At 53.5% G+C, this 57,671-nt stretch carries 49 protein-coding genes (1 of these 49 running past the window's edge); 9 read left to right on the top strand and 40 right to left on the bottom strand.

The annotated features are described in order from the left end of the window. The 16 genes from NST08_RS02255 to NST08_RS02180 all read right to left on the bottom strand — a co-directional run. Positions 1-780, bottom strand: partial view of an ABC transporter permease subunit gene (locus tag NST08_RS02255; protein WP_028406188.1) — the 5' portion only. 186 nt of this gene lie to the left of the window's left edge; 780 of the gene's 966 nt are visible here — the first part of the coding sequence; it begins with the start codon at positions 778-780; its stop codon lies beyond the left edge, outside the window. A gap of 83 nt (positions 781-863) precedes the next feature. Beyond that, positions 864-2,486, bottom strand: coding sequence for an extracellular solute-binding protein (locus NST08_RS02250; RefSeq protein WP_341341413.1), 1,623 nt, complete (start codon positions 2,484-2,486; stop codon positions 864-866). 541 nt (positions 2,487-3,027) lie between these two features. Further along, positions 3,028-3,933 (bottom strand): Gfo/Idh/MocA family protein, encoded by a 906-nt coding sequence (locus NST08_RS02245; protein WP_341341412.1) that lies wholly within the window; start codon positions 3,931-3,933, stop codon positions 3,028-3,030. A gap of 6 nt (positions 3,934-3,939) precedes the next feature. Beyond that, positions 3,940-4,860, bottom strand: coding sequence for an L-serine ammonia-lyase, iron-sulfur-dependent, subunit alpha (gene sdaAA, locus NST08_RS02240; RefSeq protein WP_341341411.1), 921 nt, complete (start codon positions 4,858-4,860; stop codon positions 3,940-3,942). After that, the gene (gene sdaAB, locus NST08_RS02235) at positions 4,857-5,540 is read right to left on the bottom strand and encodes an L-serine ammonia-lyase, iron-sulfur-dependent subunit beta (RefSeq protein ID WP_341034527.1); all 684 of its coding nucleotides are present in this window, start codon (positions 5,538-5,540) and stop codon (positions 4,857-4,859) included. Before sdaAB ends, sdaAA begins: the two co-directional genes overlap by 4 nt. Before the next feature lie 39 nt (positions 5,541-5,579). Beyond that, a complete protein-coding gene (locus NST08_RS02230; RefSeq protein WP_341341410.1) occupies positions 5,580-6,662 on the bottom strand; it encodes a dihydrodipicolinate synthase family protein in 1,083 nt (360 codons plus the stop codon). Further along, entirely contained in the window at positions 6,663-7,679 is a 1,017-nt protein-coding gene (locus NST08_RS02225) for an NAD-dependent epimerase/dehydratase family protein (protein WP_341342602.1), read from the bottom strand. Between the two features lie 227 nt (positions 7,680-7,906). Then, entirely contained in the window at positions 7,907-9,001 is a 1,095-nt protein-coding gene (locus tag NST08_RS02220; protein ID WP_341341409.1) for a DUF4349 domain-containing protein, read from the bottom strand. Between the two features lie 286 nt (positions 9,002-9,287). Next, positions 9,288-10,619, bottom strand: coding sequence for a hypothetical protein (locus NST08_RS02215; protein WP_341341408.1), 1,332 nt, complete (start codon positions 10,617-10,619; stop codon positions 9,288-9,290). Positions 10,620-10,959: 340 nt separating this feature from the next. Then, complete coding sequence (locus NST08_RS02210; protein ID WP_341341407.1) at positions 10,960-12,597, bottom strand: ATP-binding protein; 1,638 nt, start codon at positions 12,595-12,597, stop codon at positions 10,960-10,962. A 333-nt stretch (positions 12,598-12,930) separates the two neighbouring features. After that, positions 12,931-13,404 carry an IS200/IS605 family transposase gene (gene tnpA, locus NST08_RS02205; RefSeq protein ID WP_007127619.1) on the bottom strand — a complete coding sequence of 158 codons (474 nt, stop codon included), beginning with the start codon at positions 13,402-13,404 and terminating at the stop codon, positions 12,931-12,933. Positions 13,405-13,669: 265 nt separating this feature from the next. Then, entirely contained in the window at positions 13,670-15,091 is a 1,422-nt protein-coding gene (locus tag NST08_RS02200) for an aspartate ammonia-lyase (RefSeq protein ID WP_341341406.1), read from the bottom strand. Between the two features lie 246 nt (positions 15,092-15,337). After that, positions 15,338-15,796, bottom strand: a complete 459-nt coding sequence (locus NST08_RS02195; protein ID WP_341341405.1) for an SRPBCC family protein — start codon at positions 15,794-15,796, stop codon at positions 15,338-15,340. Positions 15,797-15,937: 141 nt separating this feature from the next. After that, positions 15,938-16,525 (bottom strand): TetR/AcrR family transcriptional regulator, encoded by a 588-nt coding sequence (locus NST08_RS02190; protein ID WP_028406201.1) that lies wholly within the window; start codon positions 16,523-16,525, stop codon positions 15,938-15,940. Positions 16,526-16,747: 222 nt separating this feature from the next. Then, a complete protein-coding gene (locus NST08_RS02185) occupies positions 16,748-18,133 on the bottom strand; it encodes a sensor histidine kinase (protein ID WP_028406202.1) in 1,386 nt (461 codons plus the stop codon). Beyond that, the gene (locus tag NST08_RS02180) at positions 18,130-18,849 is read right to left on the bottom strand and encodes a response regulator transcription factor (protein ID WP_028406203.1); all 720 of its coding nucleotides are present in this window, start codon (positions 18,847-18,849) and stop codon (positions 18,130-18,132) included. The genes NST08_RS02185 and NST08_RS02180 overlap by 4 nt, the downstream gene beginning before the upstream one ends. A 160-nt stretch (positions 18,850-19,009) precedes the next feature. Here NST08_RS02180 and NST08_RS02175 point away from each other — a divergent pair, with 160 nt between their 5' ends. Next, complete coding sequence (locus NST08_RS02175) at positions 19,010-19,900, top strand: hypothetical protein (protein WP_007130611.1); 891 nt, start codon at positions 19,010-19,012, stop codon at positions 19,898-19,900. 22 nt (positions 19,901-19,922) lie between these two features. Here the strand turns inward: NST08_RS02175 and NST08_RS02170 are convergent, their stop codons facing one another. The 9 genes from NST08_RS02170 to NST08_RS02130 form a co-directional block, all read right to left on the bottom strand. Further along, positions 19,923-20,198, bottom strand: coding sequence for a hypothetical protein (locus NST08_RS02170; protein WP_138919332.1), 276 nt, complete (start codon positions 20,196-20,198; stop codon positions 19,923-19,925). A gap of 23 nt (positions 20,199-20,221) precedes the next feature. Next, positions 20,222-21,139, bottom strand: a complete 918-nt coding sequence (locus tag NST08_RS02165; RefSeq protein WP_034273828.1) for a polysaccharide deacetylase family protein — start codon at positions 21,137-21,139, stop codon at positions 20,222-20,224. Continuing rightward, complete coding sequence (locus tag NST08_RS02160) at positions 21,111-22,433, bottom strand: MFS transporter (protein WP_007130613.1); 1,323 nt, start codon at positions 22,431-22,433, stop codon at positions 21,111-21,113. The genes NST08_RS02165 and NST08_RS02160 overlap by 29 nt, the downstream gene beginning before the upstream one ends. A gap of 250 nt (positions 22,434-22,683) precedes the next feature. Next, positions 22,684-23,259 (bottom strand): TetR/AcrR family transcriptional regulator, encoded by a 576-nt coding sequence (locus NST08_RS02155; RefSeq protein ID WP_232239381.1) that lies wholly within the window; start codon positions 23,257-23,259, stop codon positions 22,684-22,686. Between the two features lie 59 nt (positions 23,260-23,318). Further along, the gene (locus NST08_RS02150) at positions 23,319-24,767 is read right to left on the bottom strand and encodes an MDR family MFS transporter (RefSeq protein ID WP_376773061.1); all 1,449 of its coding nucleotides are present in this window, start codon (positions 24,765-24,767) and stop codon (positions 23,319-23,321) included. A gap of 281 nt (positions 24,768-25,048) precedes the next feature. Beyond that, positions 25,049-25,768 carry a glycerophosphodiester phosphodiesterase gene (locus tag NST08_RS02145; protein WP_007130616.1) on the bottom strand — a complete coding sequence of 240 codons (720 nt, stop codon included), beginning with the start codon at positions 25,766-25,768 and terminating at the stop codon, positions 25,049-25,051. A 110-nt stretch (positions 25,769-25,878) separates the two neighbouring features. Continuing rightward, positions 25,879-26,739, bottom strand: a complete 861-nt coding sequence (locus NST08_RS02140) for a carbohydrate ABC transporter permease (RefSeq protein WP_007130617.1) — start codon at positions 26,737-26,739, stop codon at positions 25,879-25,881. After that, on the bottom strand, positions 26,729-27,679 hold the full coding sequence (locus NST08_RS02135; RefSeq protein WP_007130618.1) for a carbohydrate ABC transporter permease: 951 nt from the start codon (positions 27,677-27,679) through the stop codon (positions 26,729-26,731). The genes NST08_RS02140 and NST08_RS02135 overlap by 11 nt, the downstream gene beginning before the upstream one ends. A gap of 5 nt (positions 27,680-27,684) precedes the next feature. After that, positions 27,685-29,025 carry an ABC transporter substrate-binding protein gene (locus NST08_RS02130; protein ID WP_007130619.1) on the bottom strand — a complete coding sequence of 447 codons (1,341 nt, stop codon included), beginning with the start codon at positions 29,023-29,025 and terminating at the stop codon, positions 27,685-27,687. Between the two features lie 951 nt (positions 29,026-29,976). Here NST08_RS02130 and NST08_RS02125 point away from each other — a divergent pair. Genes NST08_RS02125 through NST08_RS02110 form a run of 4 tightly spaced genes read left to right on the top strand, consistent with a single transcriptional unit; the run spans position 29,977 to position 33,457 of the window. Then, entirely contained in the window at positions 29,977-30,432 is a 456-nt protein-coding gene (locus NST08_RS02125; RefSeq protein WP_007130620.1) for a GAF domain-containing protein, read from the top strand. Then, positions 30,429-32,054 (top strand): thiamine pyrophosphate-binding protein, encoded by a 1,626-nt coding sequence (locus tag NST08_RS02120; protein ID WP_007130621.1) that lies wholly within the window; start codon positions 30,429-30,431, stop codon positions 32,052-32,054. Before NST08_RS02125 ends, NST08_RS02120 begins: the two co-directional genes overlap by 4 nt. Positions 32,055-32,113: 59 nt before the next feature. Continuing rightward, complete coding sequence (locus NST08_RS02115; protein WP_007130622.1) at positions 32,114-32,455, top strand: hypothetical protein; 342 nt, start codon at positions 32,114-32,116, stop codon at positions 32,453-32,455. Positions 32,456-32,467: 12 nt separating this feature from the next. Then, complete coding sequence (locus tag NST08_RS02110) at positions 32,468-33,457, top strand: ketoacyl-ACP synthase III (protein WP_007130623.1); 990 nt, start codon at positions 32,468-32,470, stop codon at positions 33,455-33,457. 123 nt (positions 33,458-33,580) lie between these two features. On the opposite strand, the gene NST08_RS02105 is transcribed toward NST08_RS02110, so the two are convergent. From NST08_RS02105 to NST08_RS02050, 12 genes are all read right to left on the bottom strand, one after another. Then, positions 33,581-34,378 (bottom strand): inositol monophosphatase family protein, encoded by a 798-nt coding sequence (locus NST08_RS02105; RefSeq protein ID WP_007130624.1) that lies wholly within the window; start codon positions 34,376-34,378, stop codon positions 33,581-33,583. Between the two features lie 75 nt (positions 34,379-34,453). Next, positions 34,454-35,236: a TrmB family transcriptional regulator gene (locus tag NST08_RS02100; protein ID WP_341341404.1), complete on the bottom strand. Its 783-nt coding sequence runs from the start codon at positions 35,234-35,236 to the stop codon at positions 34,454-34,456. A 240-nt stretch (positions 35,237-35,476) separates the two neighbouring features. After that, positions 35,477-35,782 carry a DUF3139 domain-containing protein gene (locus NST08_RS02095; RefSeq protein ID WP_007130626.1) on the bottom strand — a complete coding sequence of 102 codons (306 nt, stop codon included), beginning with the start codon at positions 35,780-35,782 and terminating at the stop codon, positions 35,477-35,479. A gap of 906 nt (positions 35,783-36,688) precedes the next feature. Then, entirely contained in the window at positions 36,689-37,159 is a 471-nt protein-coding gene (locus NST08_RS02090) for a DinB family protein (protein ID WP_007130627.1), read from the bottom strand. 195 nt (positions 37,160-37,354) lie between these two features. Then, positions 37,355-39,427: an amylo-alpha-1,6-glucosidase gene (locus tag NST08_RS02085; protein WP_007130628.1), complete on the bottom strand. Its 2,073-nt coding sequence runs from the start codon at positions 39,425-39,427 to the stop codon at positions 37,355-37,357. A 33-nt stretch (positions 39,428-39,460) separates the two neighbouring features. Further along, positions 39,461-41,569 (bottom strand): beta-glucosidase BglX, encoded by a 2,109-nt coding sequence (bglX, locus tag NST08_RS02080; RefSeq protein ID WP_007130629.1) that lies wholly within the window; start codon positions 41,567-41,569, stop codon positions 39,461-39,463. 49 nt (positions 41,570-41,618) lie between these two features. Beyond that, entirely contained in the window at positions 41,619-42,443 is an 825-nt protein-coding gene (locus tag NST08_RS02075; protein WP_007130630.1) for a carbohydrate ABC transporter permease, read from the bottom strand. Between the two features lie 5 nt (positions 42,444-42,448). Then, positions 42,449-43,393, bottom strand: coding sequence for a carbohydrate ABC transporter permease (locus NST08_RS02070; protein ID WP_007130631.1), 945 nt, complete (start codon positions 43,391-43,393; stop codon positions 42,449-42,451). A 103-nt stretch (positions 43,394-43,496) separates the two neighbouring features. Continuing rightward, positions 43,497-44,735 carry an ABC transporter substrate-binding protein gene (locus NST08_RS02065; protein WP_007130632.1) on the bottom strand — a complete coding sequence of 413 codons (1,239 nt, stop codon included), beginning with the start codon at positions 44,733-44,735 and terminating at the stop codon, positions 43,497-43,499. 174 nt (positions 44,736-44,909) lie between these two features. Then, positions 44,910-46,577 (bottom strand): response regulator transcription factor, encoded by a 1,668-nt coding sequence (locus NST08_RS02060; protein ID WP_341341403.1) that lies wholly within the window; start codon positions 46,575-46,577, stop codon positions 44,910-44,912. A 6-nt stretch (positions 46,578-46,583) separates the two neighbouring features. After that, positions 46,584-48,386 carry a sensor histidine kinase gene (locus NST08_RS02055; RefSeq protein ID WP_341341402.1) on the bottom strand — a complete coding sequence of 601 codons (1,803 nt, stop codon included), beginning with the start codon at positions 48,384-48,386 and terminating at the stop codon, positions 46,584-46,586. Between the two features lie 17 nt (positions 48,387-48,403). Then, positions 48,404-49,156: a helix-turn-helix transcriptional regulator gene (locus NST08_RS02050; RefSeq protein WP_007130635.1), complete on the bottom strand. Its 753-nt coding sequence runs from the start codon at positions 49,154-49,156 to the stop codon at positions 48,404-48,406. A 111-nt stretch (positions 49,157-49,267) separates the two neighbouring features. On the opposite strand from NST08_RS02050, the gene NST08_RS02045 reads away from it, so the two are divergent. Both NST08_RS02045 and pgmB read left to right on the top strand, forming a co-directional pair. Further along, a complete protein-coding gene (locus NST08_RS02045; RefSeq protein WP_341341401.1) occupies positions 49,268-51,556 on the top strand; it encodes a glycoside hydrolase family 65 protein in 2,289 nt (762 codons plus the stop codon). Positions 51,557-51,812: 256 nt separating this feature from the next. Continuing rightward, positions 51,813-52,487, top strand: a complete 675-nt coding sequence (pgmB, locus tag NST08_RS02040; protein ID WP_341341400.1) for a beta-phosphoglucomutase — start codon at positions 51,813-51,815, stop codon at positions 52,485-52,487. A 127-nt stretch (positions 52,488-52,614) separates the two neighbouring features. On the opposite strand, the gene NST08_RS02035 is transcribed toward pgmB, so the two are convergent. Further along, on the bottom strand, positions 52,615-53,853 hold the full coding sequence (locus NST08_RS02035) for a DUF4073 domain-containing protein (RefSeq protein WP_341035068.1): 1,239 nt from the start codon (positions 53,851-53,853) through the stop codon (positions 52,615-52,617). Between the two features lie 292 nt (positions 53,854-54,145). Between NST08_RS02035 and NST08_RS02030 the strand changes: the two genes are divergently transcribed. Both NST08_RS02030 and NST08_RS02025 read left to right on the top strand, forming a co-directional pair. After that, the gene (locus NST08_RS02030; protein WP_341034540.1) at positions 54,146-55,105 is read left to right on the top strand and encodes a phosphotransferase enzyme family protein; all 960 of its coding nucleotides are present in this window, start codon (positions 54,146-54,148) and stop codon (positions 55,103-55,105) included. 29 nt (positions 55,106-55,134) lie between these two features. Then, a complete protein-coding gene (locus tag NST08_RS02025) occupies positions 55,135-55,641 on the top strand; it encodes a hypothetical protein (protein ID WP_007130640.1) in 507 nt (168 codons plus the stop codon). 4 nt (positions 55,642-55,645) lie between these two features. On the opposite strand, the gene NST08_RS02020 is transcribed toward NST08_RS02025, so the two are convergent. Together NST08_RS02020 and NST08_RS02015 are read right to left on the bottom strand one after the other, a co-directional pair. Beyond that, entirely contained in the window at positions 55,646-56,191 is a 546-nt protein-coding gene (locus NST08_RS02020) for a hypothetical protein (RefSeq protein ID WP_138919333.1), read from the bottom strand. Positions 56,192-56,488: 297 nt separating this feature from the next. Continuing rightward, positions 56,489-57,619 carry a DUF4261 domain-containing protein gene (locus NST08_RS02015; RefSeq protein WP_007130642.1) on the bottom strand — a complete coding sequence of 377 codons (1,131 nt, stop codon included), beginning with the start codon at positions 57,617-57,619 and terminating at the stop codon, positions 56,489-56,491. Between the last annotated feature and the right edge of the window lie 52 nt (positions 57,620-57,671).

Raw genomic sequence — 57,671 nt, 5'->3', positions numbered from 1 at the left:
CAGGAGCACCTTTTCGTAGCCTATACGCAGCATCGAACCCGTCTTCAGGACAAACATAATGATGATCGTCGGAAGAATAGCGGGAATCGTAATCCGGAAAATCATATGGTGGCGTTTGGCTCCGTCCACCTTCGCCGCTTCATACAAGGAAGGGTTGATGCCCGCGATGGCTGCCATATAAATGATCGCCTCATAGCCTACGGTCGCCCAGATGTCCGAGGAGACATAAATGGTCCGGAACCAGCTGGGTTCCCCTAGGAAATAGATTTTCTCAAAGCCCAAAGCCGCGATGAACTGGTTAATGATCCCTTGGTTCGGCGAGAGGAAATCGATAATCATGCTGCTGATGATGACAACCGACAGAAAGGAGGGGAGATAGCTGAGCGTCTGCACCGAACGCTTGAACCACCGGACCCTAACCTCATTTAAGAGAATCGCCAAAATGATCGGAAACGGAAATCCGAAAATCAGGTTGTATACGCCGAGAAGCAGCGTGTTCTTAAAGAGCAGCCAAAAATCCGGACTGCTGAAAAATTTCTCGAAATGCTTAAGCCCCACCCAATCGCTTTCCATGATGCCGGTGAACACGCTGTAGTCCTTGAAAGCAATAATCAAGCCGTACAGGGGTCCGTAACGGAAAATAATATAAAACAACAGGCACGGAATAAACAAAATTAACAGCTGCCGGTCCCGCTTCATGTGCTGAAAGGCTGCAACCATTCGTCCGCCGATTCTCCCGCGGGGAGCGGCCGGCTTCATCTCTGTCCCTGCACTTGCCATGGTGTTCTTTCCCTCCTTAAGAAGATGAGCAGCATCCAGGTGTGAATCCCGGATGCCGCCATCAGCCTTATATCTGTTGCTGCTTACTTCGTAGCTTCATCCAGTCTCTTCTGAGCGGCATTGAAAATGTCGACCAGCTGCTTGGCCCCCTGCTTTTCAGCTTGCGTTTGCCATTGCTGCCACTGCGCATCGCCATAGCTCTTATTCAGAATGTACTTCGCGTTGAATTCATCCGCCAATTTCTTCAGCGAGGTTTGAATTTCCGCAATCGTGGCCGTTTCGTCATCCGTGAAGTTCAGCACCGGATCCAGCGGCTCGAATTTGTTGCCGTTCAGCAGCTTATCCTGGGCTTCCTGCTCCTTCTCCGTATAGTTGAAGTACACGCTGCGTTTGTCGGCATTGACGTACAAGCCTTGCAGCCACAGGCCATAGCGGTCCTCCAGCACGCTGATATCCACCAATGGAACGTCCGTCAGCTCCGGATAAACGGCTTTATCGCCTTCCAGTTTAAAGGTTTCGCCCTCTACTCCCATCGTTACCAGCGTGGCGCCGGATGGGCTCGTCAAGTAGTCCAGCAGCTTCAACGCCGCTTCCTTGTTATCGTTGTTCGCAACCGCGATGCTGAAGCCGTTCGTAATGCTATCAATCGTCTTGCCGTTGCCCGTAGGGCCTACCGGATTGCCGTACCGCAGATCATAGTTCGGGTTCTGGTCCTTCACTTGGTTGTAGAACAGGTCCAGACGGCCGATCCAGTCATAGGTAACGAAGGATTTATTGCCGCTCGTCATCTTCGCGGTCCAGGAATCGTCGGTATCGGTCATAAATTCCGGATCCAGAAGACCCTCGTTGTACAGCTTCTTCATGAAATCGAGCATTTCCTTATGCTCCGGCTGCACGGTCGCATATTTCCAGACCTTTGACGCTTCGTCGTAATATACCGGATAGTTGGCGCCGCCCAAGCCCCAGCCGAATGCCCAGTCGCGGAAGATATGCTCTTTCGTCTTGGAGGCGTAAGGATAGGAGTCCGGATAAGCCTCTTTCAGCTTCTTAAGCGCTTGATAGAACTCCTCGGTGTTCGTCCATTCCTTAATGCCCAGCTCGTCGAAAATATCCTTGCGGTACAAGAAGCCGTGGTTCACGTCACGATTGATGTTCGCCACCGGCCAGGTATAGATGTTCCCCGATTCATCCCCATAGGAAGGAATGACCCATGGATTCTCGTCCACATACATCCGCTTGAAATTCGGCAGCATGTCGAGGTGCTCGTTGATCGCAACGACTGCCTTCTGCTTACCGATCTTCTTCAGCTCCGACGGCGTCAGGCCGTGGAAAATGTCCGGCAGCTTGCCGGAAGCGACCGTTACCTTCAGCTTGTCGTTGAACGTGGCCGATGAATACGCCTGGAAGTTGATTTTAATCCCGGTGCGTTTCTCGATTTCCTTGGCCAGCAGCGAGTCATTGAGGTCCGTCTTCTCGCTCACCACCATCCAAGTGAGGGTTGTCGGTTTATCCACCAGCGGCAGCTTGAGCCCGCCCGTATCTCCGTATTGGTTCGGATCGGCCGGTGCGGCCGGAGCAGGCGTTTCGCCTGAGCCGCCTCCCGCCTCCGGCGCTGCCCCTTTGCCCCCGCCGCTGCATGCAGCGAGCATCGACATGATAATGGTTAATACAAGTGCCATACGAAACCATGGTTTTGGTTTTCTCATATATGCGCTCCTCCTAAATCTGGATATTCGTAAGTAGCTGGATTCTAGGATGCCTTCGTTATACTACCCCCGTCGTTTTCCTTCTTCATTCTCGTTCAGTCATGACCTGCCGCGTAATGCGTTTGGATGATGGTCGTTCATTGGATGTTCCTGCAGGCGGTTATCCCCTCCCAAGTCCTATCGTCCTGTGCAGCTTTTCGCGAATGCATTTCTTACTTTTCGTAAAGCTGCCTTCGGGCTGAAGAGCATATTGCATTTTCTACCCGCCCTCATCATAAAAGCGCTTTCAGGTTTTCGTAAACCATCGTATTTCAGCCAGCTGGAATTTTTCCCTGCAGCCTATGTTAAAATCGCTGAATCCCTTGATATATCAGGCTTTTTGGCTGTGTAGAAAATGCTAAAGCGGTAGAAATAGAGCAAAAAAACAAAGGGATTTCCCTCCGGAAATCCCTCACATTTCGTGTTCATTTGATGTTCATTTTCCCCTCCGAAATGGAGGCTGCGCGCATGGTTTAACCGATCAATTTCACAAATGACGGCGTCACATGAGCTGCTCTTTGCAGCCGCTCCGTCTGCTCTTCTCGGCAGCTTCGAGGAATGAGATCACCTCAAGCGTTTCCTCTGCCGCAAGAACGGTTCGCCGCTCGGTAAACATGACCATCACCTGCTCCAGCAGGCTGGCATACCACGGCTTATCCGATGCCCCGGCATCGATAAATCGGCAATCTTCGCTTCGATGGATCAACGCCGTGAATCTGCCGGTGCCCCTCCGGCTCCCGCGCACCGTTCCGATGCGGCCATCCTCCCAAACGCCGGTGATCAGCTCCTCTGTCTCCGTAGAGACCGCGGTGACCTCCTTGGCGCCCCTTCCCATCACGGCATACAGCATCTCGACGGCGTGAATGCCGTACCAGAAATAGTGGGACTGGGTCGGTTGCACATCCATCGGCCCTGATACGTCTGCGCCCAGAATGCTGCCGCGGCCTTCTCCGGCAAGCTCCTTGGCGAGCGCATCCGCATAGCGGAGCGAGGAGGAGCTCATCAGCGGCACGCCGGCGCCGGATGCCGCGGCGAAGATTTCCATCGCCTCATCCGTGCGCAGCGCCAGCGGCTTGTCGATGAACACCGGCTTGCCGTAAGAAGCGATCGAGCGGAACTGCCGGAGGTGTACCCGCCCATCTGCCGATAGCAGAAGGACGGCGTCACAAGCGGCAGCCACTTCTTCCGGCGTATTCAGAATCGCGACGCCGAATTGCTCCTTGATCTCCTTCGTGAAGCCGTCCACCCGGCCGGCGCTTAGCGGAAAGTCCGGCGATCCTCCGGGGAACGCAGCCGTAACCCGGCCGCCCGGAATATGGTACGGGTGCCCGGGATCGTTCAGCAGCCGGGTAAACGCAACCGCGTGGGACGTGTCCAGTCCGATAATGCCGATATTCAACAGCGTCATATCCGGTTACTCCCCCTTCCCTTTTGCACCCTTCTCGCGCAGCTTCTTGCCTTCCTTCCCGTAGAGGTCCTTTAAAATTTTCTTGCCGGTCGGCGTCTGTGCAAGCCCGCCCTTTGCGGTCTCCCGGTGCTTGGCCGGCATAGCCGTGCCGACCTCCAGCATGACATCGATCACTTCATCCGATGGGATGACGCTTCGAACGCCAGCCAGCGCCATATCCGACGCCGCCAGCGCCGTAACCGCGCCGAAGCCGTTGCGGACGATGCACGGAATCTCCACCAGACCGCCGACCGGGTCGCAGATGAGACCCAGCGAGTTCTTCAGTGCGAGTCCTACCGCATGGACCGCCTGCTCCGGCGTACCGCCGCGAAGCTCCGTCAATGCGCCGGCGGCCATGCCGATCGCAGAGCCTACTTCGGCCTGACAGCCGCCCTCGGCGCCCGATATGAATGAATTGTTCGCTATGACATAACCGATGGCGCCCGCACTGAACAGTCCCATGACCAGATGCTCGTCATCCCAGCCAAATCGCTGCTGCGCGCTGACGAACACGCCTGGAATGATGCCGCAAGAGCCGGCGGTCGGCGTAGCCACGATCCGTCCCATGGACGCATTCACTTCCGATACGGACAGCGCATAGGCGAGCGCCGTGCACGCATCCGTGCCGAGCGCCGGCACGCCCGTTGACAAATAGTCATGAACCCGGACGGCATCGCCCCCGGTCAAGCCGCTCTTCGACGGAACCGGCTCATGAATGCCCCGGTGAACCGCCTCTTTCATAATGCCGTAATAATCGGCCATTTGCTTGAATGTCTCTTCCCGGCTTTTGCCGGTTTCCTTGATCTGCTCCTGCAGCATCAGCTGCCCGATCGTCACTTGATCCTTCTCGCAGCAGGCAATGATGTCCTTCAATGTGGAAAATTTCATGACGCCGCCTCCTCTGTCGTCAAATCCGCGAACACGACGCGATGCACGCCCGGCAGGCCCTCGATATGCTTCATCAGCTCCTGCGGAACCGCCTCGTCCGATTCGACGACGGTCAGGGCATCACCGCCTCGTCCCTTGCGATCCACATCCATATAGGCGATATTAACGCCTCCGCCCTCGAGCAGGCGGGTGATATGCGCCACCATGCCCGGCGTATCGTCATGAAAGACCAGCAGCACCGGATAGTTGGTCGTGAACTTGACGTCAAAGCCGTTCACCCGCAGCATCTCAACGCTGCCTCCGCCTATGGAAGCGCCTACAATACGATCTTCGCGCTCACCGCTGATTAGTCTCAGCTCCACCGTATTCGGATGGAAAGCGACATTCTGCGCCGTCTTGAAGGTTAGCTTGATGCCTGCCGCCTCAGCCAGCTCAATGGAGCTTCGGATGCGCATATCGTCCGTTGCAAAATCCAGCAGTCCGCCGACAACGGCCAGATCCGTGCCGTGACCGCGGTAGGTATCGGCAAAGGAGCCGTAAAATACAATTTCCGCCTGGTCGGGGAACGCGCCGAATATGCGCCGCGCAGCCCTTCCGATCCGGACGGCCCCGGCGGTGTGGGAGCTCGACGGCCCCACCATACTCGGCCCGATAATTGAAAACACATCTTTAAACCGCATACGCGATTCCCCACTTTCGACTATTCTGCCCTCATTGTATCAGTCCGAAAGCCATTCTTCCAAGTGCTCGCGAATAAAGTCGTCGTCATTCAGATGCGGATAATCACGATAGACCCGATCAATTTCCTCGGCCTGTCCCGGTGACAGCGTCTCATGCGGATTCAGGCACCAGGTTCCCTTCAGCAGCCCTTGGCGCCGGAGAACCTCGTGGATTCCCGGGATGCATCCGGCGAACCCATGCGCGGGGTCAAAGAAAGCCGCATTGCAATCCGTAATCTCGACATTGCGCGTCAGCCATTCCTTGGAGAGGCTTCCGGCTTTTCTCGCCTCCTTGATTTCCTCCAGCAGCTCGACCGCTTTCTGCGTCCATACAGCCCAATGGCCCAGCAGCCCGCCGACGATCTCCTTCTCTACAGCAACCCCGTCGACCTGAAAACGGTACGTGGTCAGCAGATCGTTCACGATATTATCGTCATTGCCGGTATACAGCGCGATCTCGTCCCGGCGGCTGGAGTAGCAGACGGCACGTACGACGTCGATCGTCTGGTACCGGTTAAACGGCGCCATCTTGATGGCCACGACGTTCGGAATTTCGGCAAAAGCCCGCCAGAAATCGAAGGAGAAGATCTTTCCGCCGACCGATGGCTGAAGGTAGAAGCCGATAACCGGCATTTTAGCGGCGATCGCCTCAGTCCGCTTCAGGATGTCTTCCTCGCTCCAGCCGTCCAGACCGCCCATGCTGAGCAGCACCGCGTCATAACCGAGCCTTCCGGCGATCTCCGTCTCCTCGAACGCTTGCGGAGTCGGGCCGCAGACGCCCGCGACCAGGATGAACGGACGCTCAAGCTTGGCCTTGCCGATTTCTTCGGCCGCAAGCCGCAGCACCGGCTCGTACAGATCAATGCCGGGCTCGCGAATCTCGAACTGGGTCGAATGCACGCCGACCGCAATGCCGCCTGCGCCTGATGCCGCATAGTAACGGGACAAGGCCCGCTGGCGTCGTTCGTCCAGCTTACGGTTCTCGTCCAAGGCGAGGGGGTGAGCCGGAATGACGAGCCCTTGATGGAGGGCCGCTAATTTTTCGGGAGCCAATTGCAAGGTGGTGGTTGTCAGTCCGCTCATTTAGAATTTCCCCTTTCTCTCTTGGAAGTGTGTCGGCTTGTTCCAGCTTTCGCCGCCAGCCTGTACCCATGCTGCGGTCCAGTCGATCATCTGCAGCAGGGATACCTTCGGATAGCCGAACAGCTGGTGCGACTTCGACGCGTTATTCAGCAGCGCCGTTTCGGATTCCGTGCCGATAAACCGCGCCTCTTTCCCCATCCGTTTGGCCAGCTCCTGTGCCGCCCAGCGGATCGACATCGTCTCCGGTCCGGTAATGTTGATGATTTCGGGCGGAGTGCTGCAATGCAAGAGAGATCGGAGCGCCATCGCGTTGGCATCCCCCTGCCATATAATATTCGCGTGCCCCATCGCCAGGTGAATCGGGCGGTCCTCATGAATGGCCTTGGCCAGCTCATGCAGTACGCCGTACCGCATATCGATCGCGTAGTTGAGACGGTAAATGGCCATCGGCGTTCCATTCTGATGGGAGAAATATTCAAAGACCCGCTCCCGGCCCAGGCAGGACTGCGCGTACTCGCCGATCGGCTCCGGCGCAACCGATTCGTTCACACCGCCGCTCCCTACCGGGGAGAAGGGATACACATTCCCCGACGAGAACACCACGATCCTCGATTGCTTGAACTTCTCGGCCACCCGCCCAGGCAAATACGAATTCATCGCCCAGGTGAAATACTCGCGGCCGGTCGTGCCGAACTTATTCCCGGCCATATAAATGACGTTCGGGGCTTCCGGCAGCTGCTGCAGCTCCCCATCGTTCAGCAGGTCGCACGAGATCGTGTGGACGCCCGCTTCCTCCAGCTCGCGTCTAGCCTCCTGGTTCGAGAACCGGGACACGCCAATGATCCGTTTACCCCCGCCTCCTTCGCGGACAGCGTTCGCCGCCAGTCTCGCAAGGCTCGGACCCATCTTCCCACCGACGCCAAGTACCACAATATCTCCATCCAATGACGCCAGATCGGCGACCAGCTGTTCCGAAGGCTCAGCCAGCTTCGCTTCTAGTTCTTCAACGGTCAACATCATTTCATCTCCTCCTCGTATTGATTCCCTTTCATCATACGGGGGGATATTATATAAAGACAAATCTTTAAATCGTCTTTAAATAAATGGATGCTAGGGCAAGCACGCAAAATGTTTCTGCAATCGCTGTAGGTTTCAGATTTCTTGACGGTATAGAACCTGGCACAGTAGAAATCTGAAACCAAAGGCGACTGCCTGCATCGTATTCTTAAGTTTAACTCTTGCCGTTATTCGTCTTTCCTTTCGTTTTCCTCGTCCTGTGGGCCTTCCGGATGCCCTTCCTCAAACGTCGGCCCGTTATTGAGCAGCTTTCGCTTTTGGGCAGCCTCTTCCCGTTTCCGCTGCCCCGATTTTCGAACCAGCCATAGGATGAGCAGGACGAGGGCCGCGATGACCAAGACGGGAAGCGAGCCGGAAAGGATGACGATCATCCATTGGACGATGATGGTGATCACGTCGATGCTGCCCTGAAAGGCTTCGGAGACCCTCTGGCCGAGCGGCGCCTGGGCGGCGGAGGACTTGGGATCATCCTTTTTTTGCGGCGTCTCGTAAAGCCTGATTTCTACGGTGGAATACGACACGTTTTGGTCAATGTACCGCATCCGGCCCTTCATCTGCTCGATTTCTGATTGAATGCGCTCCAGCTCGTTGGCAAAAGCAACAAGGTCGGTCGTTTTGGTCGCCTTCTTCATGAAGGCTACGTACTGCTCCTCCATGATTTGCTTGGCCTTGAGCCTGGATTCCAGATCGACATATTCCTCGGTCGCGTCCTGCCCCTCGATGCTTCGCTGCAGGTTTTCATGCGCAATGTTCTCCAAACGGTTTAAGAAGGAGGAGAAGCCGTTTGCAGGAACCTTCACAATAAACGTGCCGCCTCTTTCGCTGCTGGACTGGGTTTCGCTGAAATTCACGATATAGCCGCCTGAAAGCGTCACGATGTTCCGGACTTCCGACTGCGCTTTGCCATAATCCTGAATCTCCATCACGATATTCGCTTTGTACATCAGCTTTTTGTTAAGCCCGTTTGACAGATCCTGCGAATTAATGCCCACGCCGGAAGTCTGAGCAGGCGATGGCATATTCGGAAGCTCGGCATCCGCCGATGCCGGTTCCTCGGCATTGTGACCGCTTTTCACCGACGTTACGTTTTTCGCCGACGCACCTCCGTCTGTGTTTGAAGCCCGATCCGCCGAGGCTGATTGCGTTTCGGCTTCCGGGGCTCCCCCGGCGCTTTCGCTTTTGCCTTGAGAACCCGATGAGCAGCCGCTGACCAGCAACACGGTAAGCATCAACGCAGCAATCCATGAACTCCGCTTTCTCATCCTTTAACCCCCTATATATGGATATTTCCCATTTTAACTACTAACGGTTCCATCATATGGAAGGTTGCGGATCGGGCTATAAGAAATTATCAAGGCGGAGTCTTACGGCTCGCAATATGCCGCGTGTATCCCCTTAACTCCGCATATGCGCTCGGCGATTCGGCTTAGGACACCATCTTAGCCCCACCTGCTCCAATTCCTCTTTTGATGATGTAGTCCATCGCCAAAAGCGCCTCCTCCGTCGCATAACGGAAGAGGCGCCTGTTCTCAGAGCAATTCCACAGAGCTATTCCAAAAACGTAAATCTGAAAATCTGTCTTGGTCTTCCCCGAGGCACCTTCTCGATCCCCGAAATTTCGACAAGACCGTGGTCGGTCCACAGCTGCAGCAGCCGATGCGCGCTCCGCACCGTAATATCCAGCAGATGCGCAAGCTCATGGACCTTGTACTCATACTTGCCGGAGCGGGCCCGCTGGTTCAGCAGCTTGCTCAAATACGCGCTTGTCATCCCCGCATCCTCCGCCCGCTTGATCAAGGCGGGATCCGTCACGGAGAGCACCTCCTGCACCGGATCGGCCATCTCCAGCGGACCGATCAGCGTTCCGTCCTCCCGGACGATGAAGCAGGCATTGCCGCCGACCTCCTTCGCCTTCCGCATGGCGATGCGGGCATTCGTCCCCGCCATGCTGGCCGATCTGCCAAAGCCCATCCCGATGCTCAGCGAGATCCCGTAGGTCTTGTTCACGTCCTTGGCCAGCGGAATGGTCTTATACCCGCCGCTCTCCCGCTCAAAGATCCCCCGTGTCGTAAAAAACAAATATTCATCCCCGCCCAGATGGGTCAAATACCCATCGAGCGATTCCACATAATCCAGCACCATCCGGTGGATGTCGAGCTTCAGCTTCTGCACCTCGTGCTCATTGCTGCGGCGAAGCGCCTGGGCTCCGAAATCATCGACATTGATCATGCCGACAACGATTTGCCCTTCCCGGCTTCGGCGGGATGCCGTAGATAACAATGCCCGCTCCAGCGACACCACGATATCCTGATCCGAGGGAAGCAGCCATTCATGCGGAATACCAAGGGCGGCCAGCTCCCTGGCGACCGATTCGACGCCGGTAAGCGCAATGGAGCATGCACCCGATTCGTACTGGGCTTGGTGGAAGGCGGTTATGTGCTGCTTAGGGGCATATGCCGGCCCATCGTATACGACGGCCCGTACCGAAGGGATGCGTAAATCCTTCAGCGTGCGCACAACCATCGTTTCCGTCAGCGTATCCACGGATACTCCGCCGGCAAGCTCCCCCTTCTGGCTGGCTGAGAACAACGCTTTATACAAGCCGGCATCGGTGACCGGCACATAATGAACGGGGATCGCCAAGAGCCCGCTCTCCTTTACCTTCCGCTGCGACAACGGATCGGAGAGGAACAATACCTCCACCTCATCACTGATTCGCTGAGCCAAGGCAGGCGCTTCATCTTCTTCCTGAAATACCAGCGGCATCGGGTCGAAGGACGGAAAGGTGTCCATGATCTTCATGATTTTATCGACAATGGTCTGCGTCCCAATGATCCCGATGCGAATTTGCTGAACCTGCAGCCGGCTGCTCTCACTCACGATCCTTCACTCCCGTTGTTTTCGGTTTGCACCGGCGATTCGAGTTAATCAAGCCGGCATGGTTACCTAAATCATACCTGCTATCGAAAATTTGGCAAGTTATGAAGCCAAAGTGAATCCATCTCCCAGCATGATGGGATCGAACGAAGCTTTGTACATGGAGTACAAAAAGTAGCACTCCGCACTTCGTGATTTCAAGCAAATGAACAAAAAACGCTGACCCCATCCCGGCCGATTCGGACCGAAAGATGAAGCGGTCAGCGTTTGCTCGTTCATACCTAAGAGATACACAAACAATCGTCGTTACCGTCCCCAAGGCGCCTCGGGATCTCCCAAAAGTCTACATATCCTGAATCGGCAGTCCGATTTCGACCGATGTTCCTTTTCCCGCTTCGCTTCGAATGGTCATCGTCCCGTCATGGGTTTCAAGAATCCGGTGAACGATCATCATCCCGAGGCCGTTCCCTTCGGGCTTCGTTGTATGAAACGGCTCCACGATCCGGGAAAGCACATCCTCCGTCATGCCGGTGCCGTTATCGGTAAAGGTAATCCGCTGATACCCTTCCCATACATCCAAACGAACATGAATATGGCCGCCGTAAGGCAGTGCCTCCATCGCATTTTTCAAAATATTCAGGAACACCTGCTTGATCTGATTCCGGTCGCAGCGGATGGTGGCGCTCTGCTCAAGGGTGCGGGTTATTTCAATGTCATTCAAATCGGTCTGAATTTCGAACAACTGGAGCACTTCCTCCAAAATTCCGCCGCAATCCTCAAGCTTGAACACCGTCGCCTGGGGCTTACCCAGTATCATAAATTCCCCCACGATGAGGTTGGCCCGTTCCAGCTCGGACATCATCAAATCATAATGGCGCAGGTTATTGTCCCGATGTGCCAGCTGCAGCAGCCCTTTGACCGTTGTTAGCGGATTGCGGACTTCATGGGCAATGCTCACGGCCACCTGTCCGGCAAAGACCAGCTTCTCCGTATTGCGAAGCACTTCCTCCGTTCGCTTCATCTCCGTAATGTCCCGCAGGGTGCCGATCACGCGGATGAGATTGCCCTCCCGGTCGTAGACCGGCTGCACATCCAGCATATAGTGATGAATATCCCCGCCAAGCTCCATGGTCAGCTCGGCGCCGATGCAGGATTCCCCCTTGTGAATGACCTGCTCATAATACCGGCTGATCGGAGGAATCTCAAATATCGGCCGGCTCACATAGTTCGAACGGTCGCCATCATCCGGACAGAGCAGCCTTAAGCTGCAATCGTTCATCTTTAGAATCCGCCCGCTGTCGTCGGTAATGATGACGCCGTGGTACTTTGTATCCATGAGCACCTGATTCAGAGTCTGAAGCTGGGTGTTCTGCTTCCGGGTAAACATTTCGCGCTCGAGCGAATCCGCCATTGTGCAGAGCAACGCAAGCAGGTGAGGATGCTCGTGCTCAATATCGGTCATGAGGGAGAGCGTGCCTAGAATCCTTGAGCCATCTTCGCCCCGGAAAGGAGCGGAATAACAGGCCATCCGCTGGAGAATGTGATGATAATGATCTTCTCCGACTAACCGGAACGGGCGCTTGTGCCGGAGGCACAGATGAACCGAGCTCGGGCCGTTATGCTCGTTATACCCGAGCCCTTCTCCGATTCCCAGTTCTCTCACCGTTTCGATAATGGCAGGATCCCCTGCAAGATCAAGCACGTACCCGTCATCATCCGTAAGCGTAATGATGACCGGATTGCCTGAGCCGGAGGAGAGAAATTTCCGAACGAACATCTGCGTAACTTCGATATATTCCTTATATTTTTCACGCCTTGCGGCTAATGCCTCGGGATCCAATCGATCAGGATGAGATGGAAGAAACGCCGGATTCATCCCTTTATCTTTGCACTGCTGTTTAGCATCCTGTATAATCTCCCGATCTGTGATTTCACCGTATTGATTCTCCACAAGCGCGTACCCCTTTATATTACGTTTCATTTATTTAAGAATTGCTCTTTAATACAATCAGAGGGCACGGCACAGACCCTGCGGCCTGCCCTCTGCCTCATATATCTAACATTATCATACCATATCGGCTTGTCTCCGCCCTTGGCTTTTTTTGGCCGTTTGGGTTCGATCACCATGAGCCGGATGTCGGATAAGGAACTAAGATATAAGTTCATGAAAAAAATCAGAACCACCCGTCAAACGGGTGGTTTGCTCTTGGGGTATAACCCCTTGTTGCCAAACTGCGCCTAAAGACGCTAGCCTGACAATAAAATTGTTCAGGCTCAGTGTAATTTGTCACTTTCACTTACCAGTTAAACTGGTTTACTTCTTCTTGTTACTGTTTTTGCTGAATGGGTCTTCATACTCTTTCACACTCAGTTTATCAATTGCTTGGTCATGTGCTTCTTGCTCACGGATATATTTTGCCACGGTGGCTTCATTCAAGCCCACTGTGCTGACGTAGTATCCCTCCGCCCAGAATTTTCGATTACCATATTTATACTTCAAGCTAGCATGCTTCTCGAATATCATGAGTGAGCTTTTCCCCTTCAGGTATCCCATAAATGATGATACTGAGATTTTTGGGGGAATTGCTACCAACATATGTACATGATCGGGCATCATGTGACCTTCGATTATCTCCACTCCCTTGTATTTACATAATCGTTTGAATATTTCGATTAAGTCTTTCCTCACTTGATTATAAATCTCTTTCCGTCTATACTTCGGGGTGAACACAATGTGGTACTTGCACATCCACTTCGTGTGAGCTAAACTATAGCTCTTGTTTGCCATCTAAGACCATTCCTTTCATTATTGAGCCTGAACATCTCAATTTTATCGGAATGGTCTTGTTGGTCAAACCTCGATCCCTCCACCCGCATAGCGGGTGGTTTTTTGTTTCGCACGCTTCGCGAGCTCAACTGGCTAAAGCCGCAAAAAAAGCGGCGCAGGATTAACCTGCACCGCCATGCTATTCAAGCCGTAATTCCTTTATGGTAAGCCTGGATCTGCCGTGTTGCCATTTACCTGGAACCCAAGCATTCTGTCTTCCTGGAGCCTACTGGTTCAGCAGAAACTCCTCGCCTGCGATTCCCGGGGAGGTCATGTGATACGGATCCAAAATAACCTCGACCTGCTCCTCCGTCAACAGACCCTGCTCCAGAATGATCTCCCGGATGCTCTGGCCCGTCTTCTGCGCTTCCTTCACCAAGCGGGACGCCACATCATAACCCAAATGCGGATTCAATGCGGTAATGATGCCGTAGCTGGTATCAACGAAGTGCTTGCAGCGTTCCTTATTGGCCTGCAGGTCAACCACCAGGTTCTTGTAGAACACGTCCATTCCGTTTCTCAAAATTTTAAGGGAATGCATCAAATTGTTCGCCGCTACCGGAACCATGACATTAAGCTCGAACTGTCCCGCTTCGCAAGCCAGACTGATTGTATGGTCGTTTCCGATCACCTGGAAGGCGATCTGATTCATTACTTCGGCCATCACCGGATTAACCTTACCCGGCATAATGGAAGAGCCCGGCTGTCTTGCCGGCACATTCAGCTCATTCAACCCGGCTTTCGGCCCTGAGGCCATTAAGCGGATGTCGTTGCACATTTTCGAAATATTCACGGCGCATACCTTCAAGGAAGCCGAGAGCTCCATATAAGCATCGGTATTCTGGGTAGCATCGACGAGATCCTCGGCCTGCTTCAAGGTGAATCCCGTCTGTTCAACCAAATGCTTCACCACGCTGTCCATATAAGCCGGCGTTGCATTCAGTCCTGTTCCAACCGCTGTTGCCCCCATGTTCACGACGAGCAGCCCTTGCGCAGCCCGATCAATCCGGGCAATATCCCGGCTGAGCACGTTGGCGTACGCCCCGAACTCCTGCCCCATCCGAATCGGAACGGCATCCTGCAGATGCGTGCGTCCCATCTTGATCACATCATCGAACTCCCGGGCCTTCGCCCGAATACCATCCACCAGCGTCCGGAATACCGCGAGCAGCTCCTGCGCCAGGCGGTAGGAGGCAATGCGGATCGCGGTCGGAATGGCGTCATTCGTGGACTGCGACATATTGACATGATTGTTAGGATTGCAGTAAAAGTATTCCGCCTTCTGCTTCCCTAGAAGCTCCAGCGCACGATTCGCCAAAACCTCATTCATATTCATATTAATCGAGGTGCCTGCTCCGCCTTGAATCGAATCCACGATGAATTCCGAACGGAGATTGCCTGCGATAATTTCATCTGCTGCTTCCACAATGGCTTGGCCGATCTTTTTCGGCAGAAACCCAAGCTCCATATTGGCCAGTGCTGCCGCCTTCTTCACTTCCCCAAGCGCGGAGATCAGCTCTGCGTGGATCGGCACGCCGCTTATCGGAAAGTTCTCAACCGCTCTGACGGTATTAATGCCGTAATAAGCTTCAGCCGGAAGCTGTTTTTCCCCCAGAAAATCTTTTTCAACCCGAAATTGCATACCCATGGACAATCACCATCGCCTTTTCTTTTTTTGTAAAATGCAGGGAACCTGCTATCATCCATCATGCCCGGATATATATAGAATTCTGCTTGAAACGGGAAAATCCTCTAACTCCCTCCTCTATAGTTTACGTCCGATGTCAGGGAAGATTGATCATTTTGTGCGGGTGTGCAAGCAATCCCCGGTCTGAAGGCAGGCCTTTAGGGAGAAGGAATGGTGCTCCATCGGCATTGGTTCAGCAGAGGCTATTCATGGGGCTTCCTTGCTGAATCCATCGGATGCTTCCTTCAATCGGTGCAGCACATCCTCCCAATGCGCCTTCATCTGCTCCCTGGCGTACAGATCCTTCAACTTCTCCTGATGGAAGCTGATGGTCGTTCCCCCCTGCTTGGTTGGCAGAAGGCGGATCTGCAGGGTCGAGGGGACGCTCCAGCCGGCCCGCTGCCATGACATCCGAAGCTGGTGCATAGGCTTGACGACGCGCAGCTCCCCATGATTTCCCTCCCGTGTCGCAAAAGCCGTTCCCCGAGCAAGCTCCAGCGTCTCGACCTCTCCCAGCCATAGGGACAATCCCTCGGGTGAAATCAGCAATCGCCATGCCTCCTCCTGCGTGATCGGCAACGTTCTGCGGACCCCGACCTGAAATCCCGCAGCTGCGGTCAAGCCGACCGGCTTCTGCTCGGAGCGTGTAATATGAGACTCTTTCATAAACAGATCCCTCCTTTTTTCATACCTGCCTTTGATCACAATCAATAGTTAGTGCTAACTATCTATTCTTGTAAAAAAAACGTCGTTCTGACGAGTTTTTTCCTGTACCGTGGCGAAAATTTGGGGGCACGAGGCTGGCTCTCACGGCCTCATGGCCCTTGCGAACAGCGAGATCCCGTTCTCCAGAAGCCCCGGCATACTCCCGTCGGTAATCGGCTCCGCTTCGAACAAGCTGCTCATGAACGCCCCGTAATTCATCCACATGAACGACAACGCCGCCGCTTCCGAATCGGTACTTGCTGCCTTTCCCTCGCGCTGCATCTGATCGAAATACTCCGTCAGCATCTCCTTAAGCAGCCTCGGATGCCGTTGGGCCTGGTCCCTAAGCGGCTTCAGCTCTGGCTCCTGCAGCACGATGCGGATCATCTTCCGGTTGCGGTTCATGCTCTCTTGGTATCGCCGGCTGATGAGCAGCAGGTCGCTCTCCAAATCCGAGACCAGCTCTTCGTCAAACACACGCTTCATTTCCCCGGCGTAATAAAAGCGCTCGATTGCTGTCTCCAGCAGATTCTGCTTGCTTCCGAAGTTGCGGAACAGCGTCATTTCGCTAACCTCCGCGGCTGATGCGATTTCCTTGGTCGATACTCCCTTGTATCCCTTCAAGACCATCAGATCGATTGCCGTCAGCAGCAGTCTGTCTTTGTTGCTCATCGTTTCCCTAAGCTTCACCTATGCTCCCTCCCCATTTCGTTTGTTAGTGCTCACTATCGCCCTTTTTGTATGATTGTAGCCCCTTGCACTTTTGTTGTCAATAGAAGGTAATCGGGCGTGAGGCTCTGCTTTAACCCACGCGCCCTCAATCTTTGCTCAAGCCAGAATGCATGCAGGCTTTAGCGGCTCCCCGTTGCTTCGCAAGGGCCGTTCGTGTCAGCAGCCCGTCCCTTAACAGCTTCACGCTCCTGCAGCACGATACGGAGGGAAGCCGAGCGTGATAACTGCACCCCCCTCCTTGCGGTTGGCAGCCATGATCAGTCCGCCGCAGCGCTCGACAATCGCCCGTGCGATGGCCAAGCCGAGACCGGATTCCCCGTTTTTCCCCTTTACGAACCGGTGGAAGAGGAATGGAAGGAGCTCCTCGGCGATTCCCTCCCCGTCATCGGAGACGGACAGCACCACCCGTCCCTTCTCAATGCCGGCGTGGATGTAAATATGCTTACTGGCGTGCCTTGCGCCATTAGTGACGATGTTCAGGAGAGCCTGCAGCAGCTTATCGCGGTCCGCATATACGATTAATGTTTCGTTCTTGGCATAGGAAAGATGCACGGACAACCCCTTCTTGACGAGGACCGGATTGATCCTCTCGACGGCTTCTTCCACCAGCTCTTTCAGGTGGACGGGAGCCGCCCGAAAAATATCCTCCTCGCTATCCAGCTTCGCCAGCAGGGTCATTTCAGTTACGATATTTTTCATTCGGCTGCTTTCGCTCATGATGATGTCCAGCCCCTTGCGGATATCCTCCCCTTCGAACACGCCATCCCGGATGCCTTCCGCATATCCGGAGATCGACATGAGCGGCGACTTCAGCTCATGGGAGGCATTCTGGAAAAATTGCTTCTGCACATGGCTATACCGCTCCAGCTCGTTCGCCATTTCATGGACGGCTTCCGCCACAATGCCGATTTCTCCCGGAGCGCCCACTCGCCGGACCTCCGAGAACTGACGCTCCTTCACCTTCTTCAGCTCTTCCCGAAGCAGCATGAGCGGCTTGATCAGCTTTTTCGTTATAAACAGACTTAGGATCAGCATCATGACCGCCCCGGCGCCGAAGACGAGCAGCAGCCGTCCCAGCAGCGCCTGCTCGATCGCCTTGATCTTGCTGATCGGCGTGATCAGCGTAAGCGTGCCTTGAGGCACCGAGGTAACCTCCGTAAGGAAGAGATCATCTTTCAGCATCTGCCGGACTGTCAGGCCTTCGGCAATCCCGACAGATCGGCCCTCGGTACCCTTGATCGGGGCTGCTTCCGCCGGGACCGCCGCAGGAAGCGGCATGGAGCTGACCACATTTCCCTGCATGTCCGTAATGACGGCAGCCACGTCGACGATCGGGTAAGTGGAAATCCCGCTCGCCATTGCCAAAGGGGCTTCTTCAATCGGAATCTGCTTCTCAGCCGCGCTGACCAAAGTTGCTGTCATTTGAGCTCCAATGGACTGCATGTCTTTCCGCTGCGTTCCGATGAAATGGTCAAGAAGCACGTAATGGATGATCACCGCCGTCACTGACAGAACCGCGATCAGTGATATCGCAAACGCCAGATTAATCTGATGCACCAGCTTCATGGCAATATCTCTCCTCCTTCGGCCCGCATTCGGTATCCGTGTCCCCAGATCGCCTCGATCGGCAGCTGCTCCACCGTTTTCCGTAGACGTTTGATCAGATGGTCGACCGCACGGTCACTGCCGAAATAATCATCCCCCCATACGGAGGTCAGCAGCTCGTCCCGCGTAAACGCGCGATTCGGATGCTCGGCGAACACCCGGAGCATCTCGAACTCCTTGTTGGTCATATCCACTTCAGCTCCGTCCCAGAATACGCGCCGCTCGTCCGGCAGCAGCCGGAGACGGCCGTTCGTAATCCCTGCAGACTTGGACGCAGGCTGGAAAGCTCCGCCTGTATGATTGAGTTTATACCACCGGCTCAGCTGCCGTTTGATGCGGGCCACCAGTTCGCGGGGGCTGAACGGCTTCACCATGTAATCGTCGCTTCCGAGCTCAAGCCCCAAAATTTTGTCCACTTCGCTGTCCTTGGCGGAAATCATGATGATCGGCACTTCGGCCTTCGTACGAATTCGCCGGCACAGCTCGAAGCCGTCCATGCCAGGAAGCATAATGTCGAGCACCCACATATCCGGCGGATTCGTCCGCCACAGCTCCCAGGCCTCCTCAGCAGTTCCAAGACCGACCGTCCTGTAGTTTTCCTTACGCAAGTAGGCCTCCACCAAGTTACGGATATGCTGGTCATCGTCAACGACCGCAATCAGCACATTTGCATTCATTTCATGTACCTCCGGGCTTTATCTTCTCCCAGTATACCAAGCGGCGGTCGGCGAATGGGAAATGCCATTATTTTTCCACAAAAGCACCAACGTTCTGCCAATGCCGATCTGTAAATTGGAAGCTGTAAGACAACTTATCCCCCAAAAAAGGAGTGTTACGATGAATCACAAGCATGTTTTCGGCAAGCTGGCCCTTTCGGCCGCTCTGCTTGCGGCATCCGCCGGCACGGCCCATGCCTCCGCAGACTCGTCTACGACCGATCGATCCCTTCACAATGTGAAGATATACCACACGGAAGCCGGTCCGGTCGCTTCCTCCGTTCGCATACTGCCTGATCCGCTGGAGCTGGCCAAGCGGTACGCACCGGAGACGCTGAAAGACTGGGAGCAGGCGCTGGAGAAATACAAGAAGCTGGCCGTAGCGGAAGGGAAGGCCCTCTTCATTACGGCCGAAGCCGCTCCTTTCGAATCGGATCCGGAAGCACAAGGAAAGCCTGCGGCCATCCGCGCAGCAGCCGTTGCAGCAGTTAAAGCGCTGGACATTCAGGGCCAAGACATCAAGGAATTGAAAGAGGCTGCGAAAACGGTTGAAATTACAAAGATCCTGGGAGATTCAGAGATCTTGGGAAATTACGAGATAAAAAGTGATGCCGGCCTGGTACATGTCGCGAAACCGAGCGATATCGCGGAACAGGGTTTCCCTAAGCAATGGGTGAAAACGATCATACGGCATGAGCTTAAGTCCGATGATACGGCTAGCGACACAATCGTCTCCCCTATAGAAGCGAGCATTGCTATCAAAGCGGCAGCAGCCGTATCTCCGGACGGTATCCCTATTGAAGCAGCTCCAGGCCACCATAAGGAATTTAAGGCCGTCAAACTTACCGAGAGCGATATCGCATTCATCGAAGCGCGAATGGAGCTTGCAGAAGCCGTGGAATCGAAGGATTCCGCAGCCATCAAGAACGCGCTGGCCCACCTTCTTGAGCAGTACAAGGCACAAATCACCCAACTGGAGCTGAAGGCTGCGAAGGAAGATGCCGGGCGATGAATAGCCTTTAGGAAACGATAAACTAAAATTCAAGAACAAGCCCTGCCCGGGTTGGGCAGGGCTTGGCTTGGCGGACCCGGCAGGCTTGATGCTTGGCCCAGGCCAGGCAGTCGTTATAGCTGACCCGCTTCAGGATGGCTTGCTTGCTGGACCCGGAAGTTCTGTTGGAGAGCCTAGGCTTGGCAAGTTTGTTGGCAGGTCTGGCCGGGCAGAGGCTGCTTGCTGGATCCGGCAAGTTGTTGGCTGGACTAATGTCATGCAGGCTTGGGTGTGTCGGCTGGCCGAATTCGGCGACCAAGCTTGCCAGACTCCAGCGCCCGATTACGATTTCTTGGCCAGCACCTTGACCAGCTTCATCGCCGACCGCATGCGGGGACGTTTCAAGTGCGCCTCGACATACCGGTAATCCGTCAGGATTACGCCGGCATCCCGCATCCCGTAGGCAAAATCATCGTCAAACAAAAGCTTGAACTCCCACACCCGCTTCTCCCAGTTCGGAATATTCGCCTCCATCCAGTCATCCTCCACTCCCGGATGGACATAGGTTTCGCATACGCCTTCCGGCAGCCGATACAGTCTGGCAATGATCGATTGCTTGAAGCTGTCGTACGTCTCCCCCTCCAGCTTGGCGAAGGGATGCGAGAGCAAATAATCCGGAATCGGAACCCCGAAGGTATCGGCTAAGCCCGATGCCAGCGCTACCGGCCGCTCGATGTTCGGCAGGGAGCGGAGCAGGGAGTCCTCCGGATCGATATAGCGGAAGAGCCGCACCGGGAGTTTCCAGCGGGAGGTCTTCCACAGCATCTGAGGGATGAGGCTGCGCCCCGTCTCTATCCCGTACAGGCTCCCCATATGATTATCGACATGGCTAATCCGGATCCCTGCCCTGCGGGCGAGCCGGTACTGGGCTTCCAGTTCCTTGAGCACCGCTCCAGCCTCAGCGCCTTGTTCGAACTCGCGGACCGTCCGGTATTGGTAGCCTTCGGCATCATGAAGCGAGGAATGTCCGGTCAGGCTTCGCCATCGCAAGGCTTCAAATTCGCTGGTCATCGTCAGATGCAGACCCACATTGGCCTGATTCCTGCGCGATGCCCAGGCTGCCGCCTCCTCGAATCCGGGGGCAACCGTCATAATAGTGGCCGATGATGCCTTATTCTCTTCAAGCAGGTGCTGGATGGCCTGATTCATCGGCCCGCTCTGCCCGAAATCGTCACAATTGATGATCAATCTTCGCTCCATGCTCATGCACGCCTCCGATCGGTTTAGAAAATTCGATTTTGGTAAGGAAGGATACGAGGAATGAAACGACCAGCAGGCATAGCGGAACGACGCTCATTAAATAACGGAAGGTCGATTCCGGATCGCTTCCCGGGTTGTCGCCGCTTTCATATCCAAAGATGATGCCGACCACCCAGAAGGCAAGCGCGGAGATCAGACCGCTCGAACGCGTAATAAACCCGCTCACGGACGTGTAGATCCCCTCCCTCCGCAAGCCTGTTCGCAACGCATCCTCATCGATGATACTGCCGCTGACAACGGCCGGGGTCACCAGAAAGCCGGCAAGCCCGAAGCCGACGCCGATGCCGGCCAAGATGCCGCTGACCAGGTTAAAGCCGAACCAGAGCGGAATGACCGACAGACCGTATATCGCCAAGGACAGCCGCCAAGCCTTCACGCCGTCCATGCTGCGGATGATCCGGTACCAGACGAACACGAGCGGAATGACCGATACAAATACCGACGCCAGCAGCAGCGACACCTGGTCGTCAGGAATCTTCAGCACATATTTGGCATAGAAGGGAATCGTCGAGCTAATAAGCCCGTTCACCGTCTGTGCGAACGAATTCGAGATGTTGAATACCCAAAATTTCTTGTTGCGGAGCGTTTCCCGGAATGCCGCGCCAAGCGGGAGCGGGTCTGCTTCCCGATAAGCCTCCAGCTCCCGGACGCTCATCATGCATATGAACATGAACGCGCCGAACAGCACCGCATATAGGATCGCCATGTTCGAGAACCCCATCGCATCGTACAGAATCGGCGTCACGGCCGTACCGATCAGCAGAGCAACGACTTGATAGCCCTGCTGCACCGCCGAAGCCTTGGCACGAAGACGGTCGCCCCGGAACAGCTCCGGAAACAATGCCCCGTAATTGACCCACAGCACCGTCGCTACCGCCTCGTAGAGAATTAGGGTTATCAGAAACCACGTAAAAAGTCCGTTCTGCCCAAGTCCCTCCGGCGGGGAAAATACGAGCACAAAGGTGAGCATAAACAGCGGAATCGCGCCGAACACCCACGGCCTGCGCCTTCCGAATCTTGTCTTCGTCCGATCGGACCAATACCCCATCAGCGGATTATTGACCGCATCCCAGATTAGAAAAACCGTCCGTGCCAGAGATGCCAGCCCAATTCCCAATCCCAGCTGATCCACATAAAAGAAGATGTAAAAGGAGCTGAACGCCTGGCTCGGCACCATCATGGCAAACATCCCGAGCGAAAATGAATACGGCGAATTGACCCAACTGCGCTTCATGCGCATCCCCCCACCAAAGGTCCATCCTGGAATGGACGATATTGGTGTACAGTATTCGCCGCAGCCTGGGTTTATACCTGCTCACGCGCCCGGGGCCCGATTATGAGCAAAGCACTTGCCAAATGAGTCTCGCGGGACCCTTCTCTTATACCGGCTTGCCGCTTCAGGCCTGCTGTAACAACAGGAAAAGAAAAGCCGCTTCGCCAAGACCGGCAGGTCTTGAGGCGAAGCGGCATGGTTACCGCGAATGCTATATGGTTGAACGGTCTACAAACAGCGGATCCACAAAGCTTCGGCAATATTGCTCGGCAATCTGCTCCGCGCTGTATCCCATGTCGCGCAGGAACAAGATAATATCCGCACGCGGCAGCGAGGCCATCATGACGGAAGTAAACTGCGGATCCACGGGCATCAGAACGCCTTGTTCCGCCGCATCCTCAAGCAGAGTCTTGATCTGCAGCCGCAGATAGGTGAAGGGCGGATTTTCGCACAGATGATTCTTGGTTTCCTCCAGCCTGTCGGAGGTCAGCATCACCCGAAGCCACTCCAAATCCTCATTAAAATGCAGGATCACGCGGGTGATAATCGTCCGAATCCGGACGGCGACCGGTTCATCACTGTTGCGAAGATACTCATCCAACTCCTGCAGGAACCGATCGATTTTCGCTTCCATCAAGGAAAAGCATATCTTGCTCTTGCTTGGATAACGGCGATAGAGCGTGCCTTGACCGATCCCGGCCGTTTTGGCCACCTGATGCATGGATACGTCCTCGACCCCGTATTTATTAAACAACGCTTGAGCCGTATCCAAGATTTTTTGACTCAATTCGTCATTCTCTTTTTTGCTCAGAATGCATGCATCCTTTCCCATCGACACAGGAATCTTTATGCGGCGGACCGTTCCTGTTCAGAAGGCGTAGATGCGCGTTTCACGAACAGACCCAGCACCAATGCGGCAATTGCCAGAACAAGCCCGGTGATGAAAGCACTATGAAGGCCGGCTATCATACTCTCGACCGGATTCAGATCCCCGGTTGTCACGACATAATTTTTAGCTCCTGCTGTCATGATGCTTATAAACAGCGCCATACCGACGGCCCCCGCTACCTGCTGAAGAGTATTCATAATCGCGGTTCCGTGCGGGTACAGCAGTCTCGGCAGCTGATTCAGAGCCGTTGTTTGGGCAGGCATCATGACCATGGATATACCTATCATCATCATAACATGAAGGAAGATGACATAACCACCCGTCCATGAAGCGTTAACGCGCGAAAACAGGAAGATGGCAATAACTAACAGGACGAGTCCCGGAATGACCAGCACTCTCGGCCCAAACTTGTCGAACAGCTTGCCCGTGATCGGCGCCATCAGTCCGTTGATAATACCGCCCGGCATCATGACAAGGCCGGCTGCCAGCGCCGTCATTCCCAGTGCATTCTGCAAGAACAGCGGCAGCATGATCATCGTGGAGAACATGCTCATCATCAGCACAAGCATCAGAATCGTCACCAGCGAGAACATCGGATATTTGAAGGTACGCAGGTCCAGCATCGGCTCCTTCATGCTCAGCTGACGCCATACGAAGAGCAGCAGGCTGATAGCCCCGGCCGCGATGCACCAAATAACCACCGGATCCGACCAAGAGCCTTCTCCGGCACTGCTAAAGCCGTACACGATGCCCCCGAAGCCGATCGTCGACAGAATGATGGAGATGAAATCGACCTTCGGTTTCGTAAGCTCTGTTACATTTTTCAAAAACATAGCTGCAAAAATAATGGAGAACGCAGCCAGCGGCATAACGAGGTAGAACAACCAGCGCCAATTGAGCGCGTCAACAATCAAACCGGACAGCGTCGGTCCAATCGCCGGGGCGGTCATAATGACAAGCCCGATCATCCCCATGGCGGCTCCGCGGTTTTGGGGCGGATAGATGCTGAGGATCGTATTCATCAGCACCGGAATCATGAGACCCGTTCCGACTGCCTGCAAAATGCGGCCGGTCAGCAGCACCCCGAATACTGGAGCGAACCCGCATATAATGGTCCCGACAAGAAATAGCGACATCGCGCCGATAAACATCTGCCTTGTCGAAAACCACAGTTGAAGCAGCGCCGTGATAGGCACGAGAATGCCGACAACGAGCATGTAAGACGTGGACAGCCATTGCACCGTCGCCTCACCGATGCCGAACTTCTCCATCAAGCTTGGAAACGCGATATTCAGCAGCGTCTCATTCAAGATCGAGACGAACGCGCCGATAATCAGCGCGGCGACGATCGGTCCCCTCTTTATCTTGCTTAAATCAATTTTGGCCGAACTCGGCCCCACTCCCATATCCAAAAATGTATCCTCCTTATCTCTATATACGGACAATTGTCCGTTAGCGTGGTATTATTCTAACGGACAATTGTCCGCAAGTCAAACTGAAATTTAAAATTTTACATATTCTTTACAAAGAAAGGGTATGTCCGGCCTCCACCGGCCCGGACATACCCTTAACCATTCGTATTCCATTTGATTCAACTCCAAACCCGCTGTCGGCCAAACGAGGAGTAGAGAACAACTTGCTTACATGCTGGAAGCTCTTCAGGTTCTCTGCAAACACTGCAAATGCTTTACGAGTTCAGCAGCACCTTCTCCTTGTACACCTTCGCCCAGCCCTCCAGATTGTTCGTGCAGATCAACAGGTCCGGATACTGTGCGAGGGACTCGAGCACCGACTCATCGTCAGGCGTCCACACAATCAGTTGAATATCCCTCTTTCGCGCTTCCTCCAAAAATTCAGGCGTGATAAACACGTATTTTACGGACACATACTTTGCCCTTAATTGATCCAGATACGGAAATACCGATGGCGTTGCCCCGTAAATAACCAGGCCAAGCTCGATGTCCGAATCCAGGGTCCGGGCCCGCTCGATCGAATAATGATCGAAGGAGGTCAGGAACACCTGCTTCTCCATGCCCGCATGCCGTACCGTCTCGATCACCTTCTGCTCCAGCCCCGGATAAGCAAGGCCTGTCTGCTTCAGCTCGATATCCACCGTCATGCGGTCTTTCGCCAGCAGCAGCGCTTCCTCCAGCGTGGGGATGGCTTCCCCCTGTCCGGCATCGAGTCGCCGGATCTCCTCGAACGTGAAGGACTTCACCTCTCCGGTGCCGTTCGTCGTCCGGTTGACCGTCGGATCATGGATGACGACAGGCACCCCGTCCTTCGTCAGCTGAACGTCCAGCTCCAAATGCGTGTACCCAAGCTCCAGCGCCTTCCGAAAGCCCAGCATCGTATTCTCCGGATATTTCAGCGGATATCCCCGATGGGCCAGTCCACGTACTGTCATCGTTCAATTCCCCCTCGTAAGCTTTATGGTTATTATTCCATGATGCGGCCTGCCGCCGCAACATGGAAAGGCCCCGGGGAGCGAGCGCCCCGGAGGCCAAGGCATGCCTCTTACTTAAAAGTCGAATTTGCCATAGCCGCTACGATATGCTTCTGCATGACCGTAAAGACGAGCACGATCGGAATAATCGCCATGACGCTCGATGCCATGATGATATGGAAGAACATCGCTTCATTGCCTGCAATGGAATCGCGAAGCATCGCGATGCCGACCGTAAGCACCCGCATATCGTTATCATTGGTCATGATCAGCGGCCAGAAATACGAGTTCCAGGTCGAGATGAAGATCAGAACGCCCATCGTTACGACGGTCGGCAGCGCCATCGGGAGCAGCAATTTGTACAAGATGGAGAACCGGCCGGCACCGTCGACACGTGCCGCCTCCAGTACATCATTGTTGATCGATTTGAACGATTGCCGAAGCAGGAAGATCGCATAAGCCGAAGCGCCATGAGGCACGATCAGGGCCAAGAATGTGTCCAGCCAGCCCAGCTTCGACATCATGACGTATACCGGCACGAAGGTAACCTGCTCGGGGACGATCAGGGCAGCCAGCACGAGCAAGAACAGCGCATCCCGTCCCCGGAATTGCCCTTTCGCGAACGCATAAGCCGCCATTAACGCTACGTTCAGCTGCAGGATGATCGTCCCTACGGCCATAATCAGCGTATTGCCGAAATACCGCGCGTATGGAATGACGCGGAAAGCTTCGGCGAAGTTTTCCCATGCGAAGCTTTGCGGCCAGAACGTCGGTACGGCCATCCGCATCTCTGCCTGCGTCTTAAGGGAGCTGATCAAGAGCCAATATACCGGAAAGAACATGACCAGAGTGACCAGGACCGCCGCTATAATGCGAAGCGCCATGAGCAGTTTGCGGTTTGCGGCCGAACCGGCCATATAATTATCCCTCATAGTGCACCTTCTTCCTGCTGACCCACATCTGAAACATCGTTAACAGCAATATAATCACGAACAGAATCATGACAAGCGCAGAAGCCCTTCCCGTTTTGAATTCGACGAAGGCCATCGTATAAATCCAGTATACGATCGCGTTGGTGGCCTTAAGCGGTCCGCCATCTGTCATGACATCGATGGATTGGAAGACCTGCATCGACGAAATGAAGCTGGTAATAACAAGGAACAGCGTCATGGGCGACAAGAGCGGAAGCGTAATGTTGCGGAACTGCCGAAGCCGACTGGCTCCATCAATGGAGGCCGCTTCATAATATTCCGCCGGAATTCCGCGCATACCCGCAATGAACAGGATCATGGCAAAGCCAACGCCCTTCCAGACCGAGACGGCGACAAGCGCCGGCAGCGCGGTGGACGGATTGATGAGCCATTCCACGGGATCCATTCCGAACCAGGACACCACCTGGTTCAGAAGCCCGTACTGCCCGTTATAAATCCAAGTGAACACCATGGCCGCGATGACCATGGAAATGTAATACGGCATGAAGATCACGCCCCGCATGAATCCGAACAGGCGGGAGGATGACACGTTGAGCAGCAGCGCCAGCAGCAAGCCGATCGCCAGCGTAAAGACGACATCCATGAGCGTGTACAGGAACGTCACCTTCATCGATTGATAGAACTCTTCGTTCGTCAGCAGCCGGGTATAGTTGTTCGCTCCGACAAATTTCATCACCGGGCGCGTCATGTTCCAGTTCGTGAAGCTGATATAAATGGAGTACAGGAGCGGAAAGTACAGGAAAGCCCCCATGAATACCAGGGCCGGCACCGAAAAGGCAAAGTCCTTCCATTTCTCGATGACCGAATTCGACACCCGTCTGGATACGGAAGCGGACGCCCGGTTGGGCGCCGCCTTGTTTAATTTTGGATTGGTTCCCATAGACATCACTCGTAATCCATCAGAATATCGTTAATCTTCTTGGCCGCTTCCTGCATTAACGGCACCGGATCTTTCTTGTTAAGCACCATCTCGCCGATCACTTCCTTATACACCTCGCTGAATTCCGGATAAGCCGGATGCTGCAGGCGCGGAGTCACTTCGTCAAAGTGCTCGTAAACCGCTCTGTATTGAGGCCATCTTTCGAAATATTGGTCGCCTTCTTCCGATTCGATGGCCGATTTCCGAGTTGGCAGGTAGCCTACCGATTCCGCCCACTTGATGTTATGCTCGGCTGCGGTCATGAACTCGATAAACTTCCATGCAGCTTCCTTCTCCAGATCCTTGGCGCCGTTCATCATCACGATGCCTGCACCGCCAATATTAGAGGTACGCTTCTTGTCGCCAGGGAGGAAGGATACGCCCACTTCAAAATCCGCATTCTCACGGTACATTTTCAGCATGGCCGATGTGTGCTGTACCATTGCGATCTCGCCGTTCAGGAACATTTGACGCATATTGTCGGAAGCGCCCTTGCCGAAGCCCATATGCATGCTGCCTTCGTTTTGCCACTTGTAGAAGTTTTGGAGGTAGCGCAGGGAATCCTCGTTCTCCACCGCCGATGCGCTCATATCCTCTGTCAAGATTTGCCCGCCGCCGTTAATGTTCCACGGATCGTAGTACCAGGTATCCCAACCAGGAACGGAGAAGGCATACCGTGTCGTCTTGTCGCCTTCCTTCTTCACGACTTTGGCGTTGAAGGCTTCAATCTCGTCCCACTTCTGCGGCGGCTCTACGCCGAGCTCGTCCAGCATCGTTTTGTTGTACACGAAGACGCTGGTGCTGACGATCAGCGGGAAGCCGTACTGCTTGCCGTTAAATGCATACGCGTTCAACATGCCTTGCGCGAAGTCATCCATGTTCACTTCGTCCCGTTTGATCCATGGTCCCAGGTCGGCGAATACGCCGCTGTCCGCAAAGTTCGGCAGGGAGGATACTTCCACGTTCGTCACAGCCGGAACGTCGCCAGCGGCCACGGCAGCCGACAGCTTCTTATGCAGATCCGGATACCCGCCTTGGAATACCGGTTCGACTGTAATGTGCGGATACTTCTTCTGAAACTCTCCAATCATGTAGTTCAAGCCTTCCAGTTGTGCCTCGGCATGCGAGTGCCAATACTGGATTTTGATCGGCGTCGTATCGTTCTTCAAATCCATCGAAGCCGCTTCCACGTCATCGAGGTTAACCTCGCCCCCTGCATTCCCGCTTCCTCCGCTGCCTCCTGCGCACGCGGTCGTCATGATCATCACAATGGTCAACAGCGTAAGCAACCATGTTTTCTTTTTCATCAATGTTCTGGCCCCTTTCGAATGTTTCTATCACTGCATATCTGCTGTCTGTGATTCAAAGCCTGGATATCTCCTAAAAAATGCGCACAAAAATAGAGACGTTAACGAGCAACCAAAAGAGCCACCACCTCCTAAAAAAGCTAAAGCAGCTGCCTCCCAGGGTTATCTCATCGTCTCCACCCCTAGCGATATGCAATTAAGCAAATTCATTCACTGCGGATCAAACCGCCCAATGAAACACGCACGACTTCGTGTTAGCGACGGTTGATCAAGGGAGTATTAAACAAGCGTTAGTCTAAACAACCTCCTGTTCAAACGGCCATTTCTATGAATGCGCTTTCGGTTATGGCTGCACAAACAATGGATTGGAGTTATCATACCGGCTTTAGCCTCTTCCAATCCTTCAGTTATTCGCCGCCTCACCCAGGAGAGCGCTTTCAGAATAGCCAAAACTGCTCTCAAGCTGTGTCTATCATGTTTAGTATCTATCATAGAGGAATTAATTAGCAGGAGTCTATAGCGAATTTTGTGTTTTTTTGTCGAATTAAAAAGAATTTTAGCTTGATGTAACAATTGTCATTGCGAACATAACAAATGAAACAAACCCTTCACCTCAACTTGGATAACACGCTATGAAAAAGTGAAAAAAATTATAATATTTCCGAAAAACCATGAAAGAACGAAAAAAAGGATCCGATATAAATGGTGTGTTACACGCAATTCCAAAAATAGCCGCAGTTTGCCCGTACCCGGAAATGCCGCGGCCATTGCGACAAAGGGGGCGTACCGTACTTCAGCAAACATAACGACACCGACAATTTGGACAAGAGCGGCTGCTTTAAGCTATCCGCTAAGGGAGAAATGTTAACGTCCTCCTAGCTGCTTGAATCGGACGAAGAAACTAAACATCCGATCGGACAATGAGATTTTTGATACGGAGGAGAAATGGGCATGGAGCGATTAGCATCACTGTTTGAAGAGCTTGAACGCCTCACAGGCGTGGCCGATATCGCCTATCATGAAATCCGGGACGGCCGTTTGAATCCGGTATCCAAAACGAAGACGGACCAGCTCGGCGTGGAGAAGTGGAAAAGCGTTCATGCAGAGCACCCCGTCTACATCCGGCATGACCGCCTTTTGCGCGAAATGATGGAGCATCCGCAAACGGTTGTCCTGCAAGACGTCAAGAACGATCCGCGCGCGGCCGACGAGTTTTTCCTGTTTGGGATCGACAGCATTATGGTTCTGCCTGTCATGCAGCATGAGACGGTGAAGGGGATCGTCGTCGTCGCCTCGATTGGAGCACGGCATGATTTTACGAAAGAAGAGGTCAAACGTGCAGAATCACTTGTGTTTGAATACAAGGATGCGTTTCAACTACAGCATAAGGAGGATTCTTCAAGATGAATATTGCCGAAGCCGTGCTGAAGTATTTGCGAAATGTCGGAGTGGACTGCATATTCGGAATTCCGGCCGGGATCATCGGCCCGATCTATGACGCGTTGATTGATGTCGATATCAAGCCGATCATTACGAAAAATGAAGCCGGCGCCGCCTATATGGCTGCGCGATATGCCAGCAATTCCGGCAAGCTCGCCGTTTGTGCCGGTGCCGGTGCGGTCGGGGTCGGCAATATGATGAACGGGATTGCCGATGCCATGCGCGCCAAAGCCCCTCTGCTGGTCATCACCGGATACGTAAACCGGTGGCAGATCGGCAAGGGAGCCATCCAAGAGATGGATGCGCAGGATATTGTCCGGCCCATCACCAAATACAGCAACACCGTGATGAACGAAGCCGATGTGTTGGCCGAGCTGGATAAGGCGGTAAGGATCGCGCTGACTCCCCCTTGCGGGCCTGTGCATATTTCGGTTCCGATCGATGTGCAGCGGATGGAAGCGCCGGCGCTCTTGCCTGCGGCTCCAGAGCCTTCCGCGCTTCAGCGTATTCGCCCGAATCCGGATGAGATGGAGCGTGCTGCAGCCCTCCTGAATGAGGCTGAGCGGGGAATCATTATGGTCGGACGCGGCGGGCGCTCATCAGCCGAAGCCATCATGCGTCTCAGCGAACGGCTGCAGTGGCCCATCATTACGACGCCATCGGCCAAAGGCATCATTCCGGCCGAATTTCCGCTTAACTTAGGGAATTACGGATTTTCAAGCACCGATGCGGCGATGGAATACGTCACCTCTTCGAAGGCCACCTGCATTTTAATCTTGGGTACAAGCCTGGGAGAGTCCTCTACATGCAACTTCAATGATGTCCTGGTGGACGGACGCAAGGTGATTCATGTCGACCGTGATGCCAAAGAGCTTGGGAAAGTCTTCCGGACCGATGCAGCCGTTGTTGCCGATCTCCGGGATGCCGTTCCTTATTTTGCGGAGCACGTGAGTCCGTCTTCAGCTTCATTTAAGAAGCCGTTCCCGCTTAACGAGGCCTACGAGCCCAATCATACAGGCTTGTCGCTGCGCCTGTTTCTGGAGAAGCTGAGCCAAGTGATGCCGGCAGACACGCGATATGTATGCGATATCGGGGAATTTACCAACTTTGTCCTGAAGTACTTGGAAGTGCCCGCCGGCGGCGATTTTGAAATCAATCTGAACTATGGAGCGATGGGATCGGCGATGGCGGGAGGACCGGGACTATATCTGGCCGACTCGACCCGCCCGGTTGCCGTTATTGCGGGGGACGGCTCGTTCTTCATGAATGGCACCGAGGTGCTTACCGCTAAAGAGTACGGTCTGCCCATCATTTATTTCATTATTAACAACGCCATGCTGTCTTACGTCGAGCGCGGGCAGAAGTTTCTATATAACCGCACGATCCCGGATTACAAGCAGGAGAGAATCTCCATCGCCGACATGATGCGAATCGCCGGAATCCGAGCGATGTCTGTCGACCGTCTGGAGGACATGGAGGATATTCCGGGATTCCTGCGGGAGATGACAGGGCCGTGCATCATTGAGGTCAATACGGACGGCAGCGAGCCCGCGCCGATCTTGGATCGCTTGAAAGCCCTGAAGAAATAAGCACTAAGGTACAACACCAATTCAACATAATATGTTTCGATCATAGGAGGAAGAGCAACATGGGAAGCTTTAATATCAAAATCGATCAAGCTGCAAAAGTATTTCATGCCGAGGTGGAAGGCACCTTCTCGCCGGAAGACGGAATGGCATCCATTGAGGCTTACGGCAAGGCCATCTCAACCATTTCCGTTCCGGAATATGAAATTGACATCGACTGCACGAAGCTGAACGTCTCTGCGCCTGAGACGCTTCCGCTTTTGGAAGGATGCTTCGAGATGTATAAAAAAGACGGCTTTAAGAAAGTTACGCTGCGCATTTCCAAAAATCCGATCCTGAAGATGCAGCTCGGGCGTGTTGCTCGTGGCGTGAAGCTGGACAACTACGAAATTATCGAACAATAAGGAGAGATGGCCATGAGAGGTGTACAAATTCGCGAGATTGAAATCTACCATCCTGCTAATGAAGTAGACAACGAATACTACATTAACTATTTTGCGGAAAGAGGTACGGATGTTACCGGACTTGTAACCGCTCTGGGCCGTAATAAGCGTTTTATTATCGATAATCCGGAAGAGAATACATTCACGATGGCCGTGCAGGCATCCAAGCTGGTGCTGGAGAAGAGCGGGCTGTCCGCAAAAGACGTAGATCTGATCATCTTCACTTCCCAGACACCGGAATATTTGCTGCCCAGCAATGCGCTGAAGCTCCACCATGCCCTTGGAGGCGATCTCCTAACGGCTTGCTTCGACATTAACGCGAATTGTGCCGGCATCCTTGTTGCGGTAGAGCAGGCTTCCCGCTATATGACCGCTAATCCTAGGGTAGAGCGTGCGCTTGTGGTCGGCTCCGATTATCTTTCGGTTCACAGTCCGGAGGAGCCGGTGTATTATTCGAATTTTGCCGAATCGGCAGTAGCCGTGATTTTGGAGCAAGCGGAAGGCACCCGCGGTTTGATCGATTCCGTCTATCAAACCGATACATCCGTTATCGACAATTCCCTGTTCCCGGCCCACGGCTTGTCGAATCTGTACCGTGAGGAGTTTACGGCTAAGGATGCGCAGGTGAAGTTTACGCCTTTCGATGATTCGGTCTGTGCCGAATCCGCGGTGAATTCGATTCGCATCTTGCTGGAACGCAACGATCTGACCAAGGATGATATTGCCGGCTTTATGTTCTCCCAATTTACCTTGGGCAATATCAAGCATGTTTCGGAGCGCCTCGGGATTGATCAGGACAAGGTTCCTTATATCGGGGACAAGTACGGTTACACCGCGACAACGAGCCCTTTCCTCGCCCTGTACGAAGCAGTTCGGGCCGGAAAAGTGAAGCGCGGCGATTACCTGGTCTTCTGGACGGTAGGAGCGGGTTGGCAAAATGTCAGCCTGTTGATTCAGTACTGAGCATCCTGCTCTGGGAACGGACCGATTCTCAACGTTAATAATAAAAGGTATCTGCAGCAAGAAGCCCGCCCATTTTCCGCAATGGACGGGCTTCTCCATGTCATGGATTCATGCAGGGGAAAATCACCCTGCCAATACGGTTACGATCTTGTCCCGAAGCGCGTCCGGTCCTGCAACAACCCCGGATGTTCCCCAAGTGAACGGCGATCCGTCGACATCGGATACGCAGCCGCCCGCTTCTTCGATCAGCAGCGCGCCTGCCAGCCAGTCGTAAATTTCGCGGCCAAACTCCCAGTAGGCATCCATGCGCCCGCAGGCCACATAAGCCATCTGAAGCGCGACGGAGCCGAGCATGCGCAGCGCCGTGCATTCCGGCAGCAGCTTGCCGACGCTCCAGGCGGTCAGCTTGACGTTCTCGGGCTCCACCTCGACTTTGTTAGGGGGAGCCGTCAGCAGAAGCGCATCGGCCAGACCCGTTTTCGCCGATACCCGAATCCTCTCGCCGTTCAAGTAAGCCCCTTCTCCGCGGACCGCATGGAACAATTCGCGGCGGCCGGCATCATAAACGGCCGAGAAGACGGCAACGCCTTCCCGGATCAAGCAAAGGGAGATCGCCCAAAATCCGAATCCCTGATGCAGATGGACGGCTCCGTCGATCGGGTCAAGCACCCAGTAGGCGTCTCCGTATTCCGGACTTCCCTGCCTGGCTGCATCCAGCTCAGCATCGGACCATGGCAGCCCGGGATGGATTTCGTTCACCGCCTGGCGTATGCGGCGCTCTGCCCAGCCGTTGGCGTCCGCAAAACGTTCAATCAGCTGCTCCCGCGACGCTGCAGGAGCAAGCCCTCCATATTCCTCCAACAATTCTTCCCCGACTTGAGCCAGTATGGCCCCGATGGCATGTGGATCTACATGGATCATAAAATGTCCACTCCTCAGGATAGTATTTTTGAATACTACTAATATTTTCGCAAAAAGAAGCGGTCTCCCGCTACTCTATTCCAGCAGCTCCCGAAACGGGCTGATAATCCGTTCATAATGGCTGCCGTATTGATCCGAAAGCTCGGCGGCGAAATCCTCCTCAATCCGCTCCATCACCAGATCGTGATATAGACCGTTCTGAAGCAGTTCAATTATGGAAGGATGATCGGTTTCAAGCGCCGTTAATCGGAGAGACCGGCCGAAGCTTCCGATTAATGCCGACTTCGAATCGCACAGCATCGAGAATTTTCTGGACTGCGCCTGCTGCCATATCTCGCTCCGCTTATGCTCGATGACATGCTTCAGGGAGAGCCCGGATTCTCCGATGACAATCGCGACAACTCGGACGCCGCGCCGTTCGGCCTCAGACAGCGCCTCGCTCATCCAGTGGACGTCTTCGGACCATAGATCAACGACAATGCTCTTCTCGGCGTTTGCCGCCAGACGGTCAATGGCTTTGCGCAGCGCCTGATCCCCCTTCCAGCTGTAGAACGACGGCGAGGACTTCGGCGGCGCGTTCAGCTCCTCAAGCAGCATACGTGCATTTTGATCGAATTGGGTTTTCAGCGTCTTCACCACCTGACCGATCGGCACCGCATCATATAACACGGGATCCGCCTCGATCGTTCGGCACACCCCCTTATCCGTCATCGCCCGCAGGGCCGCATAAACGTTCGAACGGGATACCGACACCCGCTTGGCTACTTCATATCCCGACATTTCGGGGGATTCGTGCAGGGCAAGGTAAATTCGCGCCTCCAAATCCGACAGCCCGATGCTTCGCAGCTCATCAATCATCGTAACGCTCCTTCACGCTATTATTAGTATTATTCAATAATACTACTGTTGAGGAGGTATGTTGTCAATCCTTTCATTTTATCAGCCATTCCAATTGTGATGAGGAACTCTAATCCGCAAAATTAATTAGCCATGATATAGGCATCTCTTTAACGCTATCTAGCAATAGGCTATAACCTCGATAAGTAGTCTAATATAAAAACCACTGATTTTATCAAGATCAGTGGTTTAGATCAAACTTCAATTCTTTACATTTAAACGCTGCGGTGTTTTAGGATCTAATTGTGTCCATTCTCCTGTATCTCTATCAGTAAAAATATATTTAGTATTTGGATCGTCGGCGAATATTACGTAAACAGGGAATTTAGGCATACCACTTAGTTTCGCCTTAATACTGATGATATCAGATTCAGCGTAGCCTTCTACATTAAATAAATGGTTCTTTAAGCTCTTTTCTAGTGCATTGTATTTGTATTGTAGTGCTGCATAACCGCCTCCTATAATTAACACAATTACTATCACAAAAATAGCCAAGGTTTTTTTCACTATTAACATCCTCCCTTACGAAAATCTAAGTTGTCAAATTGAAAATCTCATAACACTTTATCATACTTTGTAAAGCTCCGATAATCTTAAAAAGAAAAACTGCACAATGGCAGTTTCTAGTATAAATTATTGTGCTGTAAATTGAGTTACATATACCAAATTAGGAGCATTTATTACCATTGATGGAGTAATAAATCCTCTTAGATCGGGGGTATTACCAAGATCCAATAGATCTATTCCTTCCCCGTAATAGAATGCCTGCCATACAAATTTCGAACAATAGTTTGGAGTGGAGAGAGTGTGCTCTTCTTTGCGTATGGTTCAATTTCGTATTTTGTCACATACTTATAGTTGTATGTTGCCCATTTGGCAGCCTCAACCCCCATACCATTAATAGGTCTATAGACTTTGATAGTTTCTCCTTTGCCATGTCTACTCATATAACCTGACATGTTATCTACGGTCCCACCATTCACAGGTAATGTTACGTGGACCACTTTATAATTTGAATTTACAATTCCAGTATGCCCCACAATCTGTGAACTAAAGCCAAGCGTTTTTGTCGAATAGAGGACATCTCCGATTCGCATTGGAACATTAGTACCGGGATATGTAGGCCCAATCTCCGCAAATGGTTCAATTAATTCGCTATCATTTTGGATTGAAATATCTTCGCTACTGTCCGTGTTATCATTAACTTCTATGTTATAAAGATTGATACTCTCCTCAGAAGTAAGACTCTCAGCACTAACAACTGATCCCCCCGTTGGGAAAAATGCAGCTAATGTCTCCCTCCGTTTCCAGCCACTCCTGTGCCTTCATATTCAAATAACAGCACCTTGGCCTAAGCCTAAACAAAAAACCGCTCCTATCGCATCTCGGGAGCGGTTCTTTGATGCCAATATCTTACTCGAACAGCGGCACCTTCGGGTCTTTGCCATTGCAGTGGACCAGCATCGCATGCAGCTGTCCCCGGTGATGGTACAGGTGGGCCAGAATCTCAAGCAGCCACTCGTAACGGGTATAGGTTGCGCCCCAATAGGACGTTACCTCCCGATGCAGTTCTTCGTCGTCCATATCATGAAATGCCTGCGCCAGATACGAATAGCTCGTTAACAATTCAGCCTGGATATCCTTCAGGTTATTCAGCGACACGCCGGCGTAATAAGCGCTCATCTCTTCCTGCGTCGCCCCGCCGGATATAAGGAAGTCGGCCCTGCAGATGACCGCGATATGCTTCAGCAGCTCGCCGACGGAATGCTTGTCCGCCGTTGGCCTGACGAGCAGATCCTCCTCTGTTAGCTTGTCAATAATCGCCACGACCGACAGCACCGCCACTTCGATCTGGTGCAGCGCATATGTACAAAAGGTATTCATTCCCGTTCTCTCCTATCTTAGGTTGTCGTTCAGCATGCTTGGGGTATGTAGTTTAAAACTCCGCTCTATATTATAGAACACATGTTCCTGTATTTTCAATAAAAAACAACCTGGTTCTCTTTGAAGCGAGAGAACCAGGTTGTTGTCCGTGTATTTGCTGTTCGTGTTGTCGTGCTGTCGTGCTGTTCATATTATCTATCCGACCAGCGTATAGCCGGTCGTATTTTCAAGCACCTTCACGTTGAAGGATGCTCCGCCGGCATCACGCGTTACGCTGACCGACAGATGGCCATTACCGATCGCGATCCGCTCGGCCTTCAGCTCGTTCATGCCCTCCGGCAGGAACGGTGACAACGCGATTTCCTTCTTAGGCGCATCGGGGTACAATCCGAGCATCGCCTGCAGAAAAGCGATCGACGTGCCGGCCGCCCATGCCTGCGGCGAACAGGTCGTCGGATAAGGCACCGGATAACCGAGCCCCGCATCATTCCCACAGAACAGCTCCGGGAGGCGCTGGTACTCGAAGTGCTCCGAGGCCTTGAGCAGTCCGGAAATGACCTTGCCGGCCTCTTCCTTGAAGCCCTGCTTGCCCAGCCCAAGCAGAATCATCCCGTTATCGTGCGGCCACACGCTGCCGTTGTGATAGCTCATCGGATAGTAGCCCGTGGAGCCTGTGCTCATCGTACGGATGCCGTATCCGCTGAACATGTCGTCCTTCAGCATCCGCTTGGACTGGGCTGCGGCCCGCCCGGCTTCAGGGAGCCCGCTCATGAGCAGATGCCCGGGATTCGAGGTTACGCTTCGCACCTGACGCTGCTCCTTATCCAGCGCAATCGCGTAGCACTGCTGATCCTCCATCCAGAACGCCGCCTCGAATCTTGCGCGGAGCTCCTCGGCCTCCTCTTCGAGCTTGCGGGCCAGCTCGTGCTCGCCCATGTCAGCGAACACGGGGACGAGCGATTTCTTCGCCTGATATACATATCCTTGCACCTCGGACAATGCGATGGGCGACTCCGCATATTCCCCATGCTCATGGATGATGGAGTTCGCTGAATCCTTCCAGCCTTGGTTTGGGAAGCCCTTCTCGGCTTCCTGCTTGTAGGCCATGAAGCCGTTCCCCGCTTCCAAGGCAGCATTGATATAATCAAGCGCCCGCAGCATGTTCGGCTTCAGCTCCCCCGCGAGAGACAAATCGCCCGTCCAGCGGTAATATTCTCCGATCAGGGCAAGAAACAGCGGAGTGGAATCGATCGTGCCATAATAAGGAGAGAACGGCGATTGCCCGGTCGTAACCAGCTCGCCGTAACGAATCTCGTGCATGATTTTTCCCGGCTGCTCGTCTCGCCAAGGATCCGTCTTCTCCCCTTGATTGGAGGCCAGCGTCTTCAGGGTTCCCTTGGCCAGCTGCGGATTCACCGGCAGCATGAACAGGGCGGTGATCAGGCTGTCCCGGCCGAATGGAACCGCGAACCATGGCAGTCCGGCCACCGTCGTGTCGCCGAAGCCGACGTCCAGGGTCAGCATGCGCAAATCCTGCAGACCTCGCTCGAACAATCCGCTGAACACGGCAGAGTCGGATTTCACCCGCGTGCTGTTTGCGTACCACTGCGCATAGGAAGCCTCCAGCTTCCTCAGCCCCTCGTCATAAGACAGCGGCTCCGGCTCCGCGTGCTCCTCCGTGATCGGCGCAATGAAGAAGGTGACCACCCGCTGTTCCTTCGGTTTCAAGAACATCGGGAACGTAATCGTTCCGCTTCCATGCGCCTTGCCGCCCTCGGCATCCCAGGAAATGCGCGTCTTGCGTCTTTGGCTATCCGCGCCCATATAAGACAGTGTCAGCTCCCGGTCTTTGGCGCTTGCTTCTTCCATGCGGCCAACGTCCCCGGTGCGGTATTTCCGAACCAGGAACATATCCTGGAAATCGGCATCGAATGCGACCGAAAACTCAACGTTCCGGGCATCGATAAAATAGTTGGTGAGCGTGCAGCGCTCGTAGAGGATCCCGCCGTAAATAAACCGCTCCCGGTGCAGCTCGATCGCTCCCTCATCCTTGGAATCCTTCATCAAGCGGAAGGAAGCGATGTAGCTCTTATCCCCGGCGGAGGACAACAGGGAAGGCCTCTCCCCGTCAATGAACGCCTCCATGCGGCTTAAGAAGCGCGTATCCTTCGTATATAAACCGTGACCCTGATCATCCCCAGGAGCCATATCCCCATTCAACCCCGTCAGAAAGAACAGATCCCCTTCCTTAATTACGCGATAATCCATCATTCATCCCCCTTTTATCGCCCTTACGGCGTTTCAAATCACGGTGAGCTCCGTACGCAGCCCTTCCTCCGAATGCGGCCCGACCCAAATATGAAACTTCCCGGGCTCAACCGTGAACGCCATCCGTTCGTCGAGAAGCCCGAGCTCATCCGGCCCAAGCGCAAAATGGACGACACGGCTCTCTCCTGGCTCAAGAAACACCTTGCTGAAGCCCTTCAGCTCCCGGACGGGACGGGTAGAGCTGGCCACCAGATCCCGGATGTACAGCTGCACGGTCTCTTCGCCGGCGCGCTTGCCGGTGTTCCTGATTCTCACAGACAAATTCGCGCTCTCATCCTTGCCGATTACAGGCTTGTCCAGCGCCAGATCCGCATATTCAAACGTCGTATAGCTGAGGCCGTACCCGAACGGGTACAAAGGCGAATCGTCGCAATCGATGTAATCCTCGTACAAGTGCGGACGTCCCGTATTCTTCCGATTGTAATACATCGGAATTTGTCCGGTTGCCCGCGGAACGGTTACCGGCAGGCGGCCGCTCGGGTTGTGCGCCCCGGTCAACACATCGACCACGGCATACCCCGCAGCCGTCCCCGGGTGCCATGCCTCGATGACCGCATCCGCCAGCTCGTGCAGCCATGGCGCCGCGAGCGGGCGACCGTTCATCAGGATGACCACGACGGGCGTGAAGGTCCGGCTCTTCAGCTCCCGGATCAGCCGCTCTTGGCACGCCGGGAGCGTAATGGACGCCACATTGTAATGCTCCCCGGTCATCGGCTCCGATTCCCCGACGACCACGACCGCGACGTCACAGCGCCCTGCCAGGTCCACGGCACGATCGATCCCTCCGGGAAGTTCCTCCAAAATGCCGCTGCCCGGTTCATGGAACACCTGCGTATCCGGAGCCAGCTCGGATTGGAAGGCATCCCATACGGTAACAACGTCCTCGTCGCGGCCCTTCCACGCCCAGCAGCCCATCGTATTGTGGCGATCGTCGGCCAGCGGCCCGATCAGGGCCAGCTTCTTGAATCGGCCGGTATCCAGCGGCAGGATGCCGTCATCGTTCTGAAGCAGCACGATCGATTTGCGTGCGCTGTCCCGGGCCTGCTCCAGATGAGCGGCAGGAATGCCGATTTCCTCCGGATCGTCCTCGCTTACATAAGGATTCTCGAATAAGCCGAGCCGGAATTTCACTTTCAGAATGCGAAGCACGGCATCATCCAGCAGCTCCATCATCTCGGGATGCTCCGCAATGATGGACTCCAGATGATCGAGATAGACGCCGGAATGCATATCCATATCGACGCCTGCCGCCAAGCCTTTCAGCGCCGAATCTCTACGGTCCTCCGCGTAGCCGTGATGAATCAGCTCCTCAATCGACTCCCAGTCGCTGACCACGATGCCGTCAAAGGCCCACTCCTCCTTCAGAATATCCCGCAGCAAGTACCGGCTGCCCGATGCAGGCACGCCGTTCAGCTCGCTGAATGCGCTCATCACCGACATGGCGCCGGCCCGAATGCCGTGCGCAAACGGCGGAAGCACCGTCTCCCGCAGCGTCCGCTCCGACATATCCGTCGTATCGTAATCTCTTCCGCCCTCGACAAAGCCGTACCCGGCGAAGTGCTTCACGCAGGCAGCCACGGCCGGATATCCGGACTCGTTCGGGCTCTGGAATCCCTTGACCTTCGCCGCGGCAGCCAGAGAAGACAAATACACATCTTCGCCCGTGCTCTCCGCGATGCGTCCCCACCGGGGATCGCGCGTAATATCCACCATCGGGGCAAAGGTCCAGCGGATGCCTTCGGCCGCCGCCTCCCTCGCCGCGATGCGGGCATTCTTCTCCATCGCTTCGGGATCCCAGCTGGCGGCTTCGCCAAGCGGGATCGGAAAGATGGTCCGGAAGCCGTGAATGACATCGTCGCCGATCAACAGCGGGATGCCGAGGCGGCTTTGCTCCACTGCCAGACGCTGCAATTCATTTATTTTCTTCGCCCCGTGAACGTTCAGCAAAGACCCGATCCGCCCCTCGGCGACCAGCTGCCTCTCCCGTTCCTCGCAGCGGCCGTATTGTACCGTCTGGCCGATCTTCTCGGCCAGCGTCATCCGGGCTAACAGCTCCCGCGCTCGCTGTTCTGCTTGATCCATGCAGCTCCCTCCTCAACGTATGTCTACTTAGCGATCAACAATCAGCAATCTAGCCTTTGACGCCGGCATTCGAGATGCCTTCAATATATTGGCGCTGGAACAGGAAGAAGAACAGGATGATCGGCAGCGTCGACAGCACGACGCCCGCCATGATCATCGGTGTATTCTCGAAGAACATGTCCTTCACGCTGTTCAGGCCGACGACTAGCACGTACATCTCCGGCGTATTGGCGAGCGTGCTCGGAATCAAATAGCTGTTCCAGGTGCCCGCAAACGCAAGAATCGACATCGTGATCAGGGAAGAGCGCGCCAGCGGATAGACGATCCGCCAGAAGGCGCCCATCTTCGTCAAGCCGTCGATGCGGGCGGCTTCCAGAAATTCATTCGGAACCGAGATAAAGAACTGCCGGAGCATGAAGATATACAACCCTTGATACAAGAACGGCACCGTCAAGCCCCAGAACGTGTTCAGCCATCCCAGCTGCGCCACGTTCACATATACCGGGATCAGAATCATGTGATAAGGCACCATCATCGTAGCCACCACGATCCAGTAAATCAGGCCTTTCCCGCGGAAATTCAGCTTGGCAAGCGCAAAGCCGGCCATCGGGTTAATGACGAGGTTGCCCAGCACGACGGCGCCGGTCATGATGACCGTATTCAGAAACCATCTTGGCACGTTGTACGCATCGTTTGTGAAGAATACCTTGAAATTTTCGAACGTCCAGTTGGCCGGCGACGTCAGCGTATTGACATACCGCATCGGAATGACGGACGTATAAATCGTATAGAGAAAAGGAAGGGCGAATAAAAGCCCCAGAATGATCGTGCCGATATACAGAAACGGCCGATTGCTGTTTATGCGGGTCTTCATTGCTCTCACTCCTTCTCATCCAGGAATTTTTTTTGCAGGTACGTGATCAGCATAATAATGATAAAGAACAGTACGACCGCCGCGCTTCCGTATCCGATGTTCATGTAACGGATCCCGTGCTGGTAGAAGTACGTCACCACCGTGCTGGTCGCTCCCGCCGGCGAGCCGAGTGCGCCGTAACGCGAAATCGCCGCGATCTGGTCGTAAATCTGGAAGCCGGCGATAGTGGATACCGACACGATAAAGAAGGTGATCGGCTTCAGATAAGGCACGGTGATATAGCGGAACTTGTTCCATTTCGAAGCGCCGTCGATCTCGCCGGCCTCGTACAGATCCTTCGGTATTTCCTGCAGGCCGGACAGATACACGATCATCGTGAAGCCTGCCTGCTGGAAAATGAACAGGATGCAGACGAACAGAAGCGCATAGCGGGTATCCGCAAACCAGGTGACGTTCCCGAAGCCCAAAACGCCGAAGAAATCGGTCAGAAAGGTCCCTTGCTTAAACATCATCATGAAAACGGTCGTAATGGCGATCTGCGAGGTGATATACGGCAGGAAAAACACCGTACGGAAAATCCCCTTGCCCTTCAGCTTCTGGTTCACGAGGATGGCCAAAAGCAGCCCGAGCAGCGTTTGGATCGGGATCGAAATGACCACGATCTCCAAGGAATGCAGCAGCGCCCGGAAAAACTCCTTATCGTGAAGAATCGCCGTATAGTTCTCGAGGCCGATGAATTTGGCCTGGTCCAGTGCCGCAAAATTGGCGTCCTGGAAGCTTCTCACGAAGGATTGGATAAACGGATATAAAAACCACCAAGCCCACAAAATCAAAAAGGGCAGCGTAAACAACCAGCCGAGTGTCTTGTCGGAGTCGGCCAGCGAACGCAGCCAGGACTGCTTGATCTTGCCGCCCTTCGCGCCGACATGCTTGCTGCTGTATTCGGACATAAGTTATCCCCCACTCCCATGCTAGAATTGAATCGCTCATGCAAAATAAAGGCTCCCGCCTCCCTGATATCAAGGAGCGGGAGCAGGTTGTTGCCTGTTTTTCTTATTGGAACTGGCTCTGAATATCGTCGAGAATTTGCTGAGCCGTCTTACCGGAACCGCCAAGCACAAGGCCTTCCAGCTCTTTCACCAGTTCATCCGTGAAGCGCTTGGTATCGGTCGGATAGCCATAGTCGGTGCTGTATTCCAGCGCCGGCTGAAGCGCCTTGAACTCCGGATTTTTCTCGAAGTATTTCTCGGACAGCGACGACACGGCAGGATTGAAGCCAAGATCCATGAATGCGGTTTGCGTGTCGTCATTGGTCATGTAATAAGCGGCCTTCAGTGCGGCCTCCTTGTTCTTGGCATCCTTCAGCACCATATAAGCGTCGGAGCTCATGGTGCTGCCGTTCGTTGTGCCTTTCGGAACCGGAATCGCAACGTATTTCATATCCGGGTTGGCGTCCTTCAGGTAGCCTTTATACCAATATCCGCCGGTGCTCATAGCACCCAGGCTGTTCGCGAACACTTCGCCGTCCCAGCCGAAGCCGGCGGATTTCGGAGTAACCGCGATGCCTTGGTTGTACATGTCGATGATCAATTCCAGCGCTTTTACGTTTTCAGGGGAGTTTATGGTCTTGCCGTTGCCCCATCCGCCGCCGAAGCTTTTCACGTAGTTCGTAATATGGAATGCGTCCAGATTGACGATAATGCCTTTTACATTGCCTTTGTTCAGCACTTTCGCCGCTTCGATCACTTCGTCCCATGTGGTTGGGTAATCGCCAAGACCGGCGTCCTTCCACATCTGCTCGTTAATGAAGAACATGGCCGGCATGTCGCTGTTCGGAATGCCGTACTGCTTGCCGTCAACATTCCAGATCTTCTTCGAGGTATCCGGGAAACGGCCCATGTCAACGCCCGTCGCTTGAACCAGATCATCAATCGGCGTGAACAGGCCTTTGTTGATGTACTCGTATGCGCCTTCATTGGACATCTTAATAAAGTCAGGCGCTACGCCTGCCGCAATTTCGCCGGGCAACGTATTCCAGAACTGCTCGCTGCTCGGATACTGCTTGATCTTCAGCTCGATCTCGGGATATTTCTCGGAAATGGTATCGGCTGCTTTCTGGTAGATCTCCAAATCCTGCGCCGTACCCCAGAAGCCGAAGTTTACGGTCACTTTCTCTCCGGATGCTCCTTCTTTATTGTCAGCGCTTTTATTGCCGCCGCAAGCGGTTAACGCGACAACAAGAGCCAGGCATAATACCAGCATGGCGGAAATCTTCTTGTTCACTTTACCCATGAATGCTACCCCCTATGTTTCGTTTCGTTAAACCTTACACATTCATGATAAGGAGTCCGAAGAATAAAAAAAATTAATCAAATGATGATTAATTTTTTAATATTGACTATTTTTTTATAGATATCTTGCACGAGAGAAACGATTTTATGAAAAATTACACTTTCTTCTCTAAAATCACACTTCTTCTTTCCTATATTGCTTAGGAGATAAGCCTGTGTATTTCTGAAATACAATCGCAAAATGGGCCTGATTATGAAATCCCACCATCTCGGCGACATCATATATTTTGTATCGATAGTCCCGAAGCAGTCTCTTCGCTTTCTCAATCCGGAGCTCATTAATATAGTCGAACAGCCCTTGGCCAACCTCCTGCTTGAACAGCCGGCTGACGTAATTCGGGCTGACATGCAGCAGCTCCCCGAACAATTTCAGGGAAAGGCTCTCGGCATAATGCTCCTCGATATATTCCATAATGCTGCGCGTAAGCTGGCTGTAGCCTTTATTCGACAGTCGCTGGCGCTGCTTGAGACGGTCCTCGAACAATTTCAGGGAAAGGCTCTCGGCATAATGCTCCTCGATATATTCCATAATGCTGCGCGTAAGCTGGCTGTAGCCTTTATTCGACAGTCGCTGGCGCTGCTTGAGACGGTCCTCGAACAGCTTCCGGTATCCCGCGGCCATTCCCCGGAAATCCTCGATCTCCTCGAAGCCTCCGCTGTGCTCCGCCCCTGATTCAACTTTGCCGTCGTCCCCGCCGATCATGAACAGCAAGCCTTCGTACACTTTGCGGACATCCCGCTCCTCCATGCACTCCTCCTGCTCCAAGAACGCCTCCCAGCGGGACAGCAGCTCCAGAAAACGTTCATTCTCCTCTTCCCGCAGCGCCGACTTCATCTGGCTCACATAGGCATCCGCCTGCTTCAGCGCGCTCTCCCCCTGCAGCCGCAGATGCTGATAATAGAAGATGGACGTATCAGGATGGTAAAAATGATGGGACAGCGCTTTAGCCGCCTGCTCATAGCCTGCAGGAATGGCGCTGTAGCCTTCGAACCAATCGCTGACGCCCAGCACGATATCGATGTTCACGAACCGCTTCAGGGCCGAGCTGATCATCTGCACCAATTTGTTTACGCGGTTTAGGGATGCGAGCAGACTCTTATGCTCGCTGTTGCTGATGAATACGCAGCTATGCTGGACGTCTAGCTGCAGGTATTCGACCTCCTTCTCTTTGGAGAGCATCTCGCGCACCACATTTTGAACGGTGCTGGGGAGCACCGATTCGGTTTCTTTCGTATATCGCTGAATGACGGTGCGATAGTTTTTGATTTTAAAGAGAACGATATACATATTCCCTTCCTCAAGACTCGTTTCGGACAGGTCCTGCACCTTGCCTTCGAGGGCCTCATACAGCAGCTGTTCCTTCCGGCTGCCTTGCGTCACCACGGTCGGCGGGGCAGGCGTCCCGCTTGTTCCAAGCTGCTCCCGGATGCTCCGAAGCATCGCTGTCAGCTCGCGTTCGTTCATATCCGGTTTATGGAAGTAATCGAAAGCCCCAAGCTTCAAAGCTTCCTTCACATAAGCTATATCGTCGAAGCTGCTAAGCACCACGATCTGAACCGGCAGCTGCTGCTCACGAACCCTGCGAAGCACCTCAATGCCGTCCAGCTTGGGCATTTTGATGTCGAGGAGCACCACATCCGGGTCCTTGTCCGCAATTTGCTGCAGCGCCTCCTCTCCGTCACCGGCCTCTCCGACGATCTGCACACCCTGAGCTTCCCAGTCGATTGCTGACTTGATGCCGATCCGAACGAGCGGCTCGTCATCCACGATAAGTATCCGCACTTGCTATCACCCTGCTTCTTCTGTGATGATCGGAAGGCGGATCCATGCCACCGTTCCGCCTTGCTCCCTTCGCTGGATCCAAAGCCCGTATTCCGGACCGAAGTGAAGGGATATCCGGTTACGAATATTGTTCAATCCGATCGAGTTGAAGCCATCCCTTGGCCCGTTCTGTTCCTTCTTGGGCTGCCCGTCCTCCGGGAAGCCCCGTCCGTTATCCTCGACCTTCATGACAAGCGCTCCTTGATCCTCATAAATAGCGATGATCAGGTGGCCTTTATAGTCAATGCCTTCGAATCCGTGAAACACCGCATTTTCCACTAGCGGCTGCAATAGAAACTTCAGCGTCCTATATTTCATAACGGCCGGATCGACCTCATACGTGACATCGAAGGTATTAAAGTACCGAAAATCGAGGATTTTGGTGTAATTCTCCATGAATTCGACCTCCTCGGCAATGGTAACGTAGTTCCCTTCCTTCTTTACCGTGAACTTGATGACGGACGAGAACGCCTGCAGCGCTTCTTCGATGCCCGCAGCGCCCTGGATTTTGGCCATCCACTTAATCACGTTCAGCGTATTATAGATAAAATGCGGGCGGATCTGCGACTGGAGCGCATTCATTTCCAGCTTCCGCTTCTCCTCCTCCTCCACGTAGATTCGCTCGATCAGCTCCCGGATCTCCTTGAGCATTTGGTCGACCGTGTTGTTGATGACGCCGATCTCCCCACGCTGCTTCGTATCCAGGCTTACGTTCAGCTGCCCTTGGGATACCAGCTTCATCTTGCTGTTGAGCACCGCCAGCGGCTTCATGATCGTGGTCGCGATTCGGGCGGAGATCAGGATCGAGAGCACCAGAAGCAAGATGAGGACGCCGATCAAAACCGCTACCATCAGGTACACGATCGAGAACAGGTCCTTCTTCGGAATGACGGTGACGGCCTTCCAATTCGCCAGCGAGGAACCGGAAGAAATGATATAGGTGTCCCGGGCAATCTGCGTGTTCACCTTGCCGTCCTTATGATATTGAAACTCGCTGCCAAGCACCTCGGAAGCCGGCAGCCCGATCTCTTCCGCATTCATGCTGTGAACGATCCGGTCGGCTTCATCGATAAGGTAAAAGCTCGTGTTTTCCGAAAAGGCCGTATCGCTCCACAGCGTCTTCAGCTTGTCCACCGAAATGTTAAACAGGATAAAGCCGAGGTCCTCCTTCGTATAGGGGTCCATAATGGCCCGGCCTACCGATACGACCGGCACGCCCTTGGCGGACAGCAGCTCCTCCTTGTGTATGCCGATTGGCACAAAGAGTCCATACGCCTCCCGGATCTTCCGGACAAACGGCTCCTCGGTGAATCGGTCCCTGAAATAAGCAGCATTCATATATTCCCGGTTGCTGCGGCCGATGATCGACTTGCTGTTCTCATGATAAATGACCACCGAATCGATCAGATCAGAATATAGCATGATGCCGCTCTGGATCAAGCCGTTCACTTTGTCGAAATCCTGGCCGCGTTCCAGCAGGGGATACTCGATTTTGGCGTAATCCTTGCGCATGATCTGATACACCGTCGAGTCCTGGATCGGGAACATTGACAGCCGCAGCAGGGGCTGAAGGGATGTATCGATATTTTTGACGATCTGTTTATTGTTCTCCACGGCCGCATCAATCATCGTTGTACGGTTGTTGTCCACATATACCCAGGATACGATCCCGCCGATCAGAATGAGCGGCACAATGATGAAGCAGGAGAAAGCGGCGATCAGCTTATGCTCCAGGCTTAAATCCAGCATTTTCTGTTTTAGTCTGTTCATGCTAGAGGTCTCTTTCTTCATGTCGATATGGATTTGGCTCCGCTTAACCGGAACTGGCGCGGCGTCATCCCCGTAAAATTTCGGAACACCTGCGTATAATAGCTCTGGCTGCAGAACTTGAACGTGAATGCGATTTCGGAGATGGACTGATTCGTGTACACAAGCAGATGCTTGGATTCCTCCACCTTTCTCCGGTTAATATACGAGGTCAGCGGCATGCCGGTCTCCCGCTTGAAGCGGTCGGACAGGTAGCTCGGGTGAACGCCCAGATGGTCCGCGATTCCCTGCAGGGACAGCTCTTGAAAAATATGCTCGCGAATATAATAGATCGCCAGGTTCACAATATGCGAGTACGTCAGCTCTTCCTTCTCCTTGCGGATCATCGAGACGAACTGCACCAGCATCTCGTATTCGAATGCGACGAGACGCTCCACATCGCCGATCTTCTCGATTTCCAAAATAAGCGTGTCGCTGAGATGAAAGGCCGTCTCCGGATCGACTCCGCCCTTAATAATCGCCCGGGTAAATAACGTACAAGAGGCAATCAGCGCGTTCTTCTTGGAGCGGAGCGGATAGCTGGCCAAGACCGCGGCCTCGAGCTCATTGATCTTGCGCAGCATATCCATCGCTTTGGCCTCGTCGCCGAATCGGATCGCTTCCAGCAGCTCATGCTCGTAATCGAACGGCGGATGGATAAAATTGTCGCGTAAATACTGCATCCGGGAAGACAAAACAAAGGGCGGGTTTGCCGGCCGGGACAGCTCCTTCATTATTTGCACACCACCTAAAAATATTGATAAAAATCTGAATATTTTAGTATAATATAACCCTTTTTGGCTCTAAAATTCAAACATAACCTTGCTAGGGAGGAAGTGTACACGATGACTTGGAAGATTTCAAATTCCGAATTATCACAGCAGGCACTGCTCAATATGGAGAGCCTGTTCGCGCTTGGAAACGGTTACCTCGGCGTCCGGGGCAACTTCGAGGAGGGATATGGCCCGTCCATGTCGACCATTCGCGGAACCTATCTGAATGCTTTTCACGATATCATTGAAATTCCATACGGCGAGAAACTGTTCGCCTTTCCCGATACCCAGCAAAAGCTTGTTAACAATATCGACGCTCAAACCGTTCTCGTCTACTTGGACGACGAGCCGGAGCCGTTTCGTCTGGACCACGGCACGATTTCGGCCCATGAACGCCATCTGCACATGGATAAAGGCTATGCGGAGCGAAAGGTGCAGTGGACTTCTCCGTCCGGCAAAGAAATCCGATTGACGTTCCGACGCCTGGTGTCCTTCACCCGCCGCGAATTGTTTGCGATCCAGCTCCAGCTGGAGCCGGTCAATTTCAACGGCCGGGTACGCATCGTCTCGACGGTGAACGGTAACGTAAAAAACTACACGAACCCGAACGATCCGCGGGTCGGAGCCGGTCATGCGGAGCGGATGACCGTGATCGATGCCGGCGTTCGAGGTCAGGACGGCTACGTCATTGACGAGACGATGGCTTCCAAGCTGCGTGCGGCTTGCGTGACGCGTCACCGTCTGGAAGGCTCCGAGGCGCAGGTGCAGCTGGAAGCCGGATCGGGCGAAGTTCTGTTCACCGCTTCATTCCCGCTCTCCGGACCGGTTACTTTGACGAAATACAATATGTACACGGACAGCCTGCGTCATGGCTCGGATCTCGTGGAGGAGGGCATCAGGCTCCACGAGCGACTGCAGGATCTGTCGTTCGAGGATCTGGTCGCCGAGCAGACCCGGTATTTGGACAACTACTGGAAGTCCGCCGATGTCACGATTCGTAACGATGATCGTCTTCAGGAGGGCATCCGGTTCAATCTGTTCCAGCTGCTGCAATCCGCCGGTCGGGACAAGTACAGCAACATCTCGGCTAAAGGCCTCAGCGGCGAAGGATACGAAGGGCATTACTTCTGGGATACGGAAATTTACATGTTCCCGGTATTCCTGATGACTCAGCCGGACATCGCACGCCAGCTTCTGCTGTATCGTTACGCTGCGCTTGACCAGGCACGGGCAAGAGCCCGCGAGATGGGGCATAAACAGGGGGCCCTGTACCCGTGGCGTACCATTTCGGGAACCGAATGCTCCTCGTTCTTCCCGTCGGGAACCGCGCAGTACCATATCAGCGCCGATATCGCTTACAGCTATATTCAGTATTATCTGGCTGAACAGGATCAGGACTTCCTGTTGTCTTACGGTGCGGAGGTGCTGATCGAGACGGCCCGCCTCTGGGCAGACATCGGCCATTACTACAACGGGGCGTTCCACATCGATGAAGTGACGGGACCGGATGAATATACCTGCTGCGTGAACAACAACTATTACACCAACGTGATGGCGAAGCATAACTTGAAGTGGGCCGCCAAGAGCTGCTCGATCCTGCAAGACTACGATGCGGAAGGCTACAAAGCGCTCTGCGACAGACTCGGCGTAACCGATGCGGAAATCGCCGCTTGGGCCAAGGCTGCGGACGCGATGCTGCTGCCTTACGACGAGACGCTGGGGATCAATCCGCAGGATGACACGTTCCTGCGCAAAGCGGTATGGGACTTCGAGAACACGCCGGAAGACAAATATCCGCTGCTGCTGCACTACCATCCGCTGACGATTTACCGGTACCAGGTGTGCAAGCAGGCGGACACCGTGCTGGCGCATTTCCTGCTGGAGGACGAGCAGGATTTCGAGACGATCCGCCGCTCCTACGATTATTACGAGGGCATCACGACGCACGATTCTTCGCTGTCCTCCTGTATCTTCAGCATCATGGCTTCGAAGATCGCCAATATGGACAAGGCGTACGAGTATTTCATCGAAACCGCGCGCCTGGATCTGGACAACACGCACGGCAATACGAAGGACGGGCTGCATATGGCGAATATGGGCGGCACCTGGATGTCCATCGTATACGGATTTGCCGGGATGCGCATTAAGGAAAACGGGCTGTCCCTCTCTCCGGCCATTCCGAAGGATTGGGAGCAGTATGCGTTCCGCTTGAACTTCCGGGGCCGGCTGATCGGCGTATCGATTGAAAAATCAGGTGTGACGATCGAGCTCGTCGAGGGTGAACCCCTCGAAATCAAGCTGTATGAGGAGCTTGTGGAGCTGGCTTCCGGACAGCCGGTGAAACGGCCGCTTAAAGGCTAAACAGCTCAGGGTTTTAACTCAGCCAGAGGCTTGGCATGTCCACGGCTCGTACGACGCATGCGCCGGGAATCTCACCAGACATGTACCAAGCACAATCGCATACTGGGTACACATCGCAAAATTGCCGGGATTGACGCAACATGTTGCTGGTGAAGGTCCATGAAAGTCCATCCCCTATCGGCTGCCAGACTATTCAAAAGTGATAATCGGGAACATGACTTAGACATGTTTCCGTTGGTAGAAGGAGAAATGAACCATGAGCGAAGGAAGAACGCTTCAAGCCGTCATCTTTGACCTGGACGGCGTCATTACCGATACGGCCGAATATCATTACCAGGCGTGGAAAGCCATTGCCGCCGAGCTTGGCATTCCCTTCACCCGCGAGTTTAATGAGAACCTGAAGGGCGTCTCCCGCATAGACTCCCTGAAGCTGCTCTTAAGCCAAGCGGAAACGCCCGTCAGCTATTCGGACGAGGAGCTGCATCAGCTGGCGGAGCGTAAAAATAAGCTCTACGTCGAGCTGATCGAGACGATTACGCCGGCCGATCTGCTTCCCGGCGTCGCCGATTTCGTCGCCGCTATCCGGGCGGCGGGCCTGGCGACAGGCATCGCTTCGGCCAGCAAGAACGCCGTAGCCGTCCTTACCCGGCTTGGCGTCATGGATCGCTTCGACATCATCGTTGACGTCACGAAGCTGAAGAACAACAAGCCGGACCCGGAGATTTTCCTGACGGCGGCTGCCCAGCTTGGCGCCGATCCGGCCGCTTGCATCGGCGTCGAGGACGCTGCGTCCGGCGTGGAGGCCATCAAGGCCGCAGGCATGTTCGCGGTTGCGATCGGCCGGGCCGAGCATTTCCCGCATGCGGATATCGTGCTGCCTAGCACGTCGCAGCTTGACTTCCGCGAGCTGAAGCAAGCGTTTGAAGGGTAGCTTTGAAATAAGTATGGGAGTGTTCTCGAAAGAGTCTGGCGTTCTTTCGGACACTCCCATTTTTTATTCCAATGCCACCGTTGTCGATTAAATCGTTTTCTCTCTTATAACACTTGAATTGCAGATATTATTTTTTGAAAGTCACCTTTTTGGATAATCCGTCTTCCAGGTTCATCTCACCTTTATGGCGAACGAATACATTTTGGTTTCCTTCAAATGTTGGAGGGTTCTTCGGATCATAGTCTACCCAGCGACTTTTCCCATTCACAGAGTATTCCATGTATTGGGTAGCACCGATCAATTGATTTTTTTCGTCATCTGCTACTACATCGGGTGGTAATTGAACAACAGTACCATTGTGCACACCAAGCTCTTTAATAACTTTATCTGTTTTATAGTCATACGCCTTGATCTTTACATCATTTCCGTACACTTCAACCTGGAGGCCCTGTTTAAAATCATTGCCTGTCGAAACTTCACCGCCATTAGGCCCTGCCGATGCCCACCCCGCTTGAATCCCGGCTGTGTTCACAACGGTAAACCCACGTTGATCTCCACCTTCTACTACCTTTTTACCTGCCCAATCCGGAAGATTCAGATCCCAATGACTGTGGCTTGTGAAAAGAATGACTTGCGGATAATCCTTTAAGATTGCTTCTAATTTAGCCTGGTCTAAGTAGTCACCTGTATACGGCGATTGATTAGAGCCTGAAATCGTATCCTTTAGGATATGATGACTAAAGAGAAAGATCGGTTTATTTGGTTTTTTCTTTGAATATTCCTCAAGATTCTGCTTTAACCAATCAAGCTGCTCATCGCTAAGATAAACCTCATCCCACAAAGACTCATCATGATAGTGCATATATTTTTCGGTACCCAAGAAAAGGAACGGATATCCGTCTAACTCTTTTTTATGGTAGACTTTTTCCTCACCAGTAAAGTTATAAAAATTTTGGAACATTTCAGATTCCGGTGTATGATTGGGCCATGTGTCTTGTGCTAATTTGTTCGGTGTTGCCCATTTCGGTTTATAAAATTCATGATTTCCTATGCTGTACCATACATTTTCCGGGTGAGGATTACGATCTAACACTTGTTGTACGGCTTGATATTCGAAATCCCACCCTCGGTCCGTAATATCGCCATTAATGATTAATGCTTTCGAAGCAGGATTTACCTCTTTCATATCATGAAGCACATGCTTAAAGTCAGCGTAATCCCCTTGAATGTCACTAATGACATCAAAGGTAAGGCCTGGTTTTTTCGAAAATAGATGTTCATCCAGTTTTGCTTGAGCGGATCCTGAAACAGCACCTATATTAAAAAAAATAGATGTTGCCATAATACTTGTTAGCAGCTTCTTCATCATTAATTCCTCCTAGTAATGTTCATGTTCAGAATACTTTCGCAAAACAATGTATGCTTTAATGTATGCTTCTCTCTTATTGTAAACAGGAAATATTAAGCTAATATTCACTTAAAGTAAATCGTTCACATAATGAGCGGGAAGCCTTTTCAGAAGAGTTGCCGCCCCCTTGACTTGACAATCCGACATTAAAAAATAGTAGACTGATAGATACAGTGATTCCCATCATATGATAGTGGTTATGCCGTGGGCGGGAATCTATGACGAGTAGCGGAAGAGAGGGGAATGATCGATGGAACAGGCTGTTTTGAACCAAGGTGCCGGGAAATTCGGCAAGGGGGCGTATTCGTTAAAGCTGCTGGGGGGATTTGATCAGAGTGTATTCGAGTATGCCGGGGAGGATGGGTCCCGTTTCGTATTAAAGTTTCTGGATGCCGCCAAATACCGGAAGGCTGACATCATCCGGGAGCAGACCTGGATGGCCCATCTGGCAGGACACGGGCTTCGCATTACGGAATCCGTAACCTCGCGGGAGGGGCTTCTTATTGAAGAGGTAGCCCATAATGGGCAATTATTTTATGTGATCGCCTTTACGATGGCCCCGGGCCGGCCGTTAACCGATCTGGAATCGGACGCTGCCGTGATCGAGCGCTGGGGACGCGGTCTGGGCAGGATGCATGCGCTCGGCAAGCACGATTCCGCCGCTCTCCTTCACCAAATGGGCTTTGCCCATTGGAACAGCCATCCGATCTTTACGGATGAATTTCCGGCTGCCGCCGGCGAAAAGGTGCACACCCGTTGGAAGGAGTATCTAAAGGAGCTGTCCTCCCTCCCCCAAGATCCGCAAGGCTACGGCATCGTCCATAATGATCTGCATCATCGCAATTTCCATGTCCACGACGGCGACATCGTCTTTTTCGACTTCGGAGACATTGGCTATCACTGGTACGCTTACGATATCGCGATCTCGATCTATCATGCGGTACAGACCGTTCCCGGCCCGAGAAAAGCCGAGTTTGCCTCCCGCTTCTGCGATGCGCTCTTAACCGGATATCTTCAGGAGCATCCGCTCAGCACCGATTGGATCAAGCGGATTCCTTTTTTCATTGATTTTCGAAACGTATACTCCTTCGTCTACTTCTCCAAATACGTTGACTGGCATGAGCTCGACGAACGGACCCGGAAGTATCTCGCAGGGATGAAAGCCGATATCGAGGCCGGCACTCCGGTCGTTCATTTGCCGATATCATAATCGATAAGGAAAGCAGGACCTATTTCAAAATGAAATCAACCACGAAGCGAACACGGCGGACCCTCTTTCTTGCGGCGGGGCTGCTCCTCGCAGCCGCCTTGCTCTATCTGCTGTATCTCCGCCCCACACCGATTAAGACGGATTTCTTTACGACGGTCGACAACGAGCATACGATCATCTTCGAGGCGGTGAACGAAGGGATTGCGGACGTGCAGCTGCTGGACGTGCTCGTCAACGGCGGACACCGGCCGGTTAAGGCAGAGCTTGGCGTGAGCTACTCGCTGCACCTTGTCGGCGGCTCCAACCTGGAGGGCAATCCCGATATCGCGTTTGTCGGGCTCGGGGACATGCCCCTCCATCCGGACCTCTCCCCGGAAGACAAGCAGGCCGCGCTGAACCAAAGCCCCCGCATCCCGCTGAATTATGGGATACGCCTACTCCACGATGAGCCGATCCGGGCAGTCGAGCTGAAATATCGATACCTGGGGCTGACCTTCAAGAGGAATATCTCGATGGGGCGTTTTTTTCAAGAATAGCGTGTTAGTGGACAACTGACAGAAAGGCTGAGGGCAGGGCGGTCTTAATGTCCTGTTCCCATTTCGCATTGGCTGCCTCGTCCAAGCTTTCCCGGTGCCAGTATAAAATCAGGACGTTCGCAAGCTCATGTTCATTCGGGACCTGCATATTATACACATCCTTCTGCTTATGGAAATCAGCCTGGCCTTGGATGCGTTCTTCTTCCGTATCAAAAATGTACACCGAAATTCGCTCCTCGATGCCTGAGCCTTCCGGCTGGTTCTCATCCAGTGCATACATCATGGCTTGCACGCCACTTAGCACCCAGTCCGGGCTGATGTGCTTGGAGCGGAGGTCGATCCCTTGCCCCTTCAATGCTTCTTCCACATCCTCAAGCGTAAACCGTACCTCAGTGGCCTCCCCCGCGGCGGATGAGTCCATCGGGTTATCAGCCTGAGCCCGCCCTTCGGTTTCCTGCTTCGTAACAGGCCCCCTCGATTCCGCCTGGAAGCATCCTGCCAATGCGAATAGGGCAACCCATAGAAGGGTAAGCATCTTCAACGCTTTCAAAATCATGCACCCCTTTTGCTCTTTGCGATCCCGTTCATTAAGGTCTTCTACATTTTTTTAGGCTATATCTTATAGACTCCGGAACGAAAGGCAAGGTTTCAGGTTATAACCAAAAAAAATCCCCTCCTATTTATGTGACCAGCTGTGCTTTGTTAAGTTGATATTCACGTGTTTTGGCAGCAATGTTACTTATAAACAAAGAGCCTTCACCGCGCTAACGGTAAAGGCTCTTTGTTGCAACCCGGCATGGCTGCGGATCTTCACGGCAAGCGAAGAACCATGGCCAACAGCCTTGGATTAGTACTGAATTTTAAGCGTGTCCCCATGAACATACACGCCCTCGGAGCGGGTAATCGGCAGCTTATGCTCAGCCGAAAATCCGATGGTTTCCCCAGCCCTTAACGTGACGTCCTGCTCAACAACATACAATGAAATATCCATCAAGAATTCACGGAGCTCAGCCGGGGTTACCTGGCTGTCCAGCACCTCAATTTCGTCCTTGCCTAAAGCTCTCAGCCCATAGGTATATCCGCTCACTCCCGATTCCGTTCCGACCAAACCGAAGTGAACCAGATTTAACAGAGGAAATAGATCTTCCTCCTTCATCAGCTCTGCCATATCGACAAAAATCTCGGGCTGAAATACCGTTCCGGATGAATAAAGCCCCACCGCATTGGGCAGCTTCAAACAGCTTGCCGCCACTTTCGCATACATTTTTCCGCTGTCCAGCGGAGAACCTGTGCGTGTAAATACCGCCACGATCAGCTGCGCAACATGGGTCTGGGTAACCGCAGCCGCCTCGGGCCACAAATAGTTTCCTTGCGCGTAATGCTCAGCCTCTCCATCCGGAACCGGAGCCTCAACGAAGCTGACCGCAGCCATACAGCCCTCTGCCTCAAAAACCAGAATGCCGTCCTTCTCCTTACTGGAGGCACCATCTTCCTCCTCGGGGGACCAGGTGATATTCCAGTCATGCCGGAGATTGGCCTTGATCTGTTCCAGATCACATTCCGGGGAGTTCAGCAGAACAAACCCGTTAAAGATGCCGGATCCGGATGATTCATCTGGCTCGGCCTTGCTGTCCTCTGCGGTTTCTTGTTCATAGGCTGCCGCCTGCTTCATCCAATACTCCCGGATCATTTCGACCATAGCTATGGCCTCCTGCTCTGCTGTTGCGGGGTTGTAGGGCTGCATCTCGCTAAATACATGTCCGCAGTGGTCAGTATCAGAGGAGCTTTCATAGCCGCCGCAGACGCCAAGTAACCATTTCCCGAGCATGGACTTCTTATATTTAAATATGTAGTAATGCATATCGTGGAGATCAAATTCTCCGGCTATTTCGATTCTGCTGGGCTTGTGGCCGAGCTCCTGTTCATGGGCCAGCCATTCGATCATTGAATCCGTGGCCGCTTGCTGTTGAGCTGTCATGTATTCCTCTCCTTAATTTCATCTAGGATTGCACCTGTTATATTCTACCAGC

It is taken from the genome of Paenibacillus sp. FSL K6-1566 (assembly GCF_038050475.1).
GTDB lineage: Bacteria > Bacillota > Bacilli > Paenibacillales > Paenibacillaceae > Paenibacillus_AQ > Paenibacillus_AQ lactis.
This window is presented reverse-complemented; position numbering and strand designations above follow the sequence as displayed.

Coding starts and splice junctions, on each gene's coding strand:
- NST08_RS02130 (WP_007130619.1), bottom strand. CDS start 29,025: ATGAAAAAGAAAACATGGTTGCTTACGCTGTTGACCATTGTGATGATC.
- NST08_RS02200 (WP_341341406.1), bottom strand. CDS start 15,091: ATGGGTATGCAATTTCGGGTTGAAAAAGATTTTCTGGGGGAAAAACAG.
- sdaAA (WP_341341411.1), bottom strand. CDS start 4,860: ATGAAATTTTCCACATTGAAGGACATCATTGCCTGCTGCGAGAAGGAT.
- NST08_RS02115 (WP_007130622.1), top strand. CDS start 32,114: ATGGGAAGCTTTAATATCAAAATCGATCAAGCTGCAAAAGTATTTCAT.
- NST08_RS02225 (WP_341342602.1), bottom strand. CDS start 7,679: ATGTTGACCGTTGAAGAACTAGAAGCGAAGCTGGCTGAGCCTTCGGAA.
- NST08_RS02230 (WP_341341410.1), bottom strand. CDS start 6,662: ATGAGCGGACTGACAACCACCACCTTGCAATTGGCTCCCGAAAAATTA.
- NST08_RS02160 (WP_007130613.1), bottom strand. CDS start 22,433: ATGAAGCGCAGTTGGGTCAATTCGCCGTATTCATTTTCGCTCGGGATG.
- NST08_RS02110 (WP_007130623.1), top strand. CDS start 32,468: ATGAGAGGTGTACAAATTCGCGAGATTGAAATCTACCATCCTGCTAAT.
- NST08_RS02085 (WP_007130628.1), bottom strand. CDS start 39,427: ATGGATTATCGCGTAATTAAGGAAGGGGATCTGTTCTTTCTGACGGGG.
- NST08_RS02030 (WP_341034540.1), top strand. CDS start 54,146: ATGGAACAGGCTGTTTTGAACCAAGGTGCCGGGAAATTCGGCAAGGGG.
- NST08_RS02065 (WP_007130632.1), bottom strand. CDS start 44,735: ATGGGTAAAGTGAACAAGAAGATTTCCGCCATGCTGGTATTATGCCTG.
- NST08_RS02125 (WP_007130620.1), top strand. CDS start 29,977: ATGGAGCGATTAGCATCACTGTTTGAAGAGCTTGAACGCCTCACAGGC.
- NST08_RS02045 (WP_341341401.1), top strand. CDS start 49,268: ATGACTTGGAAGATTTCAAATTCCGAATTATCACAGCAGGCACTGCTC.
- NST08_RS02050 (WP_007130635.1), bottom strand. CDS start 49,156: ATGAAGGAGCTGTCCCGGCCGGCAAACCCGCCCTTTGTTTTGTCTTCC.
- NST08_RS02090 (WP_007130627.1), bottom strand. CDS start 37,159: ATGAATACCTTTTGTACATATGCGCTGCACCAGATCGAAGTGGCGGTG.
- NST08_RS02025 (WP_007130640.1), top strand. CDS start 55,135: ATGAAATCAACCACGAAGCGAACACGGCGGACCCTCTTTCTTGCGGCG.
- NST08_RS02150 (WP_376773061.1), bottom strand. CDS start 24,767: ATGGGAGTGGGGCCGAGTTCGGCCAAAATTGATTTAAGCAAGATAAAG.
- NST08_RS02140 (WP_007130617.1), bottom strand. CDS start 26,739: ATGAGGGATAATTATATGGCCGGTTCGGCCGCAAACCGCAAACTGCTC.
- NST08_RS02165 (WP_034273828.1), bottom strand. CDS start 21,139: ATGGAGCGAAGATTGATCATCAATTGTGACGATTTCGGGCAGAGCGGG.
- NST08_RS02220 (WP_341341409.1), bottom strand. CDS start 9,001: ATGAGAAAGCGGAGTTCATGGATTGCTGCGTTGATGCTTACCGTGTTG.
- NST08_RS02015 (WP_007130642.1), bottom strand. CDS start 57,619: ATGACAGCTCAACAGCAAGCGGCCACGGATTCAATGATCGAATGGCTG.
- NST08_RS02075 (WP_007130630.1), bottom strand. CDS start 42,443: ATGAAGACCCGCATAAACAGCAATCGGCCGTTTCTGTATATCGGCACG.
- NST08_RS02195 (WP_341341405.1), bottom strand. CDS start 15,796: ATGAAAGAGTCTCATATTACACGCTCCGAGCAGAAGCCGGTCGGCTTG.
- NST08_RS02100 (WP_341341404.1), bottom strand. CDS start 35,236: ATGATTGATGAGCTGCGAAGCATCGGGCTGTCGGATTTGGAGGCGCGA.
- pgmB (WP_341341400.1), top strand. CDS start 51,813: ATGAGCGAAGGAAGAACGCTTCAAGCCGTCATCTTTGACCTGGACGGC.
- NST08_RS02185 (WP_028406202.1), bottom strand. CDS start 18,133: ATGAAGCTGGTGCATCAGATTAATCTGGCGTTTGCGATATCACTGATC.
- sdaAB (WP_341034527.1), bottom strand. CDS start 5,540: ATGCGGTTTAAAGATGTGTTTTCAATTATCGGGCCGAGTATGGTGGGG.
- NST08_RS02245 (WP_341341412.1), bottom strand. CDS start 3,933: ATGACGCTGTTGAATATCGGCATTATCGGACTGGACACGTCCCACGCG.
- NST08_RS02120 (WP_007130621.1), top strand. CDS start 30,429: ATGAATATTGCCGAAGCCGTGCTGAAGTATTTGCGAAATGTCGGAGTG.
- NST08_RS02210 (WP_341341407.1), bottom strand. CDS start 12,597: ATGAAACGTAATATAAAGGGGTACGCGCTTGTGGAGAATCAATACGGT.
- tnpA (WP_007127619.1), bottom strand. CDS start 13,404: ATGGCAAACAAGAGCTATAGTTTAGCTCACACGAAGTGGATGTGCAAG.
- NST08_RS02135 (WP_007130618.1), bottom strand. CDS start 27,679: ATGGGAACCAATCCAAAATTAAACAAGGCGGCGCCCAACCGGGCGTCC.
- NST08_RS02035 (WP_341035068.1), bottom strand. CDS start 53,853: ATGAAGAAGCTGCTAACAAGTATTATGGCAACATCTATTTTTTTTAAT.
- NST08_RS02175 (WP_007130611.1), top strand. CDS start 19,010: ATGAATCACAAGCATGTTTTCGGCAAGCTGGCCCTTTCGGCCGCTCTG.
- NST08_RS02250 (WP_341341413.1), bottom strand. CDS start 2,486: ATGAGAAAACCAAAACCATGGTTTCGTATGGCACTTGTATTAACCATT.
- NST08_RS02070 (WP_007130631.1), bottom strand. CDS start 43,393: ATGTCCGAATACAGCAGCAAGCATGTCGGCGCGAAGGGCGGCAAGATC.
- NST08_RS02145 (WP_007130616.1), bottom strand. CDS start 25,768: ATGACAGTACGTGGACTGGCCCATCGGGGATATCCGCTGAAATATCCG.
- NST08_RS02180 (WP_028406203.1), bottom strand. CDS start 18,849: ATGAATGCAAATGTGCTGATTGCGGTCGTTGACGATGACCAGCATATC.
- NST08_RS02105 (WP_007130624.1), bottom strand. CDS start 34,378: ATGATCCATGTAGATCCACATGCCATCGGGGCCATACTGGCTCAAGTC.
- bglX (WP_007130629.1), bottom strand. CDS start 41,569: ATGGATCAAGCAGAACAGCGAGCGCGGGAGCTGTTAGCCCGGATGACG.
- NST08_RS02055 (WP_341341402.1), bottom strand. CDS start 48,386: ATGAACAGACTAAAACAGAAAATGCTGGATTTAAGCCTGGAGCATAAG.